The following is a 57,671-nucleotide window of genomic DNA, read 5'->3' as shown; positions in this document are numbered from 1 at the left end:
TCCATGGGCTCGCACAACCTGCTGGCAACACCCACGGGCGGTGCGTTCCACGATCCCCGGCTGGGCCCGCTGCTGGAAAAGTACCTCCCCGGTGCCAACGGCATCAGCGCCCAAGAACGCGCCCGCATTATGCGCACCGCCTGGGACTTCGCCGGCTCGGCACTGGGCAGCCGGATCGAACTCTACGAACGTTTTTACCTCGGCAGCATCGGCCGCGCCCGCGCCCTGGACCACCGCAAGGCCCAGGCAGCGGGGGAGACCGGTGCCTACCATGCCATGTTCGCGGAAATCGACGATACCCCCGCTGGGCCCGAAGGCGAACCTGACGCGTCCGCCGGTGACCGGATCACCGTCGGGGCCAGAGTCTAGGTTCCGCCATGCCGGCGCAGACAGAGGAGGCCGCCGGCCCCGGAAGCAGCCTGGAAAACACGACAGGCATCGTGGCCGGGCATGTCACTGGCACCGGCTTCGAGGCCTTCGACGCCGCCAACGTGGCCGGGGCCAAGAGCCGGATCATCGATTCGCTGGGCAACATCGCCGCGGGCCACTACGCCCAGGGCAACGACGCCACCCTGAACCTCGCCCGAGGCTGGGGCGGCGCTGAGGAAGCAAGCGTCTGGTCCACGGCATCCGCCTGCCAGCGCACAACGCGCGGTGGTTTACGCGGTGATGATGCGGTCCTACGACCTCGAGCCAATCGGTGCGCAGTACGGGGAGCGGACGCCGTCCGCGGCCCAGATCAGCGGGACCACTATTCCAGTGGCCCTGGCGGTCGCCGAGCAGCAGCGCTACTCGGGGCGGGGACCTGCTCACCGCACTGATTCTGAGGGACCACCTCGCCTCACGCCTCGCCGCAGCTTCACCGCTGCGGACCTGGAACGGCTGCTGAACTCCGCTTGGAAGGGAAATACCGAATGATTTTTCTGGCACATCAGCTGAGACTGCTGTCCCACCTCAGCTACAAACAGGACCTGGCCCTGTGGGAAGCCGAACTGGCGGCCCCCACCATCAGATTGATTTCGTCCGCCTGGGTGGGCTGGTATGAAGCAGAGCCCGAAGCCTGAGAGAGAAGAATTCGGCGGCGGATGCCGCCGTCGCCTCGGGAGCAACTTCACCGCTCATCCAGGTGCATATCAGCCTCGTCCGCCCGCCTCGCCCACAGCGGTGGACAAGACGTTCAAGCATCCGCTCGGCTGCGGGACCTAGCGTCCACGTGGAAGAGTAAACTGCGAAGCAACGCTGAGCTCCTCTCGTTCCGGTCCGGCGAAGAAAGTGATGAGGCTCTCCTCGAAGCCCGGAACGGATCGGAGTACTGGAAGGATCAGGTCACTGGCCAGTTCCGACGGTGTCATGAGTCGTCCGGTCCTGGTGCGCAGCGCCAGAACGTTTAGTTGGGTGATGCCGCATCCGGCCAGCACGTGGTCAATTTGAAACTGAATGAGGTGGGCCGCCGTCGGGTCCGCCCGACGATCGCTGCCGGAGTACTGCTGATGTCCAGATCGATTCGGCACCACTGGTCCTGGACGTTATCTATCTAGTCTATGGATACAGCCACCCTCCCCTCTCGCTGGCGGGCGTATGAGTCGCTGTTCCTTGAGTGGCGGTGTGCCAGGGGTTTGCGGAGTGGGGTTCAGCTCTCTTTGCTTTGGTGCCGGTCCAGCAGCTGGGCGCAGCGGATCAGGCCCAGGTGGGAGTATGCCTGAGGGTGGTTGCCCAGGTGCGTTTCGCTTGTGGGGTCATATTCTTCGGGCAACAGCCCGGTGGGGCCGATGAGATTAACAAGCTGGCCGAACAGTACATCGGCGTCATCGGTGCGGCCTACCGCGAGATAGGCCTCGATCAGCCAAGTCGTGCAGATATGGAAGCCGCCTTCCAACCCGGGCAGCCCATCGTCGTAGCGGTACCGAAAAACGGTGGGTCCTACTCGCAGTACGCGCTCGACGGCATCTACTGTTTTCAGGAACCGTTCATCGGTTACATCTAGCAGGCCGGAGAGGCCAATATGCAGGACGGCCGCGTCCAGGTCGGGGCTGTCGTAGGCCACGGTGTACGACGCGGATTCCTCGTTCCAGCCTTGTTGGAGGACTTCGGTTCGGATGGTGGCAGCGGTGGTGCGCCAGAGCGGATCAAGTACCCGTCCGTGACGCTCGGCGGTGCGTACGGCGCGGTCCAGGGTGACCCAGCACATCACCTTGGTGTAAACGTGGTGGCGCGGTGGCCGCCGGGCTTCCCAGATTCCGTGGTCTGGTTCGTGCCAGCGAGCCAGGACCGCCGCGGCCATCTGCTCCAGCAGTTGCCATTGGAAATCGGTCAAAAGACCGTGGTATTCACTGAGACTGTGGATCAACTCTGCTATTGGCCCAAAGACGTCCAGTTGCACTTGGTGGTCTGCAGCATTCCCAATCCGTACCGGGCGCGACCCGGCATAGCCTGGCAGGCTTTCGATGGTTGCCTCGCTGGCCATCGAGTTCCCAGTTACGGAGTAGAGCGGGTGTAGCCATTCCGGGCCTGGAGCCTGGTCCAAAATTCGGCCTAGCCATCCCAGGAACCCGTCGGCCTCGTCGGTGGAACCAAGATCCACGAGTGCTTTAACGGTCATGGAACCGTCACGCAGCCAGCAGTACCGGTAGTCCCAATTACGGATTCCGCCGATTCCCTCGGGCAGGGAGGTGGTGGGGGCCGCCAACACTCCGCCGGTCGGTTCGTGCACCATGGCTCGGAGCACCAGCGCGGAACGCTTAACCAGCGAGGGTTTGACCGCAGGGAGCTTCAGCTTGCGTACCCAGGCCCGGGAACTAGCCGCGACATCGGCCCGGCGCGCTGGCTCGCCGACGGTATCGAGCACAAAAGTTCCGGTGTCCCCGCAGCGCAGGTTCAGGACGACCGGCCCGTTGTGTAGGTCCACGTCTGCAGTGGCGGTTGCATGGCGGTTATCGGTTCTGACCGTGAAACTGACTCCAGGGGCGTGCAGGATTATTGGATCGGCGGTGCCGAGCACGTGCAGGTCAGTACCGCGGACCTCCATCGTGAAGGGGGCGTTCGTGTAATCCGGTCGTGGCGCAAAGACGATCCTGGCCGCGCCTGTGCCGGCAAGCACCCGCACCAGGCTGGTGAGACCTTCCGGAGAGGGTTCCAGGTAGTCCGTCACGGTTATATCCGCCCAGCGGGTCTCGACGATCATCGTGCTGTCCACATAGCGTTGCCCGAGCACCCGCGATGCCTGCACGGGCTCAACGCTGAAATGCCCGGCCGCGTCGCCGCCAAGAATGTGCGCGAACACGGACCCGGAATCCGGCAGCGGATGGGTCATCCAACAGATCTTCGCATCCGGGGTTACCAGTGCGGTGGAGGAGCCGCTCCCCAGTAGCGAATGGCGTTCCAGGCCCACGGCGTCCTCGCCGAAAAGCCAGGCCCTGCGCAATTCGAACAGCACGGCCAGGACCATAGCGAAAGCATCCGGATCCGGCAGCCGGTGTCCGTTCCCGGGCCCGGGCCCGACCCGCAGGCCCAGGTCCGGACCTCGCAGTGTGGTGAGGGCGTCCTCGTCGCTGGGGCCGTCCCCGGCATAGAGCGTGGCGCTGATGCCCAGCTGGGATCGCAGGCGTTCGAGGGCTCGGCCTTTGGCTGGCTCCACCAGGGACAAATCCAGGACGGACCCGTCCACAATGAAATACATCCCGCGGTCCCGGGCAATCCGTTCCGCTTTTGCGGTCACCCGGGCAGCGACGTCCGATGGTTTCCCCATCAGACGCACTGACACCCCTGCGGGTTTCCGATGGATCCTCTCGATCCTGAAATCCTTTTCGGCCCTCACTACTTCCGCCAGGGCGTCGGTGACTTCTTGCAGGATTGGCGTTGTGGTAGCAGGCTGGTCATAGACAAAATCCATGTCAAATTCGGCACCGTGCGAACCCACAAGGTGGACTTCGGCCGGCAGCCGAGACACCGCCGCCAAATCCCGCAAGGAACGGCCTGAAATTACCGCTGCGTGCGTGTTGGGCAGCGACGCCAGGGCGCGGAGGGCAATCGAGGCATTGCCGACCTGCAAGGACACCTTGGAGGTCCCCTCGTCGGCAGAAAGTGTCCCGCCATAGTTGCAGGCCACCAGCAGGTACGGAGTGCGTGCCAGCATCTTCAGCTCATTGAGCAGCTGCGGCGACAGCTTATTTCCCGCCGGATCAGACTGGATCAGATCTCTTAGCAAGTCCTGCGGCAAGGAGTTGGAAAGCAGCCCGGAATATTCCGCGGACCGACTGGCCGGCCGCCAGCCACCAGACGTGGTCATGAAGGTTCTAGCCCTCAGCCAACGGCCCGGCAGCTGAAGTGGCCGCCGGTCAGAACCGAGTTATGCCTGCGTCCGACGGGGATCATGTAATAAACTTTCACGGCCAACCATCGTCTCAGCGTGATTCGTTGAAGGCATCGGTGTCAAGGGTTCGGGCTCAGGAGCTCAGGGTCGGGTCCGCACAGGAAACGGGCAAACTTCAAGGCAGAGTTCCCGAGACGAAAAGAGGACGGCCAGAAAGACTAGTCGCTGCCGCGAACACCATGACCTTCCATCGGATTCAGCGGACAGGCGTACAAGGTTGAGCCAACCGGTGGATCCGGAGGTACTCAGCAGAAGCACCAGCTCCGGGTCCAGTTCAACAGCCGGACCGGTGACCGGACGCTGTGGCCACAGTGGATGTGCAGAACGGCCCTGTACAGGGGCGGATGGCGCCGCTGAATCGAGCCCCGGCGTCGGCGGGCATGCCAAGAACTGACACGGAGGGTCCACCGACTCTGGTTCCGTTCATTGACTGACTCGCTGGCCTAGCTTCGAGCTTAGGAGCTAACCCGCGGTTAAGGGCCGGGACTGTCGGGGGCGCCGTGACCGGTTGCATCGAGCACGCTGTCTAGCCAGGTGACGCGATTAGTAAAGCGCTTCGCCTTGCGAGGATCGGTCCACCGGTAGGAGTCGTGCTCCCAATTGATTTTCAGCCGCCTTCGGGATGTTAGGGCGGTGAAAGTGTGAATGAGCCACGGGGTTCCAAAGCGGTCGGTGACCACGAGGTCCGGTCCTTGACGGAGCGCCTGGAGGTCTTCGGCCCGCAGCCCCGCTTCTTCGAAGAGTTCTTCAAGAGCCTGCTGTTCCGGTGTCGCCCCGGGTTCCAGAAATCCGGTGATGCAGTGCCAAAGGCCGCTGTCGTGGCTAGGGCGGCGGCTTCTTCTAAACAGGGCAATCCTGCCCCGCCATTGGATGACGGCGGCGATGACAATGTGATTCAGGGGAATGTCAGATGCAGCGCCAGAGGGAACCTTGGTGCCAAGGACTGTATTGCTGGGGCCCATGTTCCTCTCCTTTACTACGTGCTCTCGAGGGGCTGGCACTTATAGTGCACAATTCTTGATCGATCCCGCCTCCTCAGCTGTGGACTACTGCCGGCGCCGTGTCAGCTAGGAGATAGAAATTTTCGAGAAAACCGGAGACGCGCACCGGCGCGCTGCACGACGCGGCGGTCCAGCTTGCTCGGTTGTTCCTAGGAGAGTCGCGCCCAGTCGGTCACCAGGGAGGTCACCAAGTCCTTGCCGATAGCCTAACAATCCATAACTATAGCAATAATGCCTAAAGACAGGATAATGTATTGTCCGTATCGATGTACCCCTTTAGCCGGCGGCGCCGCCGCCCAAAGAGAATCAACATCACCTCCCGGGGCGCTCCGGCGCCGTGAAAGGAACCACACATGAACTACGCAACCTTCGTATCCGCAGACGGCTCCCCCACTTGGGGCATCATTGCCGACGGACAGGCGTACGATCTTGGCCCCAGCGGAGCCAACCTTGCCCGCACGCTCCGCGTCGCCGTCGAGCAGGGCATCTTCGGCACCGTTGGCGAGGAGTTCCGCAACGCCCCGTCCCGACCGGAAGCGGACATCGAGTTCCTCCCGCCCATCACGGATCCCGGCAAGATTCTTTGCATCGGCGTGAACTACCGCAGCCACCAGGAGGAATCCGGCAAGACGGAACAGAAGGCACCCACTGTCTTCACCCGCTTCGCTGACTCCCAGATGGGCCACCTTCAGCCTGCCCAAATGCCTGCCACCACCGCCAAGTTCGACTACGAAGGCGAAATGGCCCTGGTCATTGGCAAGGAAGCATTCCACGTCGCCGAGGAGGACGCCTTCGACTACGTTGCCGGCTACGCTGCCTACAACGACCTCAGCGTTCGCGACTGGCAGCTCGCGGCCTCCCAGTGGATTCCCGGCAAGAACTTCCCCGGCACCGGTGGGTTTGGCCCCTACCTTGTCCCGGCCGCCGAGCTGGGCGACGTCAACAAGCTCACCCTGGAAACCCGGGTCAACGGTGACATCCGCCAGAAGGCCTCCGTTGCCGACCTGTACTTCACCATTCCGCAGCTGATCGCCTATGTCACCGGCTTCACCAGGCTCTCGCCCGGAGATGTGATCGTCACCGGCACACCCGGCGGTGTGGGCCTGTTCATGGAACCGTCCGGGCTCCTCTCGGCAGGTGACGTGGTGGAAGTGGAAATCACCGGTCTGGGGACCCTGAAAAACACGGTGGAACTCGTCCCCTGACCTGCCCTGCTCCCGCCCAGCCTGCACCCTTATAGGAACGGAACCCACATCGGCATGGACACAATCATCGAAACCGACGTACTTGTCATCGGCGCAGGCCCCATCGGCCTGGCCACGGCGAACCTGCTGGCGGACCAGGGCGTTAACGTGATGCTCGTTGAACGTCATGCCGGTACCAGCGACGAACCGCGGGCCATCAGCGTCACCGACGAGACCCTGCGCGTTATGCAGCAGATCGGGATCCTGGACCGGTTGGCACCTGAAATGCTTATGGACACCGGCGCCCGCTACTACGGCCGGAGGAAACAGCTGCTGGCGGAGGTCCACCCGGCCGCCCCGCGGCTAGGCCACCCCGGCAAGTCCCAGTTCGACCAGCCCGTCATGGAATCACTGCTGCTAGAAGCCGCCCGGAGCCGTCCGTCGATCGACATCCGCTTCACCACCGAAGCGTTCCGCATCACGGACGGCCCCGAGCATGTAGAGACGGTACTGATCGACGGCGAGGGCAGGTACACCGTCCGCTCCAAATGGGTGGTGGCGTGCGACGGCGGCCGCAGTCCGGTCCGCTCCCAGCTCGGCATCCCTATGGAAGGTTCCACCCAGACCCAGAAATGGATCGTGGTGGACATCATCAATACCCCGGGCGAACCGGAGCGGTTTTCCGAATTCCACTGCAACGGGACACGCCCCGTCGTGGTGGTCCCCGGAGTCCACGGACGCCGCCGCTACGAGTTCATGCTCCTGCCCGGTGAGGATGCGGCGGAGATGACGTCTCCGGAAACCATCATCAGGCTCATCGCGCCGTTCCAAGAGATTGCTGCGGCCGATATCCGCCGGGCGGCGGTCTACGTTGCGCACCAGCGCGTTGCCCTAAGTTACCGCGTGGGGCACGTGCTCCTCGCAGGCGACTCGGCCCACATGATGCCCCCGTTTGCCGGCCAGGCCCTCAACGCCGGCATCCGCGACGCCGCCAACCTCACATGGAAGATCGCCGCGCACGTGCGCGGAACCGGCACTGACGCCCTGGTGGACACCTACCAGACGGAGCGGCGTCCGCACGCGGTGGACATGGTGCGCCTGTCCCACAGGATCGGCAAAGTGGTGATGAACGTCAACCCGGCGCTCACTGCCATCCGTGATGCCGCCATTACCGCCTCCGGCATCGTTCCCGCTGCCAAGGCATGGCTAGCCGGTATGAAGTTCCTCAAACAGCCGTACTTCACCGAAGGATGCGTGGCTCACCTGAGCACTGAAGCTCCAAAGTGGGCAGCCATGCTGGTGGGCCGTTCCCTGTCCCAGCCGCAGGTCAGGCTGTCCACCGGAAGCGCCGTCCCACTGGATACCCTCCTCGGTTCGGGCTGGGCACTGCTGCACTTCCCCCATGATCGTAGTGCGCCCATTGAGGTCAAGCGGCTGGGTACTGATAGCAACGGACCCGCGAAGAACGACGACAGCGGCCACCACCCCGCGCTGATCGGCGTAACCGACACCAGCGGCGCTTTCGCGGCTGCTGCAGGCAGCGGCATGACCATTGTGGTGCGGCCCGACCGCTACGTTGCAGCAGTTACCACCCCGTACACAGAGCAGGGGGCCTTCGAGGCATTGGCTGCCTACGTGCCGGCGCTGCCGCTCTGGCTGAAAGCCGAATCAGGGGAACATGCCACCCGCTGACAGACATCAGCAAATCACGCAACACGCTAAGGAGCTTGGGCCTGTCCCGGCAGATGCGTTCCGCCGTGACCCTCACCGCGATGGTGGCGCAGGGGCACTGGGACGAGCTGGCCATCCACGTCCGCGCGGCCCTCACCAACGGCCTGAGTAGGGACGACATCAAGGAGATCCTGCTGCAGACCGCCATTTACTGCGGGGTCCCGTCGGCCAACGCGTTCAAGACCGCTTGGCAAGTCCTCGCTGGATGCGGCGATTATCGCTTCGCGCCAAATTAACGCCGGTGATCCGGAGTTGGTGCTGGTGGGCGGGGCAGAATCGATGTCCCGCGCGCCCTGGGTGCTGCCCAAGACGGAGAAACCGTACCCCGCGGGGGACATGACGCTGGCGTCTACGACGCTGGGCTGGCGCCTGGTGAACAAGGCGATGCCGAAGGAGTGGACCATCTCGCTGGGTGAGGCCACCGAGCGTTTGCGTGAGAAGTATGTCCCTACCGGTGCGGATCACTGCGACGTAGAGGGCGGTCGGTGGAACCTTCCCAGCCGATTCAGGCCAAAGACCAGCAGGACCCCGTTCGCCCCGAGCGGTCCCTCTGGTCGCGGCCGAGCCAATGATCCGGGACGGGATGAAGTCATTTTTTCGCACCCGGGGTCTCTGGCCCCTGGTGGCTTCCACTCAGTGGTTGTTTTCGGTTGCCGTGAGCGTAGGCGACGACGCATTGTTGCAGCATGACTAAGTTGCAGGCGACGGCGAACCATTACGGGCGGGATGTCTTGACTTACATTGAGGCGGAACCAGAAGGTGTAATCACCCTGGATCCTGCTCTCGTTGCAATGTGGGAGCTTGCAGCGCCTTTGCTTCGTGTGCGAGACAACGACGCGCACACACTGTACGCACTTGGTCTCGCCTGTGCCTTGCTGGAATCGCACCCCGAGGCCGACCCTGCCATCGTCCTCCCGGCCATAATGCTCCACGACGTGGGGTGGTCCGAGGTGCCGCCGGAGGAGGTTCTGCAGGCCATTGCTCCAGGGGGCGGAAGGCCGGATCTGGTCCTTCTCCACGAAAAGGAAGGCGCCAGACTGGCTGCCGACATCTTGGTGCGGACAGGTTATGACGCCTCGAAGGTCCCTGAGATTCTTGTCATCATCGACGGTCACGACTCCCGGCGGACTGCGCTCTCTATAGAGGACGCGATCGTGAAGGACGCGGACAAGGCCTGGCGGCTCAGCCCGCACGGCGTTGACACCGTCATGGACTGGTTCGGGCTGGACCGGAATCAGGCCCTGCGGCTGTGCAGCCAGCGAGTCCATGGTTACCTCTTCACTGAGGAAGCGAAAGCGATGGCCAGCGCGCTGTCAGCGCTGGAGTCCGTCACGTTGTGGCCTCAACGACAGGCACTGCTGAGCGCAGACTAGACTCTGATGGAACTGCCGGGAGGCGGTTTGCAGTGGACACACAGCGGATAAGGAGTCGCGATGGCCGGCGGCAGCCGCGAACCAGGCCGGACTGTGACATCCAAGGTTCTGGCCATTTTGGAGGCATTCGAGAAATCGCGCGGGGCCTTGAGCCTGACCGACATCGCAGCGAAGTCCGGCCTGCCCTTGAGCACGACTCACAGACTCGTCAATGAACTGACGGAATGGGGCTTCTTTTCGCGCGAGCCAAACGGGCGCTACCAGCCGGGCATCCGGCTGTGGGAGCTAGCCCAGAACACCGGGCGGCAGCTGCGCGACGCAGCCCGCCCCTACGTCCAGGATCTGTTCTCCCTGACGGGTGAAACCGCACACCTTGCCGTCAGGGCCGGCCACGAGGTGCTCTACATCGACCGCGTCTACAGCTCCAGGAGAGTCCCGCGCGCCTCCCGCGTCGGTGGCAGGCTCCCGATGCACGCGACCGCTGTCGGAAAGGTCATCCTCGCCTTTGACGAGGACTGGGTCCGCGACGCTTACCTGAACCGGCAGCTGGAGCGACACACCGCGCACACTCACATTGACCCCAAGCGGCTGGCCGAGGAACTTGTCCAAATTCGTGAGCAGGGATATGCCACCACCCTGGAGGAGGTGCGGCTAGGTTCCTGCTCCATCGCCGTCCCGGTGTTCCACACCGGAAGGATCGGGGCGTCAATCGGCCTGGTGCTGCCCACCAGCCAGGCTGCCACGATGACCCGGCACCTGCCGGTGCTGAAGGGAATTTCCGCCCAGATCGAGCGCGCCACCGCCCGGATCCCGCTCGAGACCCTGCTCGGGAATCAGAACGTGACAAAGGACTGACCGGAACTTCTGCCGGGAAGACCAGGGCAAGAACGCATTGGCTTCTACTCAGTGGAAGCATTCCCTGTCACGTCGCGGTGATGAGGGACACACTGGTGAGTAGAAACCGCCGCCGTGCCTGACGCTGCCGGCGGAACCAAACCACCAGGAGTCCAGATGTCATCGTCGACAGAAACGGCCGGGCGCTGTCCCTTCGGGTACGGCGCCGAAGCCCCCGCCGGGCACCACGGCTACGAGCCGTTCCAGATGAAGGATCCCTTCCCGGCCTACGCCAAACTCCGGGCGGAACAGCCCGTCATGTTCGATGAGCGCGTCGGCCTCTACGTTGTCTCCCGCTATGACGACGTCAAGGCTGTCTTCGGGGACTGGGAGACCTTCTCGAGCGACAATGCCCAGGCGCCGGTCCGGGAACGGGGCCCCGCTGCTAAAAAGATCATGGAAGACGGTGGGTTTACCGCCTATTCAGGCCTATCGGCCCGTCGACCCCCGGAGCACACCCGGATCCGCGCCGTAGTGCAGAAGGCCTTCACCCCCCGCCGCTACAAGGCGCTGGAACCCTCCATCCGGCAGAACGTGGTGGCGTTGATCGAAAAGATGCTGACCCGCCCCGAAGGCCAGGGCGACCTGGTCCGCGACCTTGCCTATGACGTTCCCACCATCACCATCCTGACCCTGATCGGCGCGGACGTTTCCCAGGTGGACACGTTCAAGCGCTGGAGTGACTCGCGTGCAGCCATGACCTGGGGAGACCTCAGCGATGAGGAGCAGATCCCGCACGCTCACAACCTGGTGGAGTACTGGCAGGAATGCCTCCGTCTGGTCCGGGTGGCCCACCAGGACGGCGGCGACAACCTCACCGCAGACCTGGTCAAGGCACAGCAGGACGGGGCGGAAATCTCCGACCACGAGATCGCCTCCGTCCTCTACAGCCTCCTGTTCGCCGGCCACGAAACCACCACCACGCTCATCTCCAACGCCCTGCGCGAACTCCTTGCACGGCCCGAACAGTGGCAGCAGCTGGTGGAAGATCCCAAAAAGATCCCGGCAGCGATCGACGAGGTCCTCCGTTACGCAGGATCGATCGTCGGCTGGCGCCGCAAGGCCCTCAAAGACACCGAGGTGGGCGGCGTCCCCATCGAGGAAGGTGCCCAGTTGCTCCTGCTGATGGGCTCCGCAAACCGTGACGAGAACAAGTTCGAAGCCGGCGAGGACTTCGATATCACCCGCCCCAACGCCCGCGAGCACCTCTCCTTCGGTTTCGGCATCCACTACTGCCTGGGCAACATGCTCGCCAAACTCCAAGCCAAAATCGCACTCGAGGAGGTGGCCCGGCTCGCCCCGGCGCTGCAGCTGGAGGACCCTGAATCCATCGACTTTCGCGAAAACCTCTCCTTCCGCGTCCCCGAAACCGTCCCCGTCACCTGGAAGGGCTAAAACCATGGAAAGCAACGACTACATCCAGTTTTTCGACGGCGGGATCGAGCCGAAACTGGAATACCTCGGCGGCAAGGGCGCTTCCTTGGTCACCATGACCTCCGCGGGCATGCCCGTCCCGCCGGGCTTTGTTGTCACCACCGCCCAGTTCGATGCCTTTATGGACGAGGCCGGCATCACAGCGAAAATCAACCAGCTGCTCGCCGACCTGGACCCAGAGAACACCGCCCAGGTGGACAAGGTCTCCGCCATCATCCGCGAGGACATCTGCTCCCGCCCGGTGCCCCAGGCCCTGCGCGACCCGACCATCACGGCCTACGAGTCATTAATGTCCCGCTTCGACGCCCCCGTCCCAGTGGCCGTCCGCTCCAGCGCCACGGCGGAAGACCTCCCGGACGCCTCCTTCGCCGGGCAGCAGGACACCTACCTCTGGCTCGACGGCGTCAAGGCTGTCACTGAACACATCCGCCAGTGCTGGGCGTCCCTCTACACTTCGCGCGCCATTATTTACAGGTTGAAGAACAGCATCCTCAACGAGGGCCTCTCCATGGCCGTCGTGGTGCAGAAGATGGTCAACTCCCGCGTTTCCGGCGTCGCCATCACCATGGATCCCACCAACGGTGACCGTTCAAAAATCACCATCGATTCCTCCTACGGTGTGGGCGAAATGGTCGTCTCAGGCCAGGTCACGCCGGACAACATCGTCTTGGACAAGGTCACGCTCGCCGTCGTGAACGAACACCTCGGCGACAAGCACGCCGAACTGGTTCCCGACCTCGGCGCCAAGCGCCTCACTGAACGCGAGGTCGACGCCGACCGCCGCGGCCGCCGCAGCCTCACCGACGCGGAACTCACCGCGGTCGCCCAGATGGCCAAGCGGGCCGAGAAGCACTACAAGTGCCCGCAGGACATCGAATGGGCCCTGGATTCGGACCTGCCAGACGGCGAAAACCTCCTGCTGCTGCAGAGCCGTCCCGAGACCGTGCACTCCTCTAAACCGGCCGCACAGCCCACGGCCACCACCGGCGGCTACTACGGCGGACTCTCCAGCCCCACCCCAGCCACCGGCGGCTTCAGCCTCGGCAGCATCACCGCCTCCCTGTTCAAGCCCCCCGTCTAAGCACTCCACAAAGCCCCACCGAAGCTCCTCGAGCTCCTCAGGCCAAGCTCCACACACCAAGGCTCAACGCCGAGCCCCATTGAAAGGACCGCCATGTCCCTCAAGTCCTTCCCCAAACCCTCCGAGCTTCCGGTCCCCGCCGGGGCCGAGGGCTGGGAAAAGATCTACCCCTACTATCTGGTCTTCCAGGACAAGCTCAAGGAGCAGGAAGACGCCAAGTTCTGGTTTTGCGACAGCCAGCACTGGCCCACGGTTTTCAAGCCTTTTGAGACCATCGGCGGCGAATTCGCGGTGAAATGCCTGGGCCAGTACAACGCCCGGCACCTGCTGATCCCCAACGCCAACGGCATCGAGTTCCGCATCCACCTTGGCTACCTCTACATGTCGCCCATCCCCGTGCCTGAGGACCAGATCGCAGCCCGCGTGCCCCTGTTTGAGCAGCGGGTGGGCCACTACTTCCAGAACTGGGAACAGCTGCTCAAGGAGTGGCACGTCAAGGTCAAGGGCACCATCGCGGAGATGGAGACCATCTCCTTCCCCAAGCTCCCGGCACTCGTCCCCATGGAGGACATCGTTGCGGGCAAGGGCAAGGACGGTTCGGAGAAGCTGCTGGAAAGCTACGACCGCCTCATCCAGCTTGCCTACCAGAACTGGCAGTACCACTTCGAGTTCCTGAACCTCGGCTACATCGCCTACCTGGACTTCTTCAACTTCTGCAAGCAGGTTTTCCCCAACGTTCCGGACCAGTCGATCGCCACCATGGTGCAGGGCGTCGACATGGAACTGTTCCGCCCGGACGACGAGCTCAAGCAGCTGGCCAAGCTCGCCGTGGAACTCGGGCTGCAGGCCCACTTCGGAAACACCGACGACGTGAACGCTACCTTGGGTGCCATTGCCTCCGCTTCCGGTGGGGAAGAGTGGATGGCCCAGTACGAGGGGGCCAAGGACCCGTGGTTCAACTTCACCGTCGGCAACGGCTTCTACGGCCACGACAAGTACTGGAATGAGCACCAGGAAATTCCGCTGGGCTACATCGCGGACTACATCCGCCGCGTGGACGAAGGCCAGGAAATCATGCGCCCCGTGGAAGCCCTTATCGCCGAACGCGACCGCATCATCGAGGAATACCGCGACCTGCTGGAAGGCGAAAACCAGGCGATTTTCGACGCCAAGCGCGGGCTTGCCGCCACCGCCTACCCGTACGTGGAGAACCATAACTTTTACATCGAGCACTGGACCATGGGTGTCTTCTGGCGCAAGATCCGCGAGCTGTCCCGCATGATGCAGGCGGAAGGCTTCTGGACCGAGCCGGACGACCTGCTGTACCTGGGCCGCAACGAGGTCCGCGACGCGCTCTTTGACCTGGTCACCGGCTGGGGAGTTGGCGCCAAGCCTATCGGCCCGGACTATTGGCCCGAAGAGGTCGAGCGCCGCCGTGGCATCGTGGACGCCCTCAAGACAGCCCGCCCCGCCCCTGCCCTGAACACCCCGCCGGAATCCCTCACCGAACCGTTCACCCGGATGCTGTGGGGCATCACCACCGAGCAGGTCCAGCAATGGCTGGGTGCCGGCGAAGCGGTTGAAGGCGGCGGCCTGCGCGGCATGGCCGCGTCACCCGGCGTGGTGGAAGGCCTGGCCCGCGTCGTCACCGACGCAGACCAGCTCTCCGAGGTCCGGCAGGGCGAGATCCTGGTTGCAACGGTCACCGCACCGTCCTGGGGCCCGATCTTCGGCAAGATCAAGGCTACAGTCACCGACATCGGCGGAATGATGAGCCACGCCGCGATCGTGTGCCGCGAGTACGGACTTCCGGCCGTCACCGGCACCGGATCCGCCTCGACCACCATCAAAACCGGCCAGCGGCTGCGCGTGGACGGAACCAAGGGCACGGTCGAAATCCTTGGTGCCGAGGACGAGCTGCTGGCCACCGGCCCCGGGGCCGCCCACAGCCACAGCCATGTCTGAAGAGACAGTGCCCGCAACCGGGCAAGAAGCGGGAAAAACCGTCCTCATCACCGGTGCCGCCGGCGGGCTGGGCAGGGCGTTTGCGATCGGCTTTGCCGGCCGCGGATACCGTGTGGCAGTAGCTGACATCAACCTCGAGGGCGCTGAACAGACGGCGAAACTCGTCCGCGAAAGCGGCGCCGACGCGGCTGCCTTCTCCGCGGACGTCACCAGTGTCGACTCCACCGAGAACCTGGCGAAAAGCTGCGCGGAGTTCGGGAACGGGAGCATCGACGTCGTGGTTAACAACGCCGCGGTGTATGCAGGCGTGACACGCAGCCCGTTTGAGGACATCGACCCGGCGGAATGGGACCTGGTGATGAACGTAAACCTCAAGGGCCCCTGGCTGGTGACCCGCGCCGCGAGTCCATATCTGCCGCAGGGCGGGCGCGTCATTAACCTCTCCAGCGCCACCATTTTCAGCGGCTCCGAGCAGTGGCTGCACTACGTCGCCTCCAAGGGTGGCGTGGTGGCCCTGACCCGGGTCATGGCCAAGGAACTGGGCCGGCGGGGGATCACGGTCAACGCGATCGCCCCCGGTTTCACGCTCACGGAGGCCAGCTACGGGCTGATGGAGAACGCTGAGAACTACGGCGTGGACCGCGGTGCGATTAAACGCGCCAGCCAGCCCGAGGACATCGTGGGAGCCGCGCTGTTTCTCGCCGGACCCGACAGCTCGTATTACACCGGCCAAACCATGGTGGTCGACGGCGGCCGGCAGTTCATCTAGCCCCCCACCTCCAAGAAAACCGACTTCAACCCCAAGGAGAGCCACATGCCAACGGTTCATTTCACTGACGCCGAAGGCGTTGTCCGCGACGTCCAAGGCAATCCCGGCGACTCGGTCATGGAAACCGCGGTGCGCAACGGCGTTCCCGGAATCGTCGCCGAGTGCGGCGGCTCGTTGTCCTGCGCCACCTGCCACGTCTTCGTCCGGGAGGACTGCCTCGAGCAGCTTCCGCCGATGGAGGACATGGAGGACGAGATGCTCTACGGCACCGCCGTGGACCGCGAGGAGAACTCCCGGCTGTCCTGCCAGCTCCGTCTCACCGAAAGCTCCGAACTTTTCATCACCACCCCGGAAACGCAGGTGTAAAGATGGGCACCACCATGGCGGCGGAACGGAACGCATCCGGCAGCGAAACCCGCACCCGGACCGGCCTGCTAATCATCGGCGCGAGCCAGTCCGGCGTTCAGCTTGCGGTGTCCCTGCGCGCCCTCGGCTTCGACGAACACGTCACACTGTTGGGAGACGAGGACCACCGCCCATACCAGCGACCCGCACTGTCCAAGGAATTCCTCCAAGGAACGGTCGAGAGCGAGTCCCTGATATTCCGCTCCAACGAGTACTGGGCGGAACACAACGTGGACCTGGTCAAAGGCGAATACATCGTCCGAATCGACAAGGAAGCGGACGGTTCCGGGGTGGCGCATGCGTCCTCCGGCCGGCAGTTCCCCTTCAAACGGCTGGCTCTGACCGTCGGTGCACGCGCCCGCAAGCTGGAGATAGACGGCGGGGCCCTCGACGGCGTGCTGTACCTGCGCAACGCCGACGACGCCCTGGCGCTGAAGGCCCGGGTGGGTGAGGCCACGGATGTGGTGGTGATCGGCGGCGGGTTCATCGGCCTGGAGGCCGCGTCCAGCCTGCAGAAAATGGGCAAGAATGTCACCGTGCTCGAGTTCGGTCCGCGGCTGGTGGGCCGGGCAGTGGGGGAGGAGACTGCCGAGTACTTCCTGCAGGCCCACCGCTCCCGCGGCCTGGACATCCGGCTCAACACCAGTGCTGCCCGCTTCACTGCGAATGACACCGGCACGAAAGTTGCCGCCGTCGAGCTCCAGGACGGCACGGTGCTGCCAGCGCAGATTGTGCTGATCGGCATCGGCGTCATCCCCAACACCGACCTGGCCGAACAGCTGGGCCTGGAAGTGGACAACGGGGTGGTGGTGGACCGGTTCGCCCTGGCCTCTGACGGCACCACCGTTGCGGTGGGGGACGTGGCCAACATGCCCAACCCGGTCCCCGGTTCGGAGCCGGGTGAGCGGATCAGGCTGGAAAGCGTCAACAACGCCATCGAGCATGCCAAGGTGGCCGCCTACTCGCTGATGGGCAGGCGCGAGGAGTACGCCGGGATCCCCTGGTTCTGGTCCAACCAGGCCGATCTGAAGCTGCAGATCGCGGGCCTCTGCAACGGTTACGACCAGACCGTGATCCGGCATGACGGGGAACGCGGAAAGTTCACCGTCCTTTACTACCGGCAAGGCCAGATCATCGCCGCTGACTGCGTCAATGCGCCACTGGACTTCATGGCCGTGAAGAATGCACTGGCCAAAGGACAGAACATCCCCGCCGGCGCCGCTGCCGACACCGCCACACCTCTCAAGACCATCACCACGGACAGCTAGCCGCCAGGCAGGCCCACCCCAAGGAGCACTATGAGCACCCCCAAGACTCCGGTCGCCTCGGCTGGCCCCACCGCTGAAACCGACGAGCTGGCCCAGGCCTTCGCCGCCGAATACGGCGTCCGGCCAGTCCCGGCGCCCGGCCCGGTGGACACCACCCCCATCAGCACCACGCCGGCCGCCCTTGAAGAACTCGACGCGCTCTGGAAGGCCGTTGTCCACGAGACCCGGACCCGCGGCAACGACATCCACCTGCCGATCTCGCTGGCTTTCGCCGAACGGCTGTGCCGGGCGTACCCCGACGCCGATGCCGAACTGGTGCGGGTTGCCACCCTGCTGCATGACACAGGCTGGGCCCACGTTGATGAATCCCGCATCATTTCCGAGGGTTTCGCCGGAGACTGGCGCAAGGCGGCCATCCGGTTTGAACACGAGGTGCAGGGCTGCAACGTGGCACGCCGGGTGCTCCCTGGGCTGGACTATTCTCGGGCTTTCGTCGAACGCGTGTGTGACATTATCGACGGGCACGACACGCGCCTGGAGGCCCGTTCGCTGGAGGATGCACTGATGCGCGATGCTGACAGGCTGTGGCGGTTCGACCACGCAGGCATCGCGCTGGCCTCATCGTGGTTCGGCATGGATCCGGCCACTTACACCGACAGACTCGCCATCGAGATCGTGCCCGAACTCATCACCCAGGCCGCCGTGGATATGGCCACCGCCGACCTCAACCGTTCCAACGCCCTGCTCAAGACAGGAGTCATCCGATGACCGCAGCCACGCACGACGTTCCAGCCCTTGCCGTCCGGGCGGGCCTGACCCTGCCGTACACCCATGTGGACGACATCTTCGTAGACGGAGCCTGGACCCCGGCCCGCGGCACCGGACGCAATCCGGTCACCGACCCCGCCACTGGCCAAGTCTGGGGATCAGTACCAGACGGAACTCCCGAAGACGTTGATGCCGCCGTCGGCTCCGCCCAGCGGGCGTTCCAAGGAAAGTGGCCCCGGTTGACTCCGTCGGAACGTGCCGCCTACCTGGTCCGGATTGCGGAGGAAGTCGAAAAGCGGGCCGAGGAACTCTCGCTGACCAACTCGCGGGAAAACGGATCTCCGGTAGCCGAGTCCGCCGGCGCGGCGGCCAACGCCGCGGGCATTCTCCGCTACTTCGCCACACTCGCCCAGTACCTGGAATACGAGGACGTCCGCCCCTTCCCAACAGGCGGCGGGGAATCCGTCGTACGGCGCGACCCTGTGGGAGTGTGCGCTCTGATCGCGCCGTGGAACTACCCCATCAACCTGGTGGTCATCAAGCTCGCACCTGCGCTGCTGGCAGGCTGCACCGTCGTGATCAAACCCGCCTCACCCACCCCGCTGTCTTTCCGTGTCATCATCGACGCAGTGGCCGCCGCCGGCGTTCCGGCAGGCGTCGTTAATCTGGTCACAGGATCCGGGCGGCTCGGAGACACGCTGGTAAAGCACCCTGGTGTAAACAAGGTCGCCTTCACGGGCTCCACGCCGGTGGGCCGGAAAATCGCTGCGGCCTGCGGGGAACTGTTGCGCCCCGTCACCCTGGAGCTCGGTGGCAAATCCAGCGCCATCGTGCTTCCGGACGCCGACCTGGATGCCATGTCCAAGGTGCTGATCCGCTCCTGCATGCGCAACACAGGGCAAACCTGCTACATCTCCACCCGCATCCTGGCTCCGGCAAACCGCTACCAGGAAGTCGTGGACATGGTCACGTCCACAATCGCCGCCGGAAAGCAAGGGGACCCTCTGGACCCGGACACCGTGTTCGGGCCGTGCGCCACCGAAGCCCAATACCGGACCGTGCTGGAATACATTGAATCCGGACTCGCAGAAGGCGCCCGGGCCACAACCGGAGGACGTGCACCCTCTCTGGGCGGCGGCCTGGAAAAGGGGTACTTCGTGGAACCCACCGTGTTCGCCGACGTCACGCCCGAGATGCGGATATCCCGCGAGGAGATCTTCGGCCCGGTAATCTGCATCCTTAAATACAACGACGTCGACGAGGCAGTGGCGCTGGCAAACAACACCGAGTTCGGTTTAGGCGGATTGGTTTTCGGGGCGGACTCTGAAGCTGCCCTCGCTGTTGCTGATCGGATGGACACCGGGTCCGTAGGCATCAACTTCTTCGCCTCCAACCATGCCGCACCCTTCGGCGGCCGGCACAACTCCGGCCTGGGTACCGAGTACGGGAAAGAAGGCCTGAACGCCTACCTAAGCTACAAGTCCATCCACCGCCGCGCATAGCACGTTCCGGCTCCGTCCGGCCCCCGGGGGACTGCACGCCAGCTAAACCCAAGGTGTCCCCCCAACTCCCATTCCATATAACGCCAAACAGGCAACCCGACGCACTGTTGGGCAGAATCAACATCAGCCCGCCGTATTGATGCCGAGGGCCCGCAACGAAGCGAGGAATATCGTGGCAGCACGCAAAACCATCAAAACGCAGGTCGCTATCATGGGCGCCGGCCCGGCCGGCCTCATGCTTTCCCACCTGCTGGCCAAGGCCGGCATTGCATCAACCGTCATCGAAATCCGCAGCCGCCGGGAGATCTCCGAGACGGTCCGCGCCGGCATCCTCGAGCATGGAACCGTGAACATGCTGGTCAACAGCGGCGTTTCGGACCGCGTGCTGCGCGAAGGTGATCGGCACGACGGCATTGAGCTGCGCTTCAATGGCGAAAGCCACCGTATCGACTTCAAGGAACTGGTGGGGGAGTCGGTCTGGCTCTACCCGCAGACCGACGTTTTCATGGACCTGGCGGCGCGGCGGGAGGACGACGGGGGTGATGTCCGGTATAGCGTCACGGACACCACTGTTCATGATCTGGAAGGTTCGCCCAAGGTCTGGTTCACCGATGCCGACGGTGTTGACTATGAACTGCAGGCCGATTTCGTTGCCGGCACGGATGGCTCCCGCAGCCACTGCCGCTTCCAGATCCCGGAGGCGCAGCGCAAGTGGTACTTCCATGAGTACCCGTTTGCCTGGTTCGGAATCCTTGCGGAGGCTCCCCGCAGCTCGGATGAGCTGATTTACGCCAATTCGGAGAACGGCTTCGCGTTGATCAGCCAGCGCACCGAGACGGTGCAGCGGATGTACTTCCAGTGTGACCCGAACGAGGACGTGAACGACTGGAGCGAGGAGCGCATCTGGGAGGCGTTCCGGAGCCGGGTCAACGGCAACGGTTTCGAGCTGAAAGAGGGGCCGGTCATTGACAAGATGGTCCTGAAGTTCCGCAGCTTCGTACACACACCGATGCGGCACGGCAAGCTGTTCCTGGCGGGGGACGCAGCGCATACCGTGCCGCCGACCGGTGCCAAGGGCCTGAACCTTGCCATCCACGACGTCAAGGTGCTCTTCGAAGGCCTGGACGGCTACTACAGCACCGGCTCCACGGCGCTTCTGGATTCCTACAGCGACCGCGCCCTGGAGCGCGTGTGGAAAGCGCAGCAGTTCTCCTACTGGATGACGTCCATGCTGCACACCCCGGTCGACGCCGATGACTTCTCCCGGGCGCGCCAGCTCGGCGAACTTAACTCCGTGGTGTCCTCCCGCCATGGCCAGGCCTACCTCGCCGAAGCCTACACCGGCTGGCCCTCCGCCTAGATCTGCTTCATCCTGTAGTCGCCGCATGGGCGGCATGAGTATCCCTCCACCTGCATGAAACTCCTGTGGCACTATCCGGTATCAGCATTAAAAGCAGGAGAGTCGCTTTGAAGGCCAAAGCTTCTGCGCGAACTTCATGCCGTCAACACTTCCTACGGCAGTTCAGAGGGGCCTGACTAGGCAACAAACAAAAGGCCCGCGATACCTCCTCCCCGTCAGACCTAATTGCCCGAAACAGACCGCCGGCAGGGCAATCGGACTTCTTTACGCCTAGTTACTGCACATGTGTGCTGTAACTCCCCTAGGATGGGTTCATGGCACAGTACGGACGTAGTCAGACCCGGGTGACGCGGAGAGGATCGAATGATCCTCGAGCAATGGCGTCGCAACGCCTTCTGGTGGAGGCGCTGACGAGGGTAGTCAAGGCGGAAGGCTTCGGCGCCGCCTCCGTGACCCGTATCGCGCGTGAGGCGGGGCTGAGCCGGAGTGGGTTCTATGAGCAGTTCGCCAGCGTCGAGGAGCTCGCGTTATTCGTCCTTGATGACCTGGTGGTCAGGATTGCTGCCCTCGATGTTGAGGCCCGGACCGTGCACGGCGACGACGGGCCAGCTGTCTCCGAGTTCGCATTGGAGCTCATTCTTCAGACGGTCTTCGAGAACCGGGAGCTCTACGAGCACCTGCTGCTCTCCGAGCGCGCCAGTGGCACCGTTGCGAGAGCCATCCAAGGGTTCGCCCGGGGCATTCGGCCGATCATGGTTGTCGCCCGACCGGAGTGGCCGGATGCGCGAATCGATCTCATGGCGAGCTCGTTCGCCGGGCTGATCATCAGTGGAGTGATGCACGCCTTCAGGACGGGCTACCCCACCACTGCCCACGATCTTGCACGTGAACTCGTCAACTTCATGCCGTCGTGGCTCTTCATCGCGGACGGCAGCGACCGCCCAGATGGAGCAGTCCCGGGTTAGACCTTAGTGACCGCTAACTAGGGCTGGTCCCTACGACGGGCCAGCCGGAACAACCAATCCAGCAGGGGCTTTCGGCAGAAGCCGGGCCCGTGAACCTTGACCTAGGAGGAGCACCACCGCATGACCGTAGTTACCAACAAACCTGGATATTCCGGGGATGCCGTGGAAGACGGTAACTCCACGAAGAAGGGGCCGGGTCGGGTGAAAATCCGCCCGGGCGCTCTCGCCGAGTCCGGCGGCCCGACACGCCGGCCCCCGTCCGCGGCGCATCTCTCGGACGAGCAGGTCGCTGAGCTGGGCCGCGAGCTCGACGCCATCCGCGACGGCATCCTCGCTACACGGGGTGCTGCTGACGCCGCCTACATTCGCCGCCTGATCAAGATACAGCGGGGCTTGGAAATTTCCGGCCGCGCCGCGCTGCTGGTTAGTAAGAACAAGGCGGCCTGGGTCACCGGCACCACGCTCCTGAGTCTGGCCAAAATCCTCGAGAACATGGAAATCGGGCACAACGTGCTGCACGGCCAATGGGACTGGATGCGGGACCCCGACATCCACTCGACCACCTGGGAGTGGGACTTCGTCACCCCCTCACGCGCCTGGCAGCACACCCACAACGACTCCCACCACCGCTGGACCAACGTGGTCGGCAAGGACAACGACGTGGGATTCAATCTGCTGCGAATGGACCCTGAGCAGGAATGGACGCCGTTCAACCTGGGCAACCCGCTCTACAACGCCCTCCTAGCCCCGGTCTTTGAATGGGGCATCGCAATCTACGATCTCGAGCTGACCGAATACAAGAAAGGCGAGAAGTCCAAGGAGGCGCTAGTCAAGGACCTCAAAGCCCTAGGGCGAAAGGCCCTCAAGCAGTTCATTAAGGACTACGCCGCCACCCCCGCCGTGGCCATGCTCACCGGTTCCGGCAAGCAGGCGCTCTACGGCACCCTGACGGCCAACGCCGTCCGCAACCTCTGGGCTCACGCCGTCATCTTCTGCGGCCACTTCCCTGAAGGGACTGACACCTTCACCGAAGAAATGGTCGAAGGGGAAACGCGCGGCGACTGGTACGTCCGCCAGATGATTGGCTCCGCCAATATCTCTGGCTCCAAGTTCATGCATTTGATGACCGGTAACCTCTCACACCAGATCGAGCATCACCTTTTTCCGGACTTACCCTCCAGCCGGTACGCAGAAATCGCCCCGAAGGTCCGCGAGATCTGCCAACGCTACGGGCTGGTCTACACCACCGGCCCCATCTGGAAACAGGTCGGCTCCACCTGGGCCAAGATTTGCAAGCTCGCACTGCCGCCCAAAACGAATAGGTAGCACTCACAGCTTGGCTGTCCTGCCATCGTCTTTTCTGCGCCTGTTTGAGACACAAGGAGCCAGCAGGGTTTTCGAGCTTTCACGAGTTTTGCAGTGAGTGCAGCCACGGCAGTGCGCAGGAGTTCGCCCAGCTACTTCTACTCCCGTTGTTTCAGCGCCGATAACCGGCCTTCTGTCCGTTGTGGCAGAGGTCGCCTGATGCTGTGGCTGGGGGAAGGCCGTTCCGGAAGCTCCTGGCGCAGCATATAGAGCTGCCGTGCCCCCGGGCTCGGGAGGGGACTTCCCAGTGTTTGTAAGGGCTGGAATGCAGTTCGAGTCCCACCTCGGGCACGACGTATTCCCTCGTCAGAGGCGAATTCGCTGTGACGTGCGTACAAAGCTTGTGGTCGCGTCAGCTGACGGGTTGGTCGCGGCGTGTGGCCTGGCCGCCGTGGTGGCTTATTGAAGTGTGTGGGTGCGGGCTCAGGGACCTGGCTAGTGGGCCCTCCGCCTGCTCTGTACTGCATTTATGCCGTTTCTCGTTCAGGTTCTGTCGGGTTGGGCGGGAGTGTCCAACACCAGTTCATGGTCCGGAGTTATGGGTACTACATGACCTCTTAGGGGTATGCCCCTGCCTCACGTCGAGGTGACGCGGCCTCATGCGGGTGGCCTTGGGTTACCTGCCGCCTTCAATCTTCCGGCTGCGCTGTTCCTGAGCCATGGGGCCATAGGGATACACCCCGACGCGGGGTTGGCTGGCCTGGGTTAGCCGCTCTGATTCCTCGGGTGTCAGTTCGAGGTCGGCAGCGGCAAGGTTATCGGCCAGTTGCTCGAGGTTGCGGGCGCCAAGAATCACGGACGTCACCGCGGGCCGATCTGCCAACCATGCCAGAGCCACTTGCGAGGCGCTTACACCATGGTCAGCGGCGATCTTTTCCACTGTTCCGATGATCTCCCAGGTGCGGGGATCGTCGTTGCGGGCCTGCCAGGCCTCCATGCCCCGGTTGGGATTCTCACCGAGCCTGGTGGCACCGGTGGGAGGCTGGTCGCGCTTGTATTTGCCGGACAGCCAGCCGCCGCCCAGTGGCGACCACGGAAGCAGGCCGATGTTCGCGTCCAGGGAGGCCGGGACGATCTCCGACTCGATCTCACGGACAAGCAGGCTGTACTGCGGTTGGAGGGTTACGGGGGCGCTCCAGCCGTGGGCTTTGGCCAGGTGGACGGCCTTGGTCAGCTGCCACCCCAGGAAGTTGGAGAACCCGTAGTAGGCGATCTTGCCGTTGCTGACGGAGTCGTGCAGGAAACGCAGCGTCTCCTCCAGCGGTGTTATGGGGTCCCATGCGTGCATTTGGTAGAGGTCAATCTGCTCCACCCCCAGACGGCGGAGGGAATCATCTAAGGCCCGGGTCAGGTGGCGGCGGGACGTGCCTACGTCGTTAGGCGCCTCGCCCATTGGGAAGCGCCCCTTGGTGGCCAGTGCTATGCGGTCCCTGGCTTCGGGCCGCCGCGTGAGCCAGCGTCCGATGATTTCCTCCGATACCCCGGCAGTGTAAACATCGGCTGTATCGATAAAGTTGCCGCCGGCGGCAACGTAGTCATCAAGGATGGCATGAGACGTTTCCTCCGTGGTCTCCGCCCCGAACGTCATGGTTCCCAGAGCGTAGTTTGAAACTACAGTGCCGCTGTTGCCCAGTGTGCGGTATTGCATGATGTTCCTCAGTTCTTGGTTGGGGGTGTTGATCCGCCCTCTTTGCACCGCCACTAAGGTCACTACGGCGGCTGCGTCGCGCGGGAGCCAGTTCCTAGGGACTACTCCGTTGACGTTACGCACGTCCTCCGGCAATGTCAGCAGGTTTTCCTGTCCCTGCTTTTCCTAGGACGACGAGTCCTACCGTCCCTGCAGTTGGGATATCCAAGGGAGGACTAGCATGAGGACCCGCCGCCGCAACGCCTAAATCCCTACTCCAAAGGCAGACCGCGTAGGGCGGTGATCCCATTTGCAGCCGAAGTTGGAGGAGGTGGCGTAGCAGTAATCCGGCTCTAATTCGAAAGCCGGCGGTGGGCCCTCGTTCAGCATCGGCGTCCCGGTACTGCCGCTTCCGGGAAAGCTGTTTCTACTTCATGGGGCTGAACCCTGCTGAGGCGTAGATTCCGTCGATGACTTTCATGTTGAAAAGGCTGTCGGGGCCCTCGGTGAGTAGTTGGATGCCTGACTGCAGACCCTGGACGATCGCCTCCAGTTGATGGTCGTAGGTCTCAAGGCCTCGTACGGTCCACGTGCGGTCCAGCCCGTTATTGCTCTGGGTGATGGAGTGCCCCTTGGAAGGGAACACCAGATTGTTGACGACCAGCCTTCCTTCGGTACCGAGCACTTCGAGGGAGGAGTTCAGGTGCCCGGGCTGTTCCAGCATTGCTGAAGTGATGAGCGCTTTTGCTCCTGAGGGGAACTGGAGGTCGGCCGCTACGCTTAGGTCCGCGCCGAGGGGATTGAGGGTCCCGCTGGCTCGGACTATGGTTGGTTCTTCGCCCATGAATGCCCGCACCCAGTGAACCGGGTAGCAGCCGAGGTCCATAAGCGATCCGCCACCCAATCGTGGGTCATGCCGCAGCGACGCGGGATCGAACGGATTTGAACTGGAAAAGTCTGCCCGCAGTGTCAAGATTTCCCCGAGCACGCCGGAGGCCTTGACGGCATCGAGTTCAGCGCTTAGCGGGTGGTACCGGTCATGGAAAGCTTCGATGAGGCGGTAACCTGTCGTTTGCGCAGCTTCCAGCATTTGCGCAGCCTGATCGGCATTCATCGCGAAGGGTTTTTCGCAGAGCACGTGCTTGCCTGCTTCGAGTGCGGCAATCGACCACATAGCGTGCTCGGAGGGTGGCAGCGCGTTATAGACCAGATCAACTCCGGGGTCGGATAGCAAAGCAGTGTAGTCGCTATAGAAACGGTCAATCCGGTGGCGCTCTGCGAACCGCTGTGCAGATTCTGCACGGCGGGAGGCTACTGCGACGACCTCGACGTCAGTTCGTCGCCTGGCGGGCCGGATGACCGCCGCGGGCGCGATGCCGGCTGCGCCCAGAATTCCGATTCGTAACACTGCATTTCTCCTTGCCGCGGCCCCAAATTTTGCTACGTACCCGCACACTACTCGCGTCAACTTGTGAGGGTGTCCCTCTCACGCCCCGTGACATAGCGTGACTCCTCTGCCACCTGCATAACTCAACGCAGCGGGACGCAGAGAGGAACAAACGGCAGCCTCGTGGCAAACAGCGGACGTTGACCCTGACGCGTCCAACTTATATAGTTCAAGCTATAAACTAATTCTAGTTCTAAAGCTCCAGCACGTGCAAGGACGCAGCATGATTCCAGACACCGGGGCCGGCGCGACAGGGCTGTGCCACCACCCGGTACCGAGGTTTCACCCATATCAAATGGTGGCCATGTGGTTCTCGATTAGGCAGGAGACTTCGTCAATGCCAGTCCAGTAGTGGGTGGGTGGCCAGCAGCAGGAATTGTGCGCCTGCACCGCACGGGGAAGCCATCCGCATGCCACTGCTGTGGATCGTCACCGGGAAGCGCACCATCTCCCGGAACACGGTCAGCGGCCGGCGACGGCGATCCAGCTGAGGGTGAGAGATACCTACTCATCCCTGTACCAAACCCGCACTACCATCTAGGAGACATAATGAAGGTCCTGATCACTGGCGCCCATGGAAAAGTTGGTCGTGCCACTACCCGGGCGATGATCGACGCCGGACACGAAGTACTTACCACCGATCTCACCCGTCCCGGCTTCGAACGCAAGCCTGAAGGCACCCCGCATTACATGATGGCCGACCTCACCGACGCAGGGGAAGCGTATGCCGTCGTCCGCGGAGTTGATGCCGTCGTGCACGTCGCCGCGATTCCAGAACCAACTGGCAATCCGCCTCACGTCGTATTCCAGACGAATCTCATGGCGACCTTCAATGTCCTTGAGGCCGCCATACGATTTGGCGTGAAACGGTTTGTTTACATCTCCAGCGAGACGGTCCCCGGGTTCTTTTTTCCAGAGCGCGACTTCCTACCCGACTACGCGCCCGTGGACGAGGAGCACCCGATCCGCCCGCAGGACCCCTACGCGCTCTCCAAGCACTTCGGCGAGCAACTCATGGACGCCGCCATCGCCCGGTCCGACATCCGTTGCATCTCCATCCGGCCCAGCTGGGTCCAGTTCGAGGGCAACTACGAGGTTAACCTCGGACCGCAGATCCGTGACGCGGCGGTCCTCAGCCCCAACCTTTGGAGCTACATCGACGCCTACGACCTCGCCGACGCCATTGTCCTAGCCGCCGAGTCTGACCTACCCGGACACGAGGTCTTCTACATCGCTTCCCCTGACAATGCGGGCGGCCACGACTTCGCCGAGATCCTGAACAAGTACTACGGCCACACAATCGAGCTACGCGAATTAGACCGTACCGATGCTTCGGGGATCTCTAGCGCGAAAGCCCAACGGATGCTCGGCTGGACCCCAAAGCGATCCTGGCGCGACTACCTCGACGCCCAAGGACACACGGTCAACCACTAACCAGCAGAGGGAAAGGGCGGGAGTAGTCCCTCCCGCCCTTTCCCTCCCGCTAGGTTAACTTTGAGGTCCACGGCTGGGGTCAATCGGGGTTATCCACTGCTTGGTATCGGGAGCCGTTGGGCCAGCTGGCTGCAGGAAAGTGCGATTCGGGTCAAGCCTCACCCTCATTTTGGATACGTTGGCGGTATTGCCGCGGCGTTTCCCCGGCATCGTTGAGAAAATGCCGGTTGAAGTTGGAGAGATTAGAGAAGCCCACCTCGAAGCAGATGTCAGATATAGCCTTGTCAGTGCGCTCCAGGAGACGCCGGGCGTGGGCCAGCCGCAGTTTACGGACCAGGTCGCTGAAGTTCTGGCCGGTAGCGCGTTTGAAGTATTTCGAAAATGACGCCTCCTGCATGCCCACCATGCCGGCGGCCTCCGACATTTTGATGGTGCCGGCATGGTTGCTGAACACGTACTCGAGGACTATATCGACGACGGCGGCGGCCTGGCCGTCCAGCTGGGGCCGGAACCATTCCTCCGCCAGGTAGCGCCGGTCTTCCTGGGGTGCGCGGGTCAGGACGGCGAACAAGTCAAAAAGGTGCTGCAGCCGCGCCAATCCGCTGGTGGTCCCCATCGCCTCGATGGCTGATGCCGCGGCTTTGGCTGAGGGTCCCAGAAACTCGATGCCGCGCTGGGACTGTTCCAGCAGCGGCTTCACCTCCGCCATTTCGGGGACCAGGGAAGCGGTTTGCTCCACCCACTTGCCGTCGAACTGGATGACGGCGTCCCTGTTCTCCAGGAACTCACCGGGCTGCAGGTCACTGACCCAATCGTGCGGCAGCCCTGACCCGACAAGGGCAACATGGCCGGCCTCGAAGGTGCCGATGTGGTCACCGACGATGAACTTTCCCGTGCCCTTCCGAATGAGGTGGATCTCGTACTCGGGGTGGTAATTCCATCGTGCGACCGGGCTTGGATAGCTGTGCTGGTGCCACCGGACAGAGTGGTTGGGATCAGGCGGAATAACCTCGCGGTTCGCCCGCATCCCCAGCAGCCGTTCGGCCAGCCTGGCCGTCGCTCCCTCAGCAGTATCCGGGGCAGTCATCGTGGTGCTCCCAAGGCTCGGCGGTTTATGAAATCTGGACAGTGGATCCTGTTCCCGATCCCAGAGTAGCGCTTGCTGCTTCCGCAGCTCCGGAAAATAAGTATCAGAAAGTGGCAACCACGACGCTAGTTGTGACCTGCACCCCGCGCCTAATGTTGAAGAACATCAGCGCGGGACCCCGGATATCGGTGGCAGTCCCCGCCCCGGTCCAGCATCCTGACACGGCAGTCGAGGTGTGGTGACCTTGCATCCCTTGAAGAACAAAGGAGTCCTTAATGCGCCCGAAAACGCGTGCTGCGACCCTGGCCGCCGGTGCTTTGTGTGTCGCGCTGGGTGCCTCGGCCTGTGCAGGTGCCGGCGGCAGCAATTCCGCCGGCGACCCGAACAGCATCAGCGTCCTGATGGTAAACAACCCCCAAATGGAGGACCTGCAGAGGCTCACGGCAGACAACTTCACCAAGGAAACCGGGATCAGGGTCAACTACACGATCCTGCCGGAAAACGATGTGCGGGCGAAGATCAGCCAGGAGTTTTCCAGCCAGGCCGGCCAGTACGATGTGGCATCTCTGTCCAACTACGAAATCCCGTTCTATTCCGCCAACGGCTGGCTCGCACCGCTGGATGATGTTGCTGTAGATCCCGGCTTTGACCAGGACGACATCCTCCCGGCCTATACCGCTTCACTCACCGGCGAGGACGGCAAACTCTACGGCGAACCGTTCTACGGCGAATCGTCCTTCCTGATGTACCGGAAGGACATCCTGGAGGCCAAGGGCCTGACGATGCCGGACAAGCCCAGCTGGGATGAGGTGGCGGAGATAGCGGCGAAGGTAGACGGGGCGGAACCGGGTATGAAGGGCATCTGCCTGCGCGGCCAGCCGGGCTGGGGGCAGGTCTTCGCGCCGCTGACCACTGTGGTGAACACCTTCGGCGGAACCTGGTTCGACAAGGACTGGAATGCGCAGGTGAACTCCCCGGAATTCACCGAAGCGGTTGAGTTTTACACCAAGCTGGTCCGCCAGCACGGTGAGGCAGGCGCGGCGCAGGCAGGTTTTACCGAGTGCCTGAACAACATGAGCCAGAGCAACGTAGCCATGTGGTACGACGCAACGTCGGCTGCAGGCGCCCTGGAAGCCGAGGATTCGCCGGTGAAGGGCAAGATCGGTTACGCCCAGGCTCCCGTGAAGGAAACAACGTCCTCGGGCTGGCTGTGGACCTGGTCCTGGGCCATGCAGGCCGCATCCAAGAAGCAGGATGCCGCAGAGAAGTTCATCGCCTGGGCCAGCTCCAAGGATTACGAGCAGCTCGTCGCCTCCGAACTCGGCTGGGCGAAGGTCCCCTCCGGCAAGCGCATCTCCACCTACGAGAACGCCGCGTTCCAAGCAGCGGCGCCGTTCTTTGAAGCTGAGCGCTTCGCCATTGAGAACGCGGACCCGAAGAACCCCGGCGTGCAGGAGCGTCCCGCCGTCGGCATCCAGTTCGTGGGCATCCCCGAATTCGCTGCGTTGGGCACCAACGTGTCCCAAGGCGTGAGCTCGGCCATCGCCGGCCAGGGCAGCGTGGCTGACGCGCTGGCCAAGGGCCAGGAAGCCGCCCAAAAGGTCGGCGACAAGTACAAGCAGCCCTAACCGAACCGCAGGAGAACATCATGACTACCGCAACGGCGCGCATCTCCCGCCCGGGACGCAATGCAGCCACCCCCTTACGAGACGCGAAGTCGCGCGAACGTGCCCTGGCTTGGGGACGGCGGGCGCCACTGCTTCCGGCGCTGATCTTCCTCATCCTGGTCACCCAGCTTCCGTTCGTGGCAACGCTGATCATCTCGTTCATGAACTGGAACAGCCTGAGCCCGGACAAGACCGCTTTCGCCGGCCTGGAGAACTACGCCACCGTCCTCACGGACCCTGACCTGCGCCAGGCAATTTTCACCACCATCCTCCTCACTGTCTCCGTCGTGCTGATCAGCCTGCTCATCGGGCTGGGCCTGGCCCTGCTGCTGGACAAGAAGTTCATCGGCCGCGGGCTGGCGCGGACACTGCTGATCGCACCGTTCCTGGTGGTCCCCGTGGCCGCCGCGCTCATCTGGAAGCATGCCCTACTCAACCCTACGTACGGGCTGATCAACGGCATCCTGACCTGGCTCTGGTCCCTGTTCGGCAGCGCCACGGCACCCCAGCTGGACCTGCTCTCGCAGGCACCCGTGATGGCTGTGATCCTCTCCCTGGTATGGCAGTGGACGCCTTTCATGATGCTGATCCTGCTGGCCGGCCTCCAGTCGCGTCCCATGGACACGGTGGAAGCGGCGCAGATGGACGGGGCCACGCCGTGGGGGATCTTCCGGCACCTGACGCTGCCGCACCTGCGCCAGTACCTGGAGCTGGGCGGGCTGCTCGGAGCGATCTACATCGTGCAGAACTTCGACGCCGTCTTCACCCTCACCGCCGGCGGGCTGGGCACAGCCAACCTGCCGTACGCCATTTACCAGACGTTCTACTTCGCCAACGAATACGGCCTGGCGTCCGCCGCCGGGGTCGTCGTCGTCATCGGCACTATCATCGTGGCAAGCTTCGCACTCCGCACCGTCTTTTCACTCTTCAAGAAGGAGGCAGCACGATGAGCATCCTCACCCCCGCTGCACCGCAGAGCACACCTCCCGGTCCCACCGCGCTGAACACCGGCCGCACCCCGCGCCGCGGCAAGGCACGCATGGACCCCACCCGCAACAACACCGCCGCCGGCATCGCGGCCTGGCTGCTCGCCCTGCTCTTCGCATCCCCGGTCCTGTGGATGATCCTCACCTCATTCCACTCCGAGACCGACGCAGCAACGAACCCGCCCTCCATCGCCGCAAGCCTGACCTTGGACGCGTACCGGGAGTTCTTCGGCGAAACCTCAGGCGTCAGCCCCTGGCCGTCCCTGATCAATTCCGCCACCGCCTCGATCCTGTCCACCGTCCTGGTGCTGCTACTGTCCTTCCCTGCCGCATATGCACTGTCCATCCGGCCGGTGAAGAAGTGGACCGACGTGATGTTCTTCTTCCTCTCCACCAAGATGATGCCCGTGGTCGCGGCGATCCTGCCGCTCTACCTCTTCGCACGGACCGTGGGGGCGCTGGACAACATCTGGTTCCTGATCCTGATGTACACCTCCATGAACCTGCCAATCGCCGTCTGGATGATGCGGTCGTTCCTGGCCGAGGTGCCGGAAGAAATGCTCGAGGCGGCACAGATCGACGGCGCCAACCTCCTGCTCATCCTCCGCAAAATCATTGCACCCGTGGCTATGCCCGGCATCGCCGCCACCGCCCTGATCTGCTTCATCTTCAGCTGGAATGAACTGCTCCTGGCCCGGGTCCTGACCGGCGTCGTAGCAGGCACCGCCCCGGTCTTCCTGACCGGTTTCGTTTCCGGCCAGGGACTGTTCCTCGCCCAGGTCTGCGCAGCCGCCGTCGTGATCTCCCTGCCGGTGCTGTTCGCCGGGTTCGCAGCCCAGGACAAGCTGGTCCAGGGCCTCTCCCTCGGCGCCGTGAAGTAAACGCGCCGGATCCGCAACAACTCTTCCAAGGATTGCTTCGATGACAACAACAACCACACAGGCACCTGCCAGCGGTTTTGATCTGCCGCCCACCATGCGCGCCAATATCCTCAAGAGCCAGGGCGACATGGCCATGGAGACCCTGCCCCTTCCCAAGCTCGACACCGACCAGGTCCTGGTGCAGGTTGCCGCCGTCGGCGTTTGCGGCAGCGACGTACACTACTACGAGCACGGCCGGATCGGCCCGTACGTGGTGGACCACCCGCTGATCCTTGGCCACGAGCTCTCGGGCCGGATTGCCGCTGTCGGCAGTTCCGTTGACCCTGCACGCATCGGCCAGCGCGTCGCCGTCGAACCCCAACGCCCCTGCCGTAAGTGCCAGCAGTGCAAGGCCGGCCGCTACAACCTTTGCCCGGACATCGAGTTCTACGCCACCCCGCCGATCGACGGCGCCTTCGCCGAATACGTCACGATCCAGAGCGATTTCGCCTACGACATTCCGGACAGCGTCAGCGACGAGGCAGCCGCCCTTATCGAACCGCTCTCGGTGGGTTTGTGGGCATGTGAACGGGCCGGGATCAAGCCCGGCAGCCGGGTTCTGATCGCGGGTGCCGGACCGATCGGCATCATCGCCGCCCAGGCAGCCCGCGCTTATGGTGCCACCGAAATCTACATCAGCGACATCGCCCAAGACCGGTTGGCTTTTGCGCTGGAGCACGGCGCGACGCATGCGCTCAACGCCCGGACCGACAACGTGGAAGGGCTCGACGTCGACGCCTTCATTGACGCGTCCGGCGCACCGCAGGCGGTCCGTTCGGGAATCAAGGCCGTGGCACCGGCCGGGCGCGTGATCCTGGTTGGACTGGGGGCCGACGACGTCGAACTGCCCGTCTCCTACATCCAGAACCGGGAAATCTGGCTCTCCGGCGTCTTCCGCTACACCAACACCTGGCCGCTGGCCATCCAGCTGATCGCCGACGGCAAGGTGGACCTGGACGTCCTGGTCACCGGAAAGTACACGCTCTCCGAGTCCGAGGAGGCGCTCAAGGCAGGAAAGCAGCCCGGCCAGCTCAAGGCTGTGGTCTACCCGGGCCGCTGACCCCTGCACCACATCCCCGCCAAGAAGCACTCCGAGGAAGCAGCCATGCCAACACCCTTCAACCCCTCTGATCCCACGCCCGGCGGACCCTTGGTGACCGTGATCGGCGAGTCCCTGGTGGACATCATCGATGACCCGCACCGGGGGACCGCCGGCCGTCAAGCGCACCCGGGCGGCCCTCTGAACGTTGCCGTGGGAACCGCACGGCTGGGCCTTCCGACAACCTTGGTGACGCATTACGACGACGACGCGTTCGGGCTAATGGTCGACCAGCACCTGCAGTCCAACGGCGTTTCGCCGGTCCGGGGCGGTGCTTCGCCCACGTCCACAGCAATCGCAACCCTGGGCAAGGACGGCGCCGCAACCTATGCCTTCGACATCACCTGGGACATCAACGGCGCGTCGCTTCCCGCCTTTGCCGCCGTGCAAGCCTCCACGCACGTCCACACCGGCTCCATCGCCACCATGCTGCAACCGGGCAACCACGCCACGCTGGCCCTGGTGGAAGCGGCTCAGGCCGGCGCCACCGTGAGTTTCGACCCCAACTGCCGGCCAGGCATCAGTCCTGACGTTGCCGCCGCCCGGCGGCAGGCTGAAGTGTTCGTCGCTGCCAGCGACATCGTCAAGGCGAGCGATGAGGACCTGGCATGGCTCTACCCGGACAGGACTCCGGACGAGTCATTAACTGCCTGGCTGGAGCTCGGTCCGGGGTTGGTGGCCCTGACCCGCGGGGCACAGGGCCCCGTGCTCCTGAGCAGGCAGGGGCGCGTGGACCTGCCGGGCGAAGCCGTTGACGTAGCGGACACCGTGGGGGCGGGCGACTCCTTCATGGCCGCCCTCATCTCCGGCCTTGCCCAGCTGGATTTACTCGGTGCTGCCGGCAGGGAACGGTTGCGGAGCCTTGCTTCCGATGATCTTCGCGCACTGGCCTCCTACGCCAACAGGGCAGCAGCGATCACCTGCTCCCGCCAAGGTGCTAATCCACCCTCGTCCGGGGAAGTGGACCCCATTACGACCTTAGGGACCGCTTAGGTTCCTCGGTCATTCATCCGAATCCCCATGCTCTGGCCCTTGGGGGGCTCTGGCATAACCCGTTTCATCAGGGACTCCCGCCCGCCACTATGCCTGTGGTGTGCTCGAAAGGACGACGAAGTCCACATACGCAACCGACGACCCACGAGCATGAACACGATGAGCACGGACTCGAACGTAAACAACGGGGCCAAGCCACAGGCTGGCGTGTCTCGGCGCAACCTGATCCAGCTGACAGGGGCCGGCGCGGCGGCGATCGGGCTGGCCGGCGCTGCCAGCTGGGCTCTCCGCTGCAGAACTGGATGCCATCGATGCGCTTGCTTGACCGCGGCGTGCGCGGCGGACCCGACCCCGACGACGTCGACCCCTCAACGTGGGCCTCGAGATCGCCGAACCCTGACCCCCACGTTCGACCAAAGGAAACTGTCCACACACGCATTCCGGCCGCAGCCTCCAACGCTTTGGGCACGACAGGTCTCAGACTGCTCGACTTGGTCCAACAATCGGCAGTTGGCCTGTTGCGTCAGGGACGCCGGGAAGCTGCGTCGGTTGAACTTCGCCAACGGCCGGCTCATGAATTACGCGCATGCGAAAGAGCGCTATGCCAGAGATTAGGAACCAGGCAACGTTCGTCACAACCGACGGCCATGCCCCATGAAAGACGCCATTGACTATGAGGGCACAGGCTCCGATAAGATTCGCTGATTGGAAGCCCTTACCGGCCTTTAACCAGCCCATGGAGACAGCCAAATAGGCACTCAGGATTGCAACTGCGCCGCCCCAGCCAGCAGCTTCCCACAGCAGTTCCATGATGTCCTTTCCACAGCGGCACCCCGCGTCTGCCAAGCGGCAATGTGTGCGTCCTACGCCAAATATTGAGTGACGAGCACCTTCAGTTCAATTGCATTCTGCTGAAGGTGTGGTTTAGAACTGCTTAACATGGACATCGACCCGCGCCGGTTGCGCGTTCTCCTTGCTGTTGCACGTACCGGCGGCATCCTTGCAGCTGCAGACGAACTCCGCATCACACCATCTGCAGTATCCCAACAGCTCAATAAATTGGAGGCGGAAACGGGCCATGCCCTGGTGGTACGCACACCCAAGGGATCGTCGCTGACACCTGCGGGAGTCGCGATGGCTGAAGCCGGCGAGGAGATCGAACGGGCAGTCAGCGTTGCCCTCGCCAGGATGCAGGGTGGGGCGACCGTCGAAGGCGTCGTTAAGGTAGGCGCATTCACGAGCTTTGTGCGAACGCTGGTGATCCCGCGTCTTCCCGAATGGCGATCCCAGTACCCGCAGCTGAAGATCCAGATTGTGGAAGACGATTTCCCGGTCCTGATGCGCCTCCTGCGTCAACACCAGCTCGACGCCGTCGTGGTCGAACTGGACTCGAGAACGGCAGGGCAACAAGCATTGGGCGCCGGAATGATTGAGCAACCGCTGCTGGACGAGCCATGGAAACTGGTCGTTCCTTCCGGGACACTTATCACTACCGAGAACGTCAATCTCGGCCGGCTGCCCCTTCCCTGGCTGGGAGTAGAGCCTTCTGCGGCTAATGCTTCCGTACTCGATCGACTCCGCCGCACGGGCGGCGCAGCGGAGACTGTTCATCAGTACCAGGAAACCCTGACCGCCCTCGCGCTGGTAGCCGCTGGGGAGGGTGTCGCCATTGTACCCACGCTGGCTCTGGCCGGCGTCGTTCAGGACGGTGTGGACGTCCTGGACATTCCTGGGTTGGGGACCAGGCGTATCGTCCTGCGGCGGTTCGACCGGCGCAGGACGGCAAACTTGCCTGTAGATACAGTGGCACGCCTCCTGCGGGAATCAGCCGCCGCATTTGATACCCGTGGGCATCGTGATAATGCCACTTAACCGAGGCTGGCAACGCCGTCGCAGGAATCATTATGATGCCCGCGAGCGTAGACAGCCGATTCATTACAGGCACAGAGGTTCGACGGCGGCGCGAACGATGTCGGCGGTATTGCCCACTGCGTAATCCGGGTATCTGGTTTGAGCCGCCTCGGAACCTGCGGCGGTACCACCACAGACGGGTCCGGCGGGGCCGTGACGGGCCCCGCACGGTGATTCCATCTTTGTACCAAGATGCCGGGGCCTGAGTTGTAGAAAAGGGTTGTTCCCAGGGCTGGCCCGTGCGGTTAGGGTGATCACGGGCGGTGCCGATGAAGGATCGCCCGGTTGGGTGATCAGGTGCCAGTAACGGAGCTGATCCAAGCGATTCGATTCTCGGGAGGAAGCATGACCAGTCCAGAGCAGGATCCAAGCCAGCAGGAAGGCCCCGCGGACGGTGGCGCGGCCGGCGTCCCCGGCATGCACGACGGCGGTGCCGACGGGGGTGCCGACAGCGGTGCCGACGGTGGAGCTGACAGCGGTGCCGACGGTGGAGCTGACAGCGGTGCCGACGGGGGAGCTGACAGCGGTGCCGACGGGGGTGCCGACGGTGAAGCTGGCAGCGGTGCCGACGGGGGTGCCGACGGTGGGGCTGACAGCGGTGCCGATGGTGGGGCTGACGGGGGTGCCGACGGCGGTGCCGATGGTGGAGCCGCGGAACGGGGCATCTGAATTTTGAGCACCACCCGCACGGACTTCCAGGACCCCGGCGCCGTGAAAAGCGGCGGGGTCCTGGAAACACGCCTGATTAAGATAGGCCGTGAGAGGTTCGCCGGCGACGTCTGGGGGCGCACGGCGCTTCTCACGCGTGGCGCCAGTGACTTCTCCGATCTGTTCTCTGCCGGGGCCGTCGACGAATTGGTCTCGCGCCGGGGTCTGCGCACGCCTTTTCTCCGCGTTGCCAAGGGCGGCTCTACATTTCCCGACTCGTCGTTCACCTCGCCCGCCGGCGTCGGCGCCACCATCTCTGACCAGCTCGACGACACAGCGCTTTGGCGCAAGTTTGCGGACGGTGCCACGCTCGTGCTGCAAGCACTGCACCGCACATGGGCGCCTGTCTCTGACTTCAGCAGCAGTCTGAGCACTGAGTTGGGACATCCGGTGCAGGCGAATGCCTACATCACGCCGCCCCAGAACCGTGGGTTCGACGATCACTACGACGTGCACGACGTCTTCGTCCTGCAGATCGAAGGGACAAAACGCTGGATCATCCATGAGCCGGTCCACAGGGACCCGCTGCGTGATCAGCCTTGGACCGATCGCCGCTCCGCTGTGGCGGAGGCCGCCAAAGGCGAGGCCTACATCGACACGGTGCTTGAGCCGGGGGATGTCCTCTACCTGCCGCGGGGCTGGTTGCATGCCGCCCAGACGCAGGGCGCGGTTTCCATCCACCTCACGCTCGGCATCCACAGTTGGACCCGCTACGCATTGGCCGAACAACTCGCGCAGGCCGCGCTTGCAGCGCTGTGCGATGATCCCGAGATGCGCCGTACGTTGCCGTTGGGCGTCAAAGGGCCTGGTGCGGAGCTCGACATCGTCCGTGAACGCCTCGCCGCTGCTGTCGTTGAGGCTGAAACCAGTTCTTTGTTCCAACGTACCCGGCGTGGTCAGGGTCGCCCGGGACCGCTGGGGCCGCTGGCCCAGCTCGCGGCTGTCGGCGGCCTAAGCCCCGAGTCTGTGGTCCGGCTTCGCGGTTCACTGGAAGCGCGTCTGGAGGGACTGCGCCTCACCACGCGCGTGGGTTGGCTCGACTTCCCAGCGACCGATCTGCCTTCCGTCACGCGACTGCTCGACGGGGAGATTCACACCGCGGGTGATCTCGGCGTCGAACTCGTTGAAAGACTGCTGCGCGCGGGGGTCCTCGTTCCCGTTGAACAGTGATCTAGACAGCGACTTCGCCACAGCGGCGGCCACAAAGCGCTTCTTCTGCTCTGAAGGCGCCCGGTTGCGCGGCGACCCGATTGCAGGCACAGCGCCGCACGGCGTCGTCTGGGTCCTCATCGAGTACCGGGGCGGGTGGCCTCTCAATGGCTTTGAAGGGCTTGATCTTGAGCCTGAAACCAAAGCACTCGTGCTCTCCGCCGCGAAGGCGGCGCGGGCGCGGGTGCTGCTGGTGAGACGGCCCGGCCCCCGCCGCCGTGAAGGTAAGAGCCATTGGGCAGTACTGCACCATGAGGATTCGGGCGCCTATCGTCAGCAATGGGGAACGTGGGGCAAGGATGAGGATCTGGCGGAGATTGCCAAAGCCCTGAGCCTCCCCGGAACGCTCGACTATCCACCCCTCATCCTGGTCTGCACTCACAGTCAACATGACCAATGCTGTGCCGTGTGGGGACGGCCCGTGGGACGAGCGTTGAGCGAGCGGTGGCCGGAGCTGGTGTGGGAATGTTCGCATGTAGGAGGTGACAGGTTCGCAGCCAACGTCGTGGTTGCACCAGACGGTGTCTACTACGGAAATCTGGACGAGGAGTCGTCCGTCGCCACGATCGAAGGACACCTCGCTGGCCGTATCAGCGCGGAGCATTTGCGCGGATACACGGATCTCTTTCCAGCACAGCAGACCGCCGTCGCGGCCACGCTCAGGCGGTTCGGCCCGGCCGGCCGGAATGACTACAGAGTGATCGAGACCTCCAGCAGCGGTGATCACTGGCGGATCCACATCACTGGATCTCCTCCTCACCCCGCGCGGATCGACATCGAACTCCGTACCCACCGCGGCCCGCCATGCCGGCTAACCTGCCGCGGACCGGCAACAAGCTCGGCCACGGTCTACGAGCTCATTTCGATCCGTGCCGTCTAAAGGACCGGGTTTATCGAAGGCAGTTCCTTTATCGGCGAGTCGATGGCGGTGCCAATCGACCCGGCGAACCAAGGCATCGAGCAAAGGGTAGGCGCCCGTTCCCGAGTTAGCTGGACGCCGTCGCCGCGATGCCGGGCACGAGGTCCAGGACGAGGAGTGGGGCTGCGGCGTAGGCATGCCTGTTTTCGACCTTTGCTGCGGAGAGTCGTTGGCCCGCGACACCCGACGCTCTACCGTATTCCTGTTCCTGGTCATGACCGGCACCCGGTTCGCCGAGGCTAACCGCTTTGACCGTTGGCAGAGGTGGACGTGCTCTCCAGGCCTCCAACGTCCCGGATCAATAAGACCTGGAAAAGTGACGGTCAATCCAAGCTTATAAGCTGCTCCACGGGGACCCCCCCTTACTTCGGGATTGCCCTGCGTCTCCGGCCACTTGCCTCGTGATTGCTCTTGCTTCACGGCACCAGCGGGAAGTGCCTGTAGACACCCAAGAGGGGGCCGGGCAGTGCCCGGACCCCTCTTTACGGCTGAGGCTCAGCGGCGGCTGAACCGTTAAGTATTCCGTGCTAGCGGGTGGCGGCGCCGCGGGTGCGGTTGGCGTTGCGCGAAAGCAGGATGGCCAGAGCGATCATGGCGATGCCGAGGACGAAGTGGAGCCAGTTGTCCGCGGTGTTGACGGGCACGAAGTTGGCCGGAGTATCGTGCCCGATGATGAGGCCGTAGAGCCACAGGACAAGGTAGACGACGCCACCGTAGAGCAGGTAGTTGCGGGACTGTCCGTGGGTGCGGGACATCAGGATCCCGGCGACGCCGAAAAGCAGGTGAACAATGTTGTGCAGGATCGAAACCTGGAAGATGCCCAGCAGAAGTGCTCCGGATTCGTGCCCGGCGAACGAGAGCGTTTCGTAGTTGCTGGTAATGCCCGGGATGAATCCCAGGACTCCCACCAGGAGGAAGACAGCGCCTACTGCCTGCGCTGCCTTTTGGAGGGTTGTTTTCGGCCCGGTCACGCGGTTGGTCGCGGTCATTGGGGTGCTCCTGTTTTCTTCACGTGTGGGTCGATGATGTTTTCCGGCGTGGAGCCTGAAGACCTTCGGTGATGGCCTTGGGCTGCACGCCGGCGGGGGAGTGGGATGTTCTCCATGTTCCTGAGTTGGGTTATGTGGTGTTCCAACTGGTGCCGGAACTCGGCATCAGCAACAGACTCGGGAATGGCTGCAATCAGGTCCTCTGCTGTTGAGAGGGCGGTTCTGCCCGCTTCGGTAAGGCGGAGGTTGGCGCTGCGGCCATCGATTCCCGGCTCCTTGGCCAGATACCCGAGACCATGGAGGCGGTACAGGACTTTGCCGAGGCTCTGCTTGCTCACGCAGAGCAGATCGGCGACGTCGGACGCTGTGGCCGGTTCCAGTTCCGCCACGGCCTCCAGCGTCTCCAGGCCGCCTTTGGTGAGCCTCAGGCGAGCGAGCTGACGGTTGAGCCGGCGCTCGGTAAGCCGTGCGACGATGCCCAGAAGACGGTGTGTGGCCCACCGCTCCGGCCCCGCCGGGACTGACGCGCTCATATGCCGCGGACCGCCGGCGGAAAGGTCAGGGTCGGGGCCCACGGGTGGCTCCGCCGCTACGCGGGGCAACCCGCGGGCCCTGTCCTCGCCGCTCACGTGTTTTGGACGTTGTCCTTGGCGTCGGCGGCCCGGTCCTTGACGTCGCTGACGGCTCCCTGACCCTCTGCCTTAACGTTCTGGGCGCCGTCGGCCGCGGCGGCCTTGACGTTCTCCACCGCTTCCTGCGCTGGTTCTTTCAGGTCCTGGACCACGTCCTTGGCCGCCTCGGTGACCTTGCCGGCCAGCGGCTGGGCCGCCGTCTTGAGCTGGTCCGCAGCTTCACGTTCCCTGGTGCTTGCCGGGATCAGGGACGAGAGGAGCATGCCGGCGCCGAAGGCGATGAGTCCGGCCAAAGGGTTGCCCTGGGCCTGGGCTTTGACCTGCGCCGGAGCGTGTGAGATCGCCGTACGTGCGCCGGAGAGCTTCGCCGCCACGTTATCCTTGGCCCCGTGCAGCGACTCACCGCTGGAATGCAGTGCACCCCCGGTGTGGCTGGCGCCGGAGGAGACCTTGTCATGGACCGTGGACGTAGCCGAGCCGACCGTATCCTGAACCTTTGAAGTAGCGGTGTCGGCTGCGCCCATAATCTTGTCCTTGACCCCGGCTACGGCATCTTTGACCTTGTCAGTCTGGCGGTGGACGATGTTGGACGGGGTGACCTTGTCCGCGACGGCGTCCACATCGGTGCTCAGGCGTGCGCGGGTAGCTTCAATTTCTTCGCGGATTGCATCCGGGTTCTCGCTCATCGGTTGACCTCACCTGGTTTCAGAGTTGGGGGAATTTCGGAAAGGGTTTCGCCCGTCTGCGGCAGGCCCTTGACTTGCTTGAGTTCCTTCCGGCCAATGCTGGCCAGGACCGCGGCGATGATGCCCCAGACCACGGCGACGATCACGGCAGCCCAGCCCAGCGGCATCAGGGCGCCGAGGGCGAACATCAGTGCCAGGGACAGGAAGACCAGGACGAAGTGCCCGGCCACGCCGGCGCCAGCGAGCATCCCGCCGCCCTTCCCTGCCCTCGTCGCTGACTGCTTCGCTTCGGCCTTGGCCAACTCCACTTCCTGGCGCATCAAGGTGGACAGGTCCCGGGTCACATCACCCAGCAACTCACCCAAAGAGGCGTTATCGGCCTTCTGATGCGCCTCACTCGGCGGCATCTCAGGAATCTGACTACTCACAGCTGCCGACCTCCACCGGGAGTGTTGTTGTACGGGTCATCCAGGTCATTGAGTGGAACGCCACCTGCCTCGGTGCCGGAAAAAGCCGGCCGCCCCGGTTCCCCGTAGATGGTTTCGCCATATGCCGCGGGCGCTGCCGCTGCCTCAGGAAAGGGTTCGCGGACGCCTGCTGCGACAGCCGTTTCGGCCTTGGGTGCCTGCACTGGAAGCGGGGGAATGGAGGCAGTTTGGGACGCAGGAGCGCCTGCTGTAAGGCCGCGGGTCAACCGCCCTGCCAGAACACCTGCACCGGCGGCCAGCAGCAGGAACGTGCCGGGGCGGTTGCGTGCGAACCGCTGAACCTCGCCCAGCAGGTCGCCCGGCTCCTTGTTCTCCAGCCAGGAAGCAACGGATTCGCTGCGCTGTGCAGCTTGCCTGATCAGGCCGCTTGCCAAGCCCTGCTGGTCCGGGGCGTCCGCCATGCTCTGCAGCTGGCTGGAGATAGTCCGGATACCCTCGGCCGCCTTCTGCTGCTGGGTCCCGGCCTGGCTGGACAGGCCCTGCTTGGCCTGGCCAAGCAAGTCCTTAGCGCTGGACGTCGCCTCTGCGGCGACGTTCGCTGCCTCACTCTTGGCCTTCTGGGCCACTCCCTGCGCCGCTAAGGCTGCCTGCCCCGCCACCTGCGAAGCCTCCTCCTTGGCGACGTCCTTCTTCGAATCCGAGCTTCCGGCCGACTCCGCGGTCGTGGCCGGGGCAGTGTTGCCGGACTGGTCAAGGGTGCCAGGCGTTGAAGCGCCGGACCACTGGTTCTCAGTCATCATCGCTCTCCTTCAGTTGATGCACGGGCAGCAGGCCAGAGAATTTCATGCCACCTGCAATTAGTAAGCATGGTTACTAGTTAGATAGTAAGCACACTTGCTATTAGATCCGCAAGCACAGGTGCGCTAATGCCGGCGCCAGCGCGGATGCGTTGCAGAGGCTTTTGCCCCTACCTGGTGGTTCCTGTACCTGGGGCTCTTGGGTACCGATAGCGTGTCCGTCTGCTGTTTGCGCAGGGGTCGCGGAGGTTGACGATCAGAGAGCGCCCGTCAGGGCGCATTTATCCTTGAGGTCATCCGGGTGGGGCTGGCCAGCCTCAGGGCGCAGAGTTGGATGTCAGGAATCAGCGGTTGTGCCAGGGCCTGTTTCCGGTGGTGCTGTCCGCCGTAGGCTATGGGCATCCATCTACCCCGGGAGGCACTCATGCGCACGGCACAACCTTTGACTGAAACCGAGCAGGTCCACCGTCTTTCTGAGAACCTCAGGATCCAACTGGCCAGGGGGAAGGAGTGGGCCACGCCGGGGGTGCAGGCCGCTTTGCAAAGGGCGGTTGACGGTTTCGATACCGGCATTGAAGCGGCCTCCCCGCGCCTTCAACTGGTATTGCGCCGGCTCGCTGACGAGCTCGCAGGCGGGGTGGAGACACTGACTCCGCGGGTCCAGGAGCAATTAAGGAGGGCAGGGCGGAAGGCCGCGGCTGAAGTTGCTGAGCCGGTCGAGGCGCGGCGACCAGGGGCACGGAAGTGGTGGTGGATCGGTGGATTGCTGGTCATGGCAGCAGGAACAGTCGCCTGGCGTTCCATGCAGGCAACCGCCCGGGAACCCGAGCCGACACCGGCGCTGGAGAAAAGCGACCGGACAGAACCTGACGCCGCCGCGGACCTCGCCGCCGGCGCTATCTAATAGGAGGTACAGGAGGGCCCGCGCTCATTGCGCGGGCCCTTCCGCTGCTGTTTAGCGGCGGGTGTCGCCGATTCCGTCAGCTTCGATGTTTTCCTTGCGGACTTCCTCGTTGACGGTGACGTCTTCGGTCAAGGTGTCCTTGTCCAGCCGGACCCGCTCGACCGGGACGGCTTCCTTCTGGACCACGGGGCGTTCCTCGTGGAGGATGACTTCGTGTTCTTCCTCGCTGATCGCGGGGTAGTGCCGCCGCCCAGGTTGTAGTGAGCGTACAGCCGCTCCTCTTCAGCCGGTTCAATTGCGACGGTCAGCGGCGGTTTCTTGCTCGGCCACTCGTCGCGCTTCCAACGGCATCGACTGGTGATCCGTGGTCTACGGTCGTGGGAGTGGCGGCGCGGGTATGGGTAAGGGGTTGTCAAAGGCGGCAGCTGAGGCCCGCCCTTCACTAGAAGGAGAGCAAGCATGCAAACAGTCGAAGAGACCATTGACGTCACGGTTCCCGTGCGCGCGGCATATGACCAGTGGACCCAGTTCGAGCTCTTCCCCAATTTCATGTCCGGGGTGGACTCCGTAGCCCAACTCGACGATCGGACGAACCACTGGGTCGTGAACATCGGTGGAGCCAGGCGTGAGTTCGACACTGAAATCATCGAACAACGCCTTGATGAGCGGATCGCCTGGCGCAGCATCGACGGCCAGACGCATGCCGGCGCCGTCACGTTCACGCCGCTTGAGACCGGCGTGACGCGCATCTGGGTCCGTCTTGAATGGGCCCCGGAGTCCTTCATTGAAAAGACCGGGGCCGTTCTAGGATTCGACAACATGCAGGTCAGGGCGGACCTGCGCCGCTTCAAGGAGTTTATTGAGGCCAGAGGTACCGGAACCGGCTCCTTGCAGGGAGAGGTGCATTAGGCGTTTCCGGTATGGCGTGGATGCATTCCGTTTGCCTGCGCCCCTCCAGGTATGAAAAAGCCCCGCCGATTGAGGGTTGGGCGGGTTCAGTTCCAAGGGTGTGATTACGAGGGTCAACTTTGGACATCGAGGACGAATTCGTGCCGTGACCGGCTTGGGCCCAGTTTGGACTCATAGGGAAGGAACAGCGGCACTAATGCAACCGTGTAGCAGAGTGCGGCGGGATCCAGCGGCGGGACCACTCCGATGAAGCTGCCACTCTTTAACGGCAGTCTGACTGCACGCCGGAAGGAAGACGCCGCAATCATCGTCGCCGACCGAAATCATGAGCCACGGGCGAAGCTGCCTCAGAAAGCACTCTTTCCACTGGCAGAACCGGACGCGGGACAGGCCCGGCTTTCTTATTCGCAAGCAGTTGGACGGGGATTTGGGGGTTAGTCGGTAACCCGTTTCTTACGTGTTCGCCGCTGGGTGGAATATGAACATGCTCAGTAGGGTTCCACGGCACGACCGGCTTCCTGGATGAACCATCCGGGGTGCTCGGAAAGGGCTAACGCTTCGGCTTCCGCCTTGTTAGCGGCCAGCCCGGTCCACACCGCGGTGCGGTCGAAGCCATTTGAAACGACTACACGCCACCGATACCTTCTAGCCACCATTAAGGATGCACATATGCCCAACCTGACGGCAATCGATTTTGGGTTTCCTCGCGGTATGAGTGCCCTAAAGGGTGACTGAGAGGCAACAGCAGCCCAGGCACAAAAGGGGGCACACCCCTCGCTTGTCGCGGCGTACGCTGAGCTCAACGGCGGGCCGATCTTCGCGGGTGAATGACTCTTTCCCAAGGAAACATCCAGTTCCCTCGGAAGGTTGTAAAGGCTGATGAACGAAGCCGGCAGGGCCGTTGGCACATAGAGAGGTGCCACACCCCGGGTCACCGGCATGCGGCACCTCTCGTGCCCGTCACCAGAAGTGGGCGACGTCCACAACTAGCCGGGAACCGGATCCCGGTCCGTCCAGGGTGAAGACCCGGAAGGGCAGCCGGGCACGGACGCCCAGGCCGATGCTGGTGGAACCCTCGAAGCTTCCGGCGTAAACGACTTGCCGGAACGTCTGGTAGCCGGCAACGTTGGACAGCTCAGCCTTCGCGGCAGGGTTGTAGGTGACGTTGCCGTTGCTGTCATACGAGGGTGCGTTCACGACGACCTGCAGGCGCGCATTGCCATACACCGGAATCGTGTAGCCGGTGCCGTCCTGGACAATATCGGGGACGTAGCGCACTGTGTAGCCTGTTGCGGGGCCGTTGAGGTCCACCACCATCCGGTCGAAGCAGGGTTGCTGCCCTGTCCGGACGTTGATGACGGATGCTGAGCTCATCTCGGGCGCTGCTTTGTCCTGAGATCCCCATGCGAGCCCGCAATAGGAGGTGGCTGCCGAAGCGGGCCCCGGCGCGACGATACCCAGCCCGACGGCCGCGAGGAGCGCCGTGAGCCAGAGGAGGAGTTTTTTCATTGGTGCCATCCAAGGGGGAGTGGTGCGGTTGGACAGCTCAAGATTAGGCAGTGCCAGGCCCCCAAGACGAGGGTTGTTGCGGGTTCGGAGCGGAACCGTGAAGAACGCTGCATCCGGGTCACGTGGCAGTAAATTCCGAGGCTCTTTGCCGGCCTTTTTGATCGTTTCGGTGTCGTTTCTGGACCCGGCCGTGATGCTTGGTAACAAGGCCATGGCCAGGCAGCTTGATGGTGGGCGCCAGGTGGGTATCTTGTTTCATACTCGTGGTTGAGCAGTCAGCCGGTACGGCACTCGAAGACAGTCACCCACCAGGGCATCAGACGCTGACCACTTCCATCAGTCATTCGGGTGTTGGCGGCCGCAGCGCAGGACCTCCGTCACCTCAAGGACACGCAGCCTACCCGCCGCTCCGCCCCCTGGGGCTCGTTCCGCCCGCGCCTGCAGCGAGTGAGGACCGTGCCCGGAAGCGGGCTAGGATCGCCTGCTGCCCCAAAGATGTGGCAGTAGGTGATGGCGGCCCCGAGCAGCACGCTCCTGTGACTGAGTCCACACGCCCGCGCTCGCCACCTCTACGTCATCTATTCACAGCACGTCTGCCGAGGGTCAGTGGGGCGTGCGGAGTCGGACCGGCAGTACGGGGACGGATTACATCTTCGCGGATTCGCCGTACCTCATCTAAGGCAGGTGCCTTCTCAAGGCTGCAGTCGCGAAGCCTTCTGATAGCGGCTGTCGGCCTCTTCGCTTTGGTTCGGGCTTCTGGCTTCAGCCGGCGACCTTTGGCGGGATTTCGCCAAGGCAATCAACAAAGTCAGGACGGTACCCATCCAGGCAAGTCCAGTAAGGAATACCAGACCGACCGCCACTAAGGGGTGCATGGCAAGAGTTTAGGCCGGTGCGGCTGACAAAACCGGACGCAACTCCGCGCGATCAGAGCCGGGAATATGCAGGTGGGCACCATGAGCAGGCCACAAGGCCCGCGGGCACGAAAAAGCGCGCTCCGTTTGCCGGACGCGCCCTTCCCGGTTCTTCACTGGATTTGGATGAGCAACAGGGAACACATGGCCGACGCGCTTCTTCAGCAGGCGGCTGAGGCCACCATCGTTGTCATCACGCTGATTCTGGCTGCGCCGTGGAGTGTTCCTCGTCGCCGCATAGCTCTTGCCGTCGCAGGTTTCCGCAGCGTCAAGGACCGGGAAAGGAAAGGCATCGACCTGCCGTCCTGGTTCGGGCTGTGGACGGCTTTCCCGCTGGGCGTCCTCACCACTGTCGCTGACCTGCCCAACGCGTTCCCCTACTTCATCGCGATCGAACGGATGGTCGCAGCGGACGGCGACATCCCCGTCGGCCTGTTAGTGCTCACCGGCTACGCCCTCGTGTTCTGCATCCCATGCCTGATTCTGCTCGTCCTCGGCATGCACACGGCGACAAAGTCAGGACACGTCTGCGGAAGGTGCTGGATCGGTTCTCCACCGGAACCGTCAAGCGATCCATTCCGGCAGCGCCCGCCCTGTTCGTCCTCGCCGCCGCAGTCCTCATTAGTGCCCTCTGGCCATAACACTGGGGAAGTCCCAATGCGGCTTCTGGCTGGGCGTGGTTCCTCGCTCCCGTTCTCTCGGGTTAGCAGAGGAGGTGTGGACAGTGTCCACACCTCCTCTGCTATACCGGACTGGCCGTACGGCGGCGCCCGTTGTCAGGTTCGGGTCCATGAGTTCCTGGCGCCCGGTGTCAGAGAATGGACTGACCGAGCCCAACCGGACATCCTTCACCCGGGCCTCGTGCCAGCTTGGCGTGCCTCGCTGACCGGCTCCTAGCCCCTGGAACTGCTGGTGAGGCGATGGGCGCAGATCCGGCCCTAGTCCTTCAGATGCTGATGCTCCAGCAATTCGTGATTGCAGTGCAGTAACAACTCGTGCCTGTAGTGAAGGCCCAACCAAGGCGATGCAGCGTAGTCGTCGATGCCAAAGGCTTGCGCAAAGGGTGCTTCCTCAGCGCCCATCAACTGATTGGGCCTACGTGGAGGAAGTGTTGTCAGAACCACGCTAGGAAGTGCTGTTCGATGTCTGGGCATGGTCTCTCCTCGTCTTGGAAGGTTCGTTGGGTCAGAAGGCCCGGAGGATGTCTTCGACGCGTTGTTTGGCGTCGCCGAAGAGCATTTGGGAGTTGTCGCGGAAGAACAGGGGGTTTTGGACTCCGGCGTATCCGGCGGCCATGGATCGTTTGAAGACGACGACGTTTTCGGCTTCCCAGACGCGGAGGACGGGCATGCCGGCGATGGGGCTGCCCGGGTCTTCCGCCGCCGCGGGGTTGACGGTGTCGTTGGCTCCTATGACGAGGACGACTGACGTCCCGTCAAGGTCGTCGTTGATTTCATCCATTTCCATGACGATGTCGTAAGGAACTTTGGCTTCGGCGAGGAGGACATTCATATGTCCAGGCAGGCGCCCGGCGACGGGGTGGATCCCGAATTTGACGTCTACGCCGCGGTCACGGAGTTGCTGGGCGAGTTCGGCGACGGGGTATTGGGCCTGCGCCACTGCCATGCCGTAACCGGGGGTGATGACGACACTGGAGGCGCTGGTGAGCAGTTCGGCAGTTGCTTGTGCGGAAATTTCCCGGTGCTCTCCGTAGTCCGTGTCTCCGGTCTTGGGCGCTTCGATGCCGAAGCCCCCGGCGATGACGGAGATGAAGGACCGGTTCATGGCTTTGCACATGATGTAGGAGAGGTAGGCGCCGGAGGAGCCGACGAGGGCGCCGGTGATGATCAGCAGGTCGTTGTTGAGCAGGAAGCCGGCGGCGGCTGCTGCCCAGCCGGAGTAGCTGTTGAGCATGGAGACGACGACGGGCATGTCGCCGCCGCCGATGGAGGCTACGAGGTGCCAGCCCAGGCCCAGGGCGAGGATGGTGACGACGATAAGGAGCCACAACTGGGTGTCGTTGACGTACCAGACGGTCAGGACGACGAAGGCGGCGAGGGCACCGAGGTTGATCGCGTTCTTGCCCGGCAGCATCAGCGGTGAGGACTTCATTCGGGCCGAGAGTTTCAGGTAGGCGACGATGGAGCCGGTGAAGGTGACGGCGCCGATGAAGACCCCGATGAACACTTCTGCGTGGTGGATCGCTTTGAGTGCGTCGGGCAGTTCGGGGCTCTCGAGGTGCCCGTTCCAGCCGACCAGCACCGCGGCAAGGCCGACGAAGCTGTGCAGCAGCGCGATGAGTTCAGGCATTCCGGTCATCTGGACCACGCGGGCGCGCCACAAGCCGATCGCGGCCCCGACCAGCACCGCGGCCACGAGCAGGATGAGACCGGTGAGTACGTGAGATGAGCCCCAGGCGTTTTGGAGGGTCAACCAGATGGTCGCTGCCAGGGCCACCACCATTCCGGAGATCCCGTAGATAACCCCTGCGCGGGCCTTCTCGTGCCTGCTCAGCCCTGCGAGGCTGAGGATGAACAGCAGGGCTGCGACAATGTATGCCGCCCCGGCTACGGACTCTGCGGTCAAGGGACCGGAAACGGTATCAGTCACTGTACTGCTCCTCGTAAGAATTCCTGTTGCTTCGCGTACGGCGCTCATCCCTGTGCCTTATTTCCCTTGGAGAACATCGCGAGCATGCGCCGGGTGACGGCGAATCCGCCGAAAATGTTGATGCTGGCAAGCAGAACAGCAACCGCCGAGAGGGCCTGGACGATGATGTTGTTTGAGGTGATCTGCAAAAGTGCTCCGACGACGATGATTCCGGAGATCGCGTTGGTAACGGACATCAGGGGAGTGTGCAGCGCGTGGTGCACTTTCCCGATGACATAGAAGCCCACGACGATTGAGAGCATCAGCACTGTGAAGTGCTGAGGCAGCGGATCCGGCGCCACTGCATTGATCCCGAAAAGCACGGCGATACCCGCAGCAATCAGACCGGCTTTACCGGCAGCGCTCAGCCCGGTCTTCTTGTCAGCTTTGCCGGCAGGTTGTTCACTGGCTGGCGTGACCGCCGCCTGGGCCTGGGGTGCCGCTGAGACCTGGACGGGGGGCGGTGGCCAGGTTTTTTCTCCCTCGCGTACGACCGTCACGGAGCGCTGAACCACGTCATCGAAGTCAAGGGTCAGCTGGCCGTCCTTGTTCTTGGTGAGGAGCTTCAGGAGGTTCAGCAGGTTGGTCCCGTACAGCTGTGAAGCCTGGGCCGGAAGCCGTGCCGGCAGATCGGTGTAGCCAAGAATGATGACACCGTTTTCCGTCACCACCCGTTCGCCTGCCACGGAGCCTTCAACGTTGCCGCCCTGCCCGGCAGCCATATCCACGATCACGCTGCCCGGTTTCATCCCGGCTACGTCATCGGCCGTGAGGAGTTTCGGTGCGGGCCGGCCCGGAATCAGGGCCGTGGTGATGATGATGTCCACGTCACGGGCCTGCTCGGTGTAGATTTCGGCTGCGCGCCTGTTGTACGCCTCCGACGTCGCCTTGGCGTACCCGTCAGAGGACTTCATCTCTTCCTCTACCTCAACCTTGAGGTAAGTACCACCAATTGACTTCACCTGATCCGCCACCTCGGGCCGCGGATCCGTCGCGCGAACGATCGCGCCCAGGCTGCTCGCCGCACCGATCGCCGCCAGGCCGGCGACACCCGCGCCGGCAACGAGAACTTTCGCCGGCGGGACCTTGCCCGCCGCGGTGACCTGCCCAGTAAAGAACCTGCCGAACTCATGGGCGGCCTCGACCACGGCACGATACCCGGCGATGTTCGCCATCGAACTCAGGACATCCATCGACTGCGCCCGCGAAATCCGCGGCACGGCATCCAAGGCAAGGGCGGTGATGGGCCGGGCTGCCAAAGCCTCAACAAGCTCCGGCCGCAAAGCAGGGCTCAGCATCCCGATCAGGGTGGCGCCGTCACGCAGCCGCCCTATCTCTTCGTCAGTTGGCGGATTGACCCGCAGCACTACGTCGCTGCCCCACGCATCGTCGGCGCCGACGATTAGAGCGCCCGCCGCAGCGTATGCCTCGTCCCGGAAGGACGCGGACTCACCGGCTCCCTTTTCGACTACAACGTCGTAGCCCAATTCCAACAACTGCTTCACGGTGACAGGCGTTGCCGCCACCCTCGTCTCGCGACCTAACTCGGCCACGATGCCTATACGCGTCACTATTCTCTCTCTCTAGGATGTGGTGCCTGGGGAATTCCGCTGCCGGGGGACAGCATCTGCTGTGCCCGCTGGATGCGCGACAAATTCGGTGCTCCTGCGGTTGGGCAAACAGGACCTACTGCATTGGTCCGCTTAGGCCCGGTCAAGGAGTCCTGCTGGAGAAGGTTGCTGAATGTTGTCCTTCAGGCAGTCGGACAGGGCGGACATGCTCCTTCGCCCTGCTTATATTTGCAGGACCTGCAGATTTGGCGGAACCCGTCCCCAGCTCCTCAGCGAGGGCCTCATGCAGTTGCGGAATTCCAAGGCTGGGGCAGTAGCCCGGGTAACCATCGGCGGTCGCCCTGTTCGTAGCGTCCACAATGTGCGGGGCTGTCGGAATGCTGAGGTCGCCACCATGGAAGGGAAACACGCAGTATCCCCGGCTCTTCCGGGTGGCTGCGGCGTCCGCGACGCTGAAGGCAGTCTCGGTGCCCAGCCCCCGGAGACGGTGCGCGAGTTGCTGCATTTGTTCTACTCCTCATCGAGTTAAGAATCGATCCTTCAGCGGACCCCGATCTAGTATAGAACTTATATATCAAAGATTGAAATAAGATATATCTGAACTTTTTGCTGGCACCACGACGCTGATTCATGACAGCGCTGATCGCGGACCCCAGAACATGTCCCGGGGTGGCGGCGAGGCAGCTTGGGGTGGACAGGACAGCTGCGGGCCGCTTGCAAGACAACGGGATTGGTTGTGCTTCTTCCCGCTCGTGGGCGGAACGTGCGTTCGCTTGGGAGCCGGCCGGATACGGTCAGACCAGCCAGCGCCACCAGCGTGGCTGCTCCAGTTCCGGCGTCGGCTCCGGCTCCGGCTCCGGCGCCTCGCCCAGGGCCAGCGCGGCCTCGATGATGTCGTTTGCGGTGAGCGTCATGACGGCCTCACGATCGAGCGCGTCGAGACTTCGTTCCTTGTCGAGCGAGAGCCGCAGCGCCTGGCGGTTGAGGGATTGCTCGAAAAGCGTGCGGGCGAACCGTGCGTTGCCGGAGTCCTCGCTCGCGTGGAGCCCGGTGAAGATGCGGCGCAGCATCTCGTCCGCACCCGGCTCCAACACGTACTCGTGCTGGGCCAGCATACGGTGGAAGATCGTCTGGAGCGAGTCGACGGAGTAGTCGGGGAACGTGATCTCCCGGGCGAACCGGGAGCGCAGTCCGGGGTTCGAGAGCAGGAAGGACTCCATCAGCCGCGGGTATCCGGCCACGATCACCACCAGGCGGTGGCGGTAGTCCTCCATCCGCTTGAGCAGGACTTCGATCGCCTCTGGACCAAAGTCCATCCGGCCATCCTCCGGGGCCAGCGCGTAGGCCTCGTCGATGAACAGGACGCCGTCCAGCGCACGCCGGATCACCCGGTCTGTCTTGATGGCGGTCGCGCCTACGTACTGCCCCACCAGGCCTGAACGGTCCACCTCGACCAGGTGGCCCTTCTGCAGCAGTCCAACCGCGCGGTACATCTCAGCCAGGAGCCGCGCCACGGTGGTCTTGCCCGTTCCCGGGTTTCCGAGGAACACCAGGTGTTGTGATGTGGCCACCTCCGGCAGGCCGTGCGCCTTACGGCGGGCCTGGACCTGGAGCAGTGCGACGAGGGCCCGTACCTGTTCCTTCACGGTCTCCAGGCCGACCAGCGCGTCGAGTTCGGCCTGCACCTCGGACAGCGGCCGGGCCGGACCGGGCCTTGCACCGATGAGATCGCCGACGAGGTCGTCGACGCGCTCCGCACCGGGCAGCTTGAGCTGATCGGCCAGGTGGCCGATGGTTTCGCGCAGGTCGTCGAGCGGATGGCGGCTGGGAGCCATGCATCTACTGTAGTACTCGTTTCGGGACCGGGGTTGGGTTGGCCTCGTTATCACCGCGGCTTATCGGCGCGCGCCGCCTAACGGATCGCCGCCGGAAACTTCGACGACGACGGCGATGCGGTGGCTGGCAGTTTGCGCGGACACCGAGGGCCGCAGGACATTCGCCCTGCGGCCCGGTATCCGTTGATCGGTACTAAGCCTTCACGTAACCGTTGGGGTTCAGCACGAACTTTGTTGCCGCTCCGGCGTCGAATTCGGCGTAGCCGCGCGGGGCGTCTTCAAGCGGAATGGCCTGGGCATTGACTGCCTTTGCGATCTGGACCTTGTCGTGGAGGATGGCCATCATGAGCTGACGGTTGTACTTCATGACAGGGCACTGGCCTGTGGTGAAGGACAAAGACTTAGCCCAGCCGGTGCCCAGGGAGAGCGAGAGCGAGCCGTGCTTTGCAGCCTCATCAACTGCACCCGGATCCCCGGTGACGTAGAGGCCCGGAATACCCAGGGAACCGCCGGCCGCGGTGATGTCCATGAGGGAGTTCAGAACGGTGGCGGGCGCCTCGTGGGTGGCGTCCTTGCCGTGGCCGCGGGCTTCGAAGCCGACGGCGTCCACGCCGCAGTCCACTTCCGGGACGCCGAGGATCTGTTCAATCTGGTCCTTCGGGTCGCCCTTGGAAACATTGACGGTTTCACAGCCAAACGAGCGCGCCTGCGCCAGGCGGTCTTCGTTCATGTCGCCCACAATGACGACGGCGGCACCCAGCAGTTGGGCGCCGACGGCGGCGGCGATGCCAACAGGACCTGCACCGGCGACATAGACGGTGGAGCCGACGCCGACACCGGCCGTGACTGCGCCGTGGAATCCGGTGGGGAAGATGTCGGAGAGCATGGTCAGGTCCATGATCTTCTCCAGCGCCTGGTCGCGGTCCGGGAAGCGCAGCAGGTTCCAGTCGGCGTAGGGGACCAGGACATACTCTGCCTGGCCGCCGACCCAGCCGCCCATGTCCACATAGCCGTAGGCGCTGCCCGGCCGGTCAGGGTTGACGTTGAGGCAGATTCCGGTCTTTTGCTCCTTGCAGTTGCGGCAGCGGCCGCAGGAGATGTTGAAGGGTACGGAGACGATGTCGCCGACCTTGATGAACTCGACGTCGGGCCCAACCTCCACCACTTCACCGGTGATTTCGTGGCCGAGGACAAGGTTCTGCGGAGCTGTGGTGCGGCCCCGGACCATGTGCTGGTCCGAACCGCAGATGTTGGTGGTCACGGTACGGAGAATCGCGCCATGCGGCACCTTGCGGCCGACGTTGGCCGGATTGACGCCGGGGCCGTCCTTGAGCTCAAACGTCGGGTACTCAGTGTCGATGATTTCGACGACACCGGGTTCCTTGTAGGCGACTGCTCTGTTTCCTGACATGGTCACTTCCTAATCGTTGGTGTTACTGAAATGGAGAACTTGAGAGGGATCTAGGCCTTTTCCAGCCGGATGATCACGGACTTGGAGGTAGGCGTTCCGCTGGTATCCGCCACGGAGTCCAGCGGTACCAGGACGTTGGTCTCGGGATAGTAGGCGGCGGCGCAACCCTTCGGCGTCGAATACGACACGATCCGGAAGTTTTCGGCCCGCCGCTCCGTCCCTTGGAACTCGGAGATCAGGTGGACCATCTCCCCGTCGGCAAAACCGAGATCACTGACATCCTGGGCGTTGATGAGCACCACGCGCCGGCCACCATGGATGCCGCGGTAACGGTCGTCCTTGCCGTAGATGGTGGTGTTGTACTGGTCATGTGAGCGCAGGGTTTGCAGGACCAGCCGGCCGGAAGGGACTTTGATGAACTCCAGCTCGTTGCCCGTGAAGTGGGCTTTCCCGGACGCGGTGTCGAACTTCCTGGCGTCGCGCGGCGGGTGTGGCAGCACAAAGCCGCCCGGATGCTGGATCCGCTCTTCAAAGTCTTCAAAGCCGTCAACGACCGCTTCGATGTGCTTCCGGATCAGCGAGTAGTCATCCCGCATGGCGAGCCAGCTGGCCTGGGGCGTGTTGGGCAGACGGCCGTGCCCCTCGGCAAACACCCTGTGCGCGAGGTTGCACACGATGGCTACCTCAGAGTGGAGGTGTTCGCTGGCGGGCTTGAGCCGTCCCCGTGACGCATGGACGGCGCTCATGGAATCTTCCACCGTGACCCGCTGGTCGCCGGTCTGCTGGGTATCCTTCTCTGTGCGTCCGAGCGTTGGCAGGATCAACGCCCTGCGGCCTGTGGACAGGTGCGAGTGGTTCAGTTTCGTGGAGATCTGAACGGTCAAACGGGTATTGGCCAGGGCCTGCTCGGTGACCTCGGAGTCCGGGGCGGCGCGCACGAAGTTGCCACCCATCCCCAGGAAGAAGCGGACCTTGCCGTCCCGCATGGCGCGGATGGCGGCCACCGTGTCAAAGCCGTGCTCCCTGGGAGACCGGAACCTGAATTCCTGGTCAAGCCGGTCATGGAACGTCTCCGGCATTTTTTCGAAGATGCCCATGGTGCGGTCGCCCTGGACGTTCGAGTGACCGCGCACCGGGCAAACCCCTGCGCCGGGCTTGCCGATGTTGCCCTGGAGGAGCAGGACGTTGACCACGTCACGGAGGGTAGGCACGGAATGCTTGTGCTGGGTCAGTCCCATGGCCCAGCACACGATGGTGGCATTCGATGCAAGCAGCCGTTCTCCCGTTGCGTGGATCTGCTCCAAGGTGAGACCCGTGGCCTCCACGATGTCATCCCACTCCACCTTCTCGAGGTAACGCAGGTAGTCATCAATGCCCACTGTGTGGTTGGCGATGAAGTCGTGGTCCAGGACCGTTTCCAGGCCCGGGGTGTTCCGGCCGGCAGCTTCGGCTTCAAGCAGGTATTTGCCCAGGCCCTGGAACAGGGCCTGGTCGCCGCCGGCACGGATCTGCAGGAAGTCGTCCGTCAACCGGATCCCCGACACCATGCCTGATACATGCTGCGGATTTTCAAAGTGCAGGAGTCCGGCTTCGGGTAGGGGATTGACGGACACAATGATCGCGCCGTTCTTTTTCGCCTTCTCCAGTGCACTCAGCATGCGTGGGTGGTTGGTACCGGGATTCTGGCCCGCCACGAAGATCAGCGACGCCGTTTCCAGGTCCGTCAGGCTGACAGAACCCTTGCCGATTCCAATGGTCTCCACCAGCGCCGATCCCGAGGATTCGTGGCACATGTTGGAGCAGTCAGGAAGGTTGTTGGTGCCGATTCCCCGCACCAACAGCTGGTATACGAATGCTGCTTCATTGGAGGTCCGGCCGGAGGTGTAGAAGACCGCCTGGTCGGGGTGCTCCATGCCCCGCAGCTCCTCCGCCATGAGGTCGTAAGCCTCGTCCCATTCAATGGGCCTGTAGTGGGTTGCGCCTTCATCCAGGAACATCGGGTGGGTAAGCCGGCCTTGCTGGCCCAGCCAGTAGTCGTCGCGTGTCTTGAGATCAGCAACTGAATGTTGGGCAAAGAATTCCGGGGTGACGCGGCGACGGGTGGCTTCCTCGGCCACTGCCTTGGCGCCGTTTTCGCAGAACTCGGCGGCGTTGCGCTTTTCGTGTTCAGGCCAGGCGCAGCCCATGCAGTCGAACCCGTCCAGCTGGTTCACAGCCAGGAGCGTGTGGACACTGCGCAGTGGACCCATCTGTTCCAGCGAAATTTTCAACGCGTTGGCAACGGCCGGGATGCCTACGGCCTTGGTCTTGGGCTTGGTGACGGTCAGCTTTGACTCGTCGATGTTTTCGCGGGGGGCTTTGGATGCCACGGGTGTTATCCCTTTCAGATCCTGGAAGTGAAGCAGCCGGCAAATGCTTATGCGGCTTGCGGAAGAGGCGGAGTTAGCGGCCCGGACCCGGTCGTTGCGAGGGAAAGGATCCGGGCCGCTTGCCTTGTTGGCCGCAGGGCGCGGCTTAGCCCCGGAGCCTGGTCATGGTGGGGTCGTAGAGGGGGTCTTGGGTGATGGTGGCGGGGATGCGGCGGCCGAAGTATTCGATTTCGACGGAGTCTCCGATGGAGACTTCGTTGGGGAGGTAGGCGTAGGCGATGGGTTTTTGGACGGTGTAGCCGTAGGCGGCGCTGGTGACGTAGCCGAGGGGCTGGTCTTTGTAGAACACGGGTTCCTTGCCGAGGACGATGGAGCGGCCGTCGTTGATGGTGAGGCAGCGCAGGCGCCGTGCGGAGTTTTCCTCGGTGCGGCTTTCGAGGGCGGCTTTGCCGACGAAGTTGTCTTTGGCCATTTTGACGGCGAACCCGAGGCCGGCTTCGTAGGGGTCGTGTTCGGTGGTCATGTCGGTTCCCCAGGAGCGGTAGCCCTTTTCCAGGCGGAGGGAGCTGAACGCGGCGCGGCCGGCGGCAATGATCCCGTGGGGCTGTCCTGCTTTGAAGAGCGCGT

General features: G+C 63.4%; 49 protein-coding genes and 3 pseudogenes (1 of these 52 running past the window's edge). 33 read left to right on the top strand and 19 right to left on the bottom strand.

All coding sequences use genetic code 11. The features are described from left to right. From AC5RU7_RS16925 to AC5RU7_RS16915, 3 genes are all read left to right on the top strand, one after another. Positions 1-369, top strand: the 3' end of a protein-coding gene (locus AC5RU7_RS16925; RefSeq protein WP_494053207.1) for a 4-hydroxyphenylacetate 3-hydroxylase N-terminal domain-containing protein. Its footprint begins 1,140 nt before the window's first position; only the last 369 of its 1,509 coding nucleotides appear in the window; its start codon lies off the left edge, out of view; it ends in the stop codon at positions 367-369. A gap of 8 nt (positions 370-377) precedes the next feature. Continuing rightward, positions 378-821: a hypothetical protein gene (locus tag AC5RU7_RS16920; RefSeq protein WP_494053206.1), complete on the top strand. Its 444-nt coding sequence runs from the start codon at positions 378-380 to the stop codon at positions 819-821. A 93-nt stretch (positions 822-914) separates the two neighbouring features. Further along, positions 915-1,064: a hypothetical protein gene (locus AC5RU7_RS16915; protein WP_494011154.1), complete on the top strand. Its 150-nt coding sequence runs from the start codon at positions 915-917 to the stop codon at positions 1,062-1,064. A 566-nt stretch (positions 1,065-1,630) separates the two neighbouring features. Here AC5RU7_RS16915 and AC5RU7_RS16910 read toward each other — a convergent pair. Beyond that, positions 1,631-4,285: a trehalase-like domain-containing protein gene (locus AC5RU7_RS16910; RefSeq protein WP_494011155.1), complete on the bottom strand. Its 2,655-nt coding sequence runs from the start codon at positions 4,283-4,285 to the stop codon at positions 1,631-1,633. Between the two features lie 557 nt (positions 4,286-4,842). Next, on the bottom strand, positions 4,843-5,331 hold the full coding sequence (locus tag AC5RU7_RS16905; RefSeq protein WP_494011156.1) for an NUDIX domain-containing protein: 489 nt from the start codon (positions 5,329-5,331) through the stop codon (positions 4,843-4,845). A 392-nt stretch (positions 5,332-5,723) separates the two neighbouring features. On the opposite strand from AC5RU7_RS16905, the gene AC5RU7_RS16900 reads away from it, so the two are divergent. The 17 genes and pseudogenes from AC5RU7_RS16900 to AC5RU7_RS16820 all read left to right on the top strand — a co-directional run bounded on the left by AC5RU7_RS16900 (position 5,724) and on the right by AC5RU7_RS16820 (position 23,395). Beyond that, positions 5,724-6,575 carry a fumarylacetoacetate hydrolase family protein gene (locus AC5RU7_RS16900; protein ID WP_494011157.1) on the top strand — a complete coding sequence of 284 codons (852 nt, stop codon included), beginning with the start codon at positions 5,724-5,726 and terminating at the stop codon, positions 6,573-6,575. Positions 6,576-6,629: 54 nt separating this feature from the next. Further along, entirely contained in the window at positions 6,630-8,246 is a 1,617-nt protein-coding gene (locus AC5RU7_RS16895; protein ID WP_494053205.1) for an FAD-dependent monooxygenase, read from the top strand. Positions 8,247-8,284: 38 nt separating this feature from the next. Beyond that, a pseudogene (locus AC5RU7_RS16890) lies at positions 8,285-8,521 on the top strand (carboxymuconolactone decarboxylase family protein); the annotation flags it as partial. Continuing rightward, positions 8,481-8,738, top strand: a pseudogene (locus AC5RU7_RS16885) (thiolase family protein); the annotation flags it as partial. The pseudogenes AC5RU7_RS16890 and AC5RU7_RS16885, both read left to right, overlap by 41 nt. 233 nt (positions 8,739-8,971) lie before the next feature. Then, on the top strand, positions 8,972-9,658 hold the full coding sequence (locus AC5RU7_RS16880; protein ID WP_494011159.1) for an HD domain-containing protein: 687 nt from the start codon (positions 8,972-8,974) through the stop codon (positions 9,656-9,658). Between the two features lie 60 nt (positions 9,659-9,718). After that, positions 9,719-10,513, top strand: a complete 795-nt coding sequence (locus tag AC5RU7_RS16875) for an IclR family transcriptional regulator (protein WP_494011160.1) — start codon at positions 9,719-9,721, stop codon at positions 10,511-10,513. A 156-nt stretch (positions 10,514-10,669) separates the two neighbouring features. Next, positions 10,670-11,947 (top strand): cytochrome P450, encoded by a 1,278-nt coding sequence (locus AC5RU7_RS16870; RefSeq protein ID WP_494053204.1) that lies wholly within the window; start codon positions 10,670-10,672, stop codon positions 11,945-11,947. A gap of 4 nt (positions 11,948-11,951) precedes the next feature. Then, on the top strand, positions 11,952-13,067 hold the full coding sequence (locus AC5RU7_RS16865; RefSeq protein ID WP_494053203.1) for a PEP/pyruvate-binding domain-containing protein: 1,116 nt from the start codon (positions 11,952-11,954) through the stop codon (positions 13,065-13,067). 93 nt (positions 13,068-13,160) lie between these two features. Continuing rightward, a complete protein-coding gene (locus AC5RU7_RS16860; RefSeq protein WP_494053202.1) occupies positions 13,161-15,032 on the top strand; it encodes a PEP-utilizing enzyme in 1,872 nt (623 codons plus the stop codon). Continuing rightward, complete coding sequence (locus AC5RU7_RS16855) at positions 15,025-15,801, top strand: SDR family NAD(P)-dependent oxidoreductase (RefSeq protein WP_494053201.1); 777 nt, start codon at positions 15,025-15,027, stop codon at positions 15,799-15,801. The genes AC5RU7_RS16860 and AC5RU7_RS16855 overlap by 8 nt, the downstream gene beginning before the upstream one ends. 45 nt (positions 15,802-15,846) lie before the next feature. Next, positions 15,847-16,167, top strand: coding sequence for a 2Fe-2S iron-sulfur cluster-binding protein (locus AC5RU7_RS16850; RefSeq protein WP_494053200.1), 321 nt, complete (start codon positions 15,847-15,849; stop codon positions 16,165-16,167). Between the two features lie 2 nt (positions 16,168-16,169). Further along, a complete protein-coding gene (locus AC5RU7_RS16845; RefSeq protein ID WP_494053199.1) occupies positions 16,170-17,474 on the top strand; it encodes an NAD(P)/FAD-dependent oxidoreductase in 1,305 nt (434 codons plus the stop codon). 30 nt (positions 17,475-17,504) lie between these two features. Next, a complete protein-coding gene (locus AC5RU7_RS16840; protein WP_494053198.1) occupies positions 17,505-18,242 on the top strand; it encodes an HD domain-containing protein in 738 nt (245 codons plus the stop codon). Then, positions 18,239-19,744, top strand: coding sequence for an aldehyde dehydrogenase family protein (locus AC5RU7_RS16835; RefSeq protein ID WP_494053197.1), 1,506 nt, complete (start codon positions 18,239-18,241; stop codon positions 19,742-19,744). Before AC5RU7_RS16840 ends, AC5RU7_RS16835 begins: the two co-directional genes overlap by 4 nt. 139 nt (positions 19,745-19,883) lie before the next feature. Beyond that, positions 19,884-21,104, top strand: coding sequence for a 4-hydroxybenzoate 3-monooxygenase (locus AC5RU7_RS16830; protein ID WP_494053220.1), 1,221 nt, complete (start codon positions 19,884-19,886; stop codon positions 21,102-21,104). 377 nt (positions 21,105-21,481) lie between these two features. Then, complete coding sequence (locus tag AC5RU7_RS16825; RefSeq protein WP_494053196.1) at positions 21,482-22,069, top strand: TetR/AcrR family transcriptional regulator; 588 nt, start codon at positions 21,482-21,484, stop codon at positions 22,067-22,069. Positions 22,070-22,189: 120 nt separating this feature from the next. After that, on the top strand, positions 22,190-23,395 hold the full coding sequence (locus AC5RU7_RS16820) for a fatty acid desaturase family protein (RefSeq protein ID WP_494053195.1): 1,206 nt from the start codon (positions 22,190-22,192) through the stop codon (positions 23,393-23,395). 655 nt (positions 23,396-24,050) lie between these two features. Here AC5RU7_RS16820 and AC5RU7_RS16815 read toward each other — a convergent pair. Together AC5RU7_RS16815 and AC5RU7_RS16810 are read right to left on the bottom strand one after the other, a co-directional pair. Continuing rightward, positions 24,051-25,082 (bottom strand): aldo/keto reductase, encoded by a 1,032-nt coding sequence (locus tag AC5RU7_RS16815; RefSeq protein ID WP_494053194.1) that lies wholly within the window; start codon positions 25,080-25,082, stop codon positions 24,051-24,053. 406 nt (positions 25,083-25,488) lie between these two features. After that, positions 25,489-26,469, bottom strand: a complete 981-nt coding sequence (locus AC5RU7_RS16810) for a Gfo/Idh/MocA family protein (RefSeq protein WP_494053193.1) — start codon at positions 26,467-26,469, stop codon at positions 25,489-25,491. 588 nt (positions 26,470-27,057) lie between these two features. On the opposite strand from AC5RU7_RS16810, the gene AC5RU7_RS16805 reads away from it, so the two are divergent. Then, positions 27,058-27,942 carry an NAD-dependent epimerase/dehydratase family protein gene (locus AC5RU7_RS16805; RefSeq protein ID WP_494053192.1) on the top strand — a complete coding sequence of 295 codons (885 nt, stop codon included), beginning with the start codon at positions 27,058-27,060 and terminating at the stop codon, positions 27,940-27,942. 151 nt (positions 27,943-28,093) lie between these two features. Here the strand turns inward: AC5RU7_RS16805 and AC5RU7_RS16800 are convergent, their stop codons facing one another. Then, positions 28,094-29,029, bottom strand: a complete 936-nt coding sequence (locus tag AC5RU7_RS16800) for an AraC family transcriptional regulator (RefSeq protein ID WP_494053191.1) — start codon at positions 29,027-29,029, stop codon at positions 28,094-28,096. Positions 29,030-29,304: 275 nt separating this feature from the next. On the opposite strand from AC5RU7_RS16800, the gene AC5RU7_RS16795 reads away from it, so the two are divergent. Genes AC5RU7_RS16795 through AC5RU7_RS16775 form a run of 5 tightly spaced genes read left to right on the top strand, consistent with a single transcriptional unit; the run spans position 29,305 to position 34,694 of the window. Beyond that, positions 29,305-30,657 carry an ABC transporter substrate-binding protein gene (locus AC5RU7_RS16795; protein ID WP_494053190.1) on the top strand — a complete coding sequence of 451 codons (1,353 nt, stop codon included), beginning with the start codon at positions 29,305-29,307 and terminating at the stop codon, positions 30,655-30,657. Positions 30,658-30,677: 20 nt separating this feature from the next. Then, positions 30,678-31,646: a carbohydrate ABC transporter permease gene (locus AC5RU7_RS16790; RefSeq protein ID WP_494053189.1), complete on the top strand. Its 969-nt coding sequence runs from the start codon at positions 30,678-30,680 to the stop codon at positions 31,644-31,646. After that, entirely contained in the window at positions 31,643-32,563 is a 921-nt protein-coding gene (locus tag AC5RU7_RS16785; protein WP_494053188.1) for a carbohydrate ABC transporter permease, read from the top strand. Before AC5RU7_RS16790 ends, AC5RU7_RS16785 begins: the two co-directional genes overlap by 4 nt. A gap of 40 nt (positions 32,564-32,603) precedes the next feature. Then, positions 32,604-33,662, top strand: coding sequence for an NAD(P)-dependent alcohol dehydrogenase (locus AC5RU7_RS16780; protein WP_494053187.1), 1,059 nt, complete (start codon positions 32,604-32,606; stop codon positions 33,660-33,662). A gap of 45 nt (positions 33,663-33,707) precedes the next feature. Further along, positions 33,708-34,694, top strand: a complete 987-nt coding sequence (locus tag AC5RU7_RS16775) for a carbohydrate kinase family protein (RefSeq protein WP_494053186.1) — start codon at positions 33,708-33,710, stop codon at positions 34,692-34,694. Positions 34,695-35,171: 477 nt separating this feature from the next. On the opposite strand, the gene AC5RU7_RS16770 is transcribed toward AC5RU7_RS16775, so the two are convergent. Next, positions 35,172-35,504, bottom strand: a complete 333-nt coding sequence (locus AC5RU7_RS16770) for a CBU_0592 family membrane protein (protein ID WP_494053185.1) — start codon at positions 35,502-35,504, stop codon at positions 35,172-35,174. A gap of 129 nt (positions 35,505-35,633) precedes the next feature. On the opposite strand from AC5RU7_RS16770, the gene AC5RU7_RS16765 reads away from it, so the two are divergent. From AC5RU7_RS16765 to AC5RU7_RS16750, 4 genes are all read left to right on the top strand, one after another. Then, positions 35,634-36,566, top strand: coding sequence for a LysR family transcriptional regulator (locus AC5RU7_RS16765; RefSeq protein WP_494053184.1), 933 nt, complete (start codon positions 35,634-35,636; stop codon positions 36,564-36,566). 384 nt (positions 36,567-36,950) lie between these two features. Beyond that, positions 36,951-37,274 carry a BatC protein gene (locus AC5RU7_RS16760; protein ID WP_494053183.1) on the top strand — a complete coding sequence of 108 codons (324 nt, stop codon included), beginning with the start codon at positions 36,951-36,953 and terminating at the stop codon, positions 37,272-37,274. 3 nt (positions 37,275-37,277) lie between these two features. Then, the gene (locus AC5RU7_RS16755; RefSeq protein WP_494053182.1) at positions 37,278-38,483 is read left to right on the top strand and encodes a cupin domain-containing protein; all 1,206 of its coding nucleotides are present in this window, start codon (positions 37,278-37,280) and stop codon (positions 38,481-38,483) included. Further along, positions 38,473-39,402 (top strand): ferredoxin family protein, encoded by a 930-nt coding sequence (locus AC5RU7_RS16750; protein WP_494053181.1) that lies wholly within the window; start codon positions 38,473-38,475, stop codon positions 39,400-39,402. Before AC5RU7_RS16755 ends, AC5RU7_RS16750 begins: the two co-directional genes overlap by 11 nt. A gap of 566 nt (positions 39,403-39,968) precedes the next feature. Here AC5RU7_RS16750 and AC5RU7_RS16745 read toward each other — a convergent pair. The 5 genes from AC5RU7_RS16745 to AC5RU7_RS16725 are packed head-to-tail and all read right to left on the bottom strand — an operon-like array spanning position 39,969 to position 42,973. Further along, positions 39,969-40,430, bottom strand: a complete 462-nt coding sequence (locus AC5RU7_RS16745) for a DUF4383 domain-containing protein (RefSeq protein WP_494053180.1) — start codon at positions 40,428-40,430, stop codon at positions 39,969-39,971. Further along, complete coding sequence (locus AC5RU7_RS16740) at positions 40,427-41,005, bottom strand: MarR family winged helix-turn-helix transcriptional regulator (RefSeq protein ID WP_494053179.1); 579 nt, start codon at positions 41,003-41,005, stop codon at positions 40,427-40,429. Before AC5RU7_RS16740 ends, AC5RU7_RS16745 begins: the two co-directional genes overlap by 4 nt. 50 nt (positions 41,006-41,055) lie before the next feature. Next, positions 41,056-41,748, bottom strand: coding sequence for a DUF3618 domain-containing protein (locus AC5RU7_RS16735; protein WP_494053178.1), 693 nt, complete (start codon positions 41,746-41,748; stop codon positions 41,056-41,058). Continuing rightward, positions 41,745-42,155, bottom strand: coding sequence for a phage holin family protein (locus tag AC5RU7_RS16730; RefSeq protein WP_494011191.1), 411 nt, complete (start codon positions 42,153-42,155; stop codon positions 41,745-41,747). Before AC5RU7_RS16730 ends, AC5RU7_RS16735 begins: the two co-directional genes overlap by 4 nt. Positions 42,156-42,172: 17 nt before the next feature. Further along, on the bottom strand, positions 42,173-42,973 hold the full coding sequence (locus tag AC5RU7_RS16725; protein WP_494053177.1) for a hypothetical protein: 801 nt from the start codon (positions 42,971-42,973) through the stop codon (positions 42,173-42,175). A 442-nt stretch (positions 42,974-43,415) separates the two neighbouring features. Here AC5RU7_RS16725 and AC5RU7_RS16720 point away from each other — a divergent pair, with 442 nt between their 5' ends. Further along, on the top strand, positions 43,416-43,877 hold the full coding sequence (locus tag AC5RU7_RS16720; RefSeq protein WP_494053176.1) for a hypothetical protein: 462 nt from the start codon (positions 43,416-43,418) through the stop codon (positions 43,875-43,877). Positions 43,878-43,928: 51 nt separating this feature from the next. Here AC5RU7_RS16720 and AC5RU7_RS16715 read toward each other — a convergent pair. Further along, a pseudogene (locus AC5RU7_RS16715) lies at positions 43,929-44,114 on the bottom strand (DUF2382 domain-containing protein); the annotation flags it as partial. Between the two features lie 222 nt (positions 44,115-44,336). On the opposite strand from AC5RU7_RS16715, the gene AC5RU7_RS16710 reads away from it, so the two are divergent. Continuing rightward, the gene (locus AC5RU7_RS16710) at positions 44,337-44,786 is read left to right on the top strand and encodes an SRPBCC family protein (protein WP_494011194.1); all 450 of its coding nucleotides are present in this window, start codon (positions 44,337-44,339) and stop codon (positions 44,784-44,786) included. Positions 44,787-45,746: 960 nt separating this feature from the next. Here the strand turns inward: AC5RU7_RS16710 and AC5RU7_RS16705 are convergent. Continuing rightward, on the bottom strand, positions 45,747-46,295 hold the full coding sequence (locus AC5RU7_RS16705) for an AMIN-like domain-containing (lipo)protein (protein ID WP_494053175.1): 549 nt from the start codon (positions 46,293-46,295) through the stop codon (positions 45,747-45,749). A 1,040-nt stretch (positions 46,296-47,335) separates the two neighbouring features. Between AC5RU7_RS16705 and AC5RU7_RS16700 the strand changes: the two genes are divergently transcribed. Then, positions 47,336-48,106 carry a hypothetical protein gene (locus AC5RU7_RS16700; RefSeq protein WP_494053174.1) on the top strand — a complete coding sequence of 257 codons (771 nt, stop codon included), beginning with the start codon at positions 47,336-47,338 and terminating at the stop codon, positions 48,104-48,106. Positions 48,107-48,394: 288 nt separating this feature from the next. On the opposite strand, the gene pntB is transcribed toward AC5RU7_RS16700, so the two are convergent. The 6 genes from pntB to AC5RU7_RS16670 all read right to left on the bottom strand — a co-directional run. Next, positions 48,395-49,867 (bottom strand): Re/Si-specific NAD(P)(+) transhydrogenase subunit beta, encoded by a 1,473-nt coding sequence (pntB, locus tag AC5RU7_RS16695; RefSeq protein ID WP_494011197.1) that lies wholly within the window; start codon positions 49,865-49,867, stop codon positions 48,395-48,397. Further along, a complete protein-coding gene (locus AC5RU7_RS16690) occupies positions 49,864-51,429 on the bottom strand; it encodes a Re/Si-specific NAD(P)(+) transhydrogenase subunit alpha (RefSeq protein ID WP_494053173.1) in 1,566 nt (521 codons plus the stop codon). Before AC5RU7_RS16690 ends, pntB begins: the two co-directional genes overlap by 4 nt. A gap of 794 nt (positions 51,430-52,223) precedes the next feature. Continuing rightward, positions 52,224-53,264, bottom strand: a complete 1,041-nt coding sequence (locus AC5RU7_RS16685) for an AAA family ATPase (RefSeq protein WP_494053172.1) — start codon at positions 53,262-53,264, stop codon at positions 52,224-52,226. A gap of 193 nt (positions 53,265-53,457) precedes the next feature. Beyond that, positions 53,458-54,675 carry a formaldehyde dehydrogenase, glutathione-independent gene (fdhA, locus tag AC5RU7_RS16680; protein WP_494011200.1) on the bottom strand — a complete coding sequence of 406 codons (1,218 nt, stop codon included), beginning with the start codon at positions 54,673-54,675 and terminating at the stop codon, positions 53,458-53,460. A 50-nt stretch (positions 54,676-54,725) separates the two neighbouring features. Further along, a complete protein-coding gene (locus tag AC5RU7_RS16675) occupies positions 54,726-57,044 on the bottom strand; it encodes an FdhF/YdeP family oxidoreductase (protein ID WP_494053171.1) in 2,319 nt (772 codons plus the stop codon). Positions 57,045-57,189: 145 nt separating this feature from the next. Beyond that, a partial coding sequence (locus AC5RU7_RS16670; RefSeq protein ID WP_494053170.1) for a glycine cleavage T C-terminal barrel domain-containing protein occupies positions 57,190-57,671 on the bottom strand: 482 nt, incomplete at its 5' end.

This window comes from Arthrobacter sp. K410C (assembly GCF_059090105.1).
Note: the sequence above shows the minus strand (reverse complement) of the source record. Positions and strands in the feature narration are given on the sequence as shown.

Coding starts and splice junctions, on each gene's coding strand:
- AC5RU7_RS16840 (WP_494053198.1), top strand. CDS start 17,505: ATGAGCACCCCCAAGACTCCGGTCGCCTCGGCTGGCCCCACCGCTGAA.
- AC5RU7_RS16725 (WP_494053177.1), bottom strand. CDS start 42,973: ATGACTGAGAACCAGTGGTCCGGCGCTTCAACGCCTGGCACCCTTGAC.
- AC5RU7_RS16710 (WP_494011194.1), top strand. CDS start 44,337: ATGCAAACAGTCGAAGAGACCATTGACGTCACGGTTCCCGTGCGCGCG.
- AC5RU7_RS16775 (WP_494053186.1), top strand. CDS start 33,708: ATGCCAACACCCTTCAACCCCTCTGATCCCACGCCCGGCGGACCCTTG.
- AC5RU7_RS16900 (WP_494011157.1), top strand. CDS start 5,724: ATGAACTACGCAACCTTCGTATCCGCAGACGGCTCCCCCACTTGGGGC.
- AC5RU7_RS16735 (WP_494053178.1), bottom strand. CDS start 41,748: ATGAGCGAGAACCCGGATGCAATCCGCGAAGAAATTGAAGCTACCCGC.
- AC5RU7_RS16830 (WP_494053220.1), top strand. CDS start 19,884: ATGCCGAGGGCCCGCAACGAAGCGAGGAATATCGTGGCAGCACGCAAA.
- AC5RU7_RS16815 (WP_494053194.1), bottom strand. CDS start 25,082: ATGCAATACCGCACACTGGGCAACAGCGGCACTGTAGTTTCAAACTAC.
- AC5RU7_RS16765 (WP_494053184.1), top strand. CDS start 35,634: ATGGACATCGACCCGCGCCGGTTGCGCGTTCTCCTTGCTGTTGCACGT.
- AC5RU7_RS16790 (WP_494053189.1), top strand. CDS start 30,678: ATGACTACCGCAACGGCGCGCATCTCCCGCCCGGGACGCAATGCAGCC.
- AC5RU7_RS16745 (WP_494053180.1), bottom strand. CDS start 40,430: ATGACCGCGACCAACCGCGTGACCGGGCCGAAAACAACCCTCCAAAAG.
- AC5RU7_RS16875 (WP_494011160.1), top strand. CDS start 9,719: ATGGCCGGCGGCAGCCGCGAACCAGGCCGGACTGTGACATCCAAGGTT.
- AC5RU7_RS16860 (WP_494053202.1), top strand. CDS start 13,161: ATGTCCCTCAAGTCCTTCCCCAAACCCTCCGAGCTTCCGGTCCCCGCC.
- AC5RU7_RS16880 (WP_494011159.1), top strand. CDS start 8,972: ATGACTAAGTTGCAGGCGACGGCGAACCATTACGGGCGGGATGTCTTG.
- fdhA (WP_494011200.1), bottom strand. CDS start 54,675: ATGTCAGGAAACAGAGCAGTCGCCTACAAGGAACCCGGTGTCGTCGAA.
- AC5RU7_RS16850 (WP_494053200.1), top strand. CDS start 15,847: ATGCCAACGGTTCATTTCACTGACGCCGAAGGCGTTGTCCGCGACGTC.
- AC5RU7_RS16865 (WP_494053203.1), top strand. CDS start 11,952: ATGGAAAGCAACGACTACATCCAGTTTTTCGACGGCGGGATCGAGCCG.
- AC5RU7_RS16780 (WP_494053187.1), top strand. CDS start 32,604: ATGACAACAACAACCACACAGGCACCTGCCAGCGGTTTTGATCTGCCG.
- AC5RU7_RS16730 (WP_494011191.1), bottom strand. CDS start 42,155: ATGCCGCCGAGTGAGGCGCATCAGAAGGCCGATAACGCCTCTTTGGGT.
- AC5RU7_RS16805 (WP_494053192.1), top strand. CDS start 27,058: ATGAAGGTCCTGATCACTGGCGCCCATGGAAAAGTTGGTCGTGCCACT.
- AC5RU7_RS16795 (WP_494053190.1), top strand. CDS start 29,305: ATGCGCCCGAAAACGCGTGCTGCGACCCTGGCCGCCGGTGCTTTGTGT.
- AC5RU7_RS16700 (WP_494053174.1), top strand. CDS start 47,336: ATGAGCAACAGGGAACACATGGCCGACGCGCTTCTTCAGCAGGCGGCT.
- AC5RU7_RS16800 (WP_494053191.1), bottom strand. CDS start 29,029: ATGACTGCCCCGGATACTGCTGAGGGAGCGACGGCCAGGCTGGCCGAA.
- AC5RU7_RS16760 (WP_494053183.1), top strand. CDS start 36,951: ATGACCAGTCCAGAGCAGGATCCAAGCCAGCAGGAAGGCCCCGCGGAC.
- AC5RU7_RS16820 (WP_494053195.1), top strand. CDS start 22,190: ATGACCGTAGTTACCAACAAACCTGGATATTCCGGGGATGCCGTGGAA.
- pntB (WP_494011197.1), bottom strand. CDS start 49,867: ATGAGCGCCGTACGCGAAGCAACAGGAATTCTTACGAGGAGCAGTACA.
- AC5RU7_RS16770 (WP_494053185.1), bottom strand. CDS start 35,504: ATGGAACTGCTGTGGGAAGCTGCTGGCTGGGGCGGCGCAGTTGCAATC.
- AC5RU7_RS16705 (WP_494053175.1), bottom strand. CDS start 46,295: ATGAAAAAACTCCTCCTCTGGCTCACGGCGCTCCTCGCGGCCGTCGGG.
- AC5RU7_RS16915 (WP_494011154.1), top strand. CDS start 915: ATGATTTTTCTGGCACATCAGCTGAGACTGCTGTCCCACCTCAGCTAC.
- AC5RU7_RS16920 (WP_494053206.1), top strand. CDS start 378: ATGCCGGCGCAGACAGAGGAGGCCGCCGGCCCCGGAAGCAGCCTGGAA.
- AC5RU7_RS16685 (WP_494053172.1), bottom strand. CDS start 53,264: ATGGCTCCCAGCCGCCATCCGCTCGACGACCTGCGCGAAACCATCGGC.
- AC5RU7_RS16905 (WP_494011156.1), bottom strand. CDS start 5,331: ATGGGCCCCAGCAATACAGTCCTTGGCACCAAGGTTCCCTCTGGCGCT.
- AC5RU7_RS16855 (WP_494053201.1), top strand. CDS start 15,025: ATGTCTGAAGAGACAGTGCCCGCAACCGGGCAAGAAGCGGGAAAAACC.
- AC5RU7_RS16785 (WP_494053188.1), top strand. CDS start 31,643: ATGAGCATCCTCACCCCCGCTGCACCGCAGAGCACACCTCCCGGTCCC.
- AC5RU7_RS16910 (WP_494011155.1), bottom strand. CDS start 4,285: ATGACCACGTCTGGTGGCTGGCGGCCGGCCAGTCGGTCCGCGGAATAT.
- AC5RU7_RS16835 (WP_494053197.1), top strand. CDS start 18,239: ATGACCGCAGCCACGCACGACGTTCCAGCCCTTGCCGTCCGGGCGGGC.
- AC5RU7_RS16825 (WP_494053196.1), top strand. CDS start 21,482: ATGGCGTCGCAACGCCTTCTGGTGGAGGCGCTGACGAGGGTAGTCAAG.
- AC5RU7_RS16845 (WP_494053199.1), top strand. CDS start 16,170: ATGGGCACCACCATGGCGGCGGAACGGAACGCATCCGGCAGCGAAACC.
- AC5RU7_RS16895 (WP_494053205.1), top strand. CDS start 6,630: ATGGACACAATCATCGAAACCGACGTACTTGTCATCGGCGCAGGCCCC.
- AC5RU7_RS16870 (WP_494053204.1), top strand. CDS start 10,670: ATGTCATCGTCGACAGAAACGGCCGGGCGCTGTCCCTTCGGGTACGGC.